The 55,881-nt window shown below is 70.5% G+C and carries 51 protein-coding genes (2 of these 51 cut by a window edge); 31 read left to right on the forward strand and 20 right to left on the reverse strand.

Annotated features, from left to right (window positions below):
* From otnI to CBM2588_RS08690, 6 genes are all read right to left on the reverse strand, one after another.
* On the reverse strand, positions 1-464 hold the 5' portion of the coding sequence (gene otnI, locus CBM2588_RS08665) for a 2-oxo-tetronate isomerase (RefSeq protein ID WP_115680187.1). Its footprint begins 319 nt before the window's first position; only the first 464 of its 783 coding nucleotides appear in the window; the start codon lies at positions 462-464; its stop codon lies beyond the left edge, outside the window.
* A gap of 65 nt (positions 465-529) precedes the next feature.
* Positions 530-1,894, reverse strand: a complete 1,365-nt coding sequence (locus CBM2588_RS08670; RefSeq protein WP_115680188.1) for an MFS transporter — start codon at positions 1,892-1,894, stop codon at positions 530-532.
* A gap of 148 nt (positions 1,895-2,042) precedes the next feature.
* Entirely contained in the window at positions 2,043-2,696 is a 654-nt protein-coding gene (gene otnC, locus CBM2588_RS08675; RefSeq protein ID WP_115680189.1) for a 3-oxo-tetronate 4-phosphate decarboxylase, read from the reverse strand.
* Entirely contained in the window at positions 2,696-3,967 is a 1,272-nt protein-coding gene (gene otnK, locus CBM2588_RS08680) for a 3-oxo-tetronate kinase (protein ID WP_115680190.1), read from the reverse strand. Before otnK ends, otnC begins: the two co-directional genes overlap by 1 nt.
* A gap of 12 nt (positions 3,968-3,979) precedes the next feature.
* Positions 3,980-4,873 (reverse strand): L-threonate dehydrogenase, encoded by an 894-nt coding sequence (gene ltnD, locus CBM2588_RS08685; protein WP_115680191.1) that lies wholly within the window; start codon positions 4,871-4,873, stop codon positions 3,980-3,982.
* Between the two features lie 49 nt (positions 4,874-4,922).
* Complete coding sequence (locus tag CBM2588_RS08690) at positions 4,923-5,657, reverse strand: FadR/GntR family transcriptional regulator (protein WP_115681441.1); 735 nt, start codon at positions 5,655-5,657, stop codon at positions 4,923-4,925.
* A gap of 194 nt (positions 5,658-5,851) precedes the next feature.
* Between CBM2588_RS08690 and CBM2588_RS08695 the strand changes: the two genes are divergently transcribed.
* The gene (locus CBM2588_RS08695) at positions 5,852-6,280 is read left to right on the forward strand and encodes a GNAT family N-acetyltransferase (RefSeq protein ID WP_115680192.1); all 429 of its coding nucleotides are present in this window, start codon (positions 5,852-5,854) and stop codon (positions 6,278-6,280) included.
* Positions 6,281-6,298: 18 nt separating this feature from the next.
* Here CBM2588_RS08695 and CBM2588_RS08700 read toward each other — a convergent pair whose 3' ends face one another.
* The 3 genes from CBM2588_RS08700 to ygfZ form a co-directional block, all read right to left on the reverse strand.
* Positions 6,299-7,126 carry an NRDE family protein gene (locus CBM2588_RS08700; protein WP_115680193.1) on the reverse strand — a complete coding sequence of 276 codons (828 nt, stop codon included), beginning with the start codon at positions 7,124-7,126 and terminating at the stop codon, positions 6,299-6,301.
* Positions 7,127-7,214: 88 nt separating this feature from the next.
* Positions 7,215-7,505 (reverse strand): DUF4936 family protein, encoded by a 291-nt coding sequence (locus CBM2588_RS08705; protein ID WP_115680194.1) that lies wholly within the window; start codon positions 7,503-7,505, stop codon positions 7,215-7,217.
* Positions 7,506-7,521: 16 nt separating this feature from the next.
* A complete protein-coding gene (gene ygfZ, locus CBM2588_RS08710; RefSeq protein WP_115680195.1) occupies positions 7,522-8,538 on the reverse strand; it encodes a CAF17-like 4Fe-4S cluster assembly/insertion protein YgfZ in 1,017 nt (338 codons plus the stop codon).
* A 213-nt stretch (positions 8,539-8,751) separates the two neighbouring features.
* Between ygfZ and mltG the strand changes: the two genes are divergently transcribed.
* From mltG to CBM2588_RS08750, 8 genes are all read left to right on the forward strand, one after another.
* Positions 8,752-9,747, forward strand: coding sequence for an endolytic transglycosylase MltG (gene mltG / locus CBM2588_RS08715; protein WP_115680196.1), 996 nt, complete (start codon positions 8,752-8,754; stop codon positions 9,745-9,747).
* A 7-nt stretch (positions 9,748-9,754) separates the two neighbouring features.
* Positions 9,755-10,366, forward strand: coding sequence for a dTMP kinase (gene tmk / locus CBM2588_RS08720; protein WP_092316382.1), 612 nt, complete (start codon positions 9,755-9,757; stop codon positions 10,364-10,366).
* A 77-nt stretch (positions 10,367-10,443) separates the two neighbouring features.
* The gene (locus CBM2588_RS08725; protein WP_115680197.1) at positions 10,444-11,451 is read left to right on the forward strand and encodes a DNA polymerase III subunit delta'; all 1,008 of its coding nucleotides are present in this window, start codon (positions 10,444-10,446) and stop codon (positions 11,449-11,451) included.
* Between the two features lie 63 nt (positions 11,452-11,514).
* On the forward strand, positions 11,515-11,934 hold the full coding sequence (locus CBM2588_RS08730) for a PilZ domain-containing protein (RefSeq protein ID WP_115680198.1): 420 nt from the start codon (positions 11,515-11,517) through the stop codon (positions 11,932-11,934).
* A 37-nt stretch (positions 11,935-11,971) separates the two neighbouring features.
* Entirely contained in the window at positions 11,972-12,478 is a 507-nt protein-coding gene (locus CBM2588_RS08735) for a GNAT family N-acetyltransferase (protein ID WP_115680199.1), read from the forward strand.
* A 32-nt stretch (positions 12,479-12,510) separates the two neighbouring features.
* Positions 12,511-13,305 carry a TatD family hydrolase gene (locus tag CBM2588_RS08740; protein WP_115680200.1) on the forward strand — a complete coding sequence of 265 codons (795 nt, stop codon included), beginning with the start codon at positions 12,511-12,513 and terminating at the stop codon, positions 13,303-13,305.
* Positions 13,298-14,044, forward strand: coding sequence for an ankyrin repeat domain-containing protein (locus CBM2588_RS08745; RefSeq protein ID WP_115680201.1), 747 nt, complete (start codon positions 13,298-13,300; stop codon positions 14,042-14,044). Before CBM2588_RS08740 ends, CBM2588_RS08745 begins: the two co-directional genes overlap by 8 nt.
* Positions 14,045-14,059: 15 nt before the next feature.
* Positions 14,060-14,461 carry a YkvA family protein gene (locus tag CBM2588_RS08750; RefSeq protein ID WP_115680202.1) on the forward strand — a complete coding sequence of 134 codons (402 nt, stop codon included), beginning with the start codon at positions 14,060-14,062 and terminating at the stop codon, positions 14,459-14,461.
* Here CBM2588_RS08750 and egtB read toward each other — a convergent pair.
* Both egtB and CBM2588_RS08760 read right to left on the reverse strand, forming a co-directional pair.
* On the reverse strand, positions 14,458-15,747 hold the full coding sequence (gene egtB, locus CBM2588_RS08755; RefSeq protein ID WP_115680203.1) for an ergothioneine biosynthesis protein EgtB: 1,290 nt from the start codon (positions 15,745-15,747) through the stop codon (positions 14,458-14,460). The two genes, CBM2588_RS08750 and egtB, sit on opposite strands and share 4 nt — an antisense overlap.
* A 191-nt stretch (positions 15,748-15,938) precedes the next feature.
* Positions 15,939-16,559 carry an FMN-dependent NADH-azoreductase gene (locus CBM2588_RS08760; protein ID WP_115680204.1) on the reverse strand — a complete coding sequence of 207 codons (621 nt, stop codon included), beginning with the start codon at positions 16,557-16,559 and terminating at the stop codon, positions 15,939-15,941.
* Positions 16,560-16,722: 163 nt separating this feature from the next.
* On the opposite strand from CBM2588_RS08760, the gene CBM2588_RS08765 reads away from it, so the two are divergent.
* From CBM2588_RS08765 to CBM2588_RS08775, 3 genes are all read left to right on the forward strand, one after another.
* Positions 16,723-17,670, forward strand: coding sequence for a LysR family transcriptional regulator (locus tag CBM2588_RS08765; protein WP_115680205.1), 948 nt, complete (start codon positions 16,723-16,725; stop codon positions 17,668-17,670).
* A 189-nt stretch (positions 17,671-17,859) separates the two neighbouring features.
* Positions 17,860-18,279, forward strand: coding sequence for a DoxX family protein (locus CBM2588_RS08770; RefSeq protein WP_115680206.1), 420 nt, complete (start codon positions 17,860-17,862; stop codon positions 18,277-18,279).
* Between the two features lie 47 nt (positions 18,280-18,326).
* Positions 18,327-18,893, forward strand: a complete 567-nt coding sequence (locus CBM2588_RS08775; protein ID WP_115680207.1) for a DUF4136 domain-containing protein — start codon at positions 18,327-18,329, stop codon at positions 18,891-18,893.
* 18 nt (positions 18,894-18,911) lie between these two features.
* Here CBM2588_RS08775 and CBM2588_RS08780 read toward each other — a convergent pair whose 3' ends face one another.
* Entirely contained in the window at positions 18,912-20,135 is a 1,224-nt protein-coding gene (locus CBM2588_RS08780; protein WP_115680208.1) for an EAL domain-containing response regulator, read from the reverse strand.
* Positions 20,136-20,391: 256 nt separating this feature from the next.
* On the opposite strand from CBM2588_RS08780, the gene CBM2588_RS08785 reads away from it, so the two are divergent.
* Positions 20,392-23,727, forward strand: coding sequence for a DNA translocase FtsK 4TM domain-containing protein (locus tag CBM2588_RS08785; RefSeq protein ID WP_115680209.1), 3,336 nt, complete (start codon positions 20,392-20,394; stop codon positions 23,725-23,727).
* 32 nt (positions 23,728-23,759) lie between these two features.
* On the forward strand, positions 23,760-24,101 hold the full coding sequence (locus tag CBM2588_RS08790; RefSeq protein ID WP_115680210.1) for a cupin domain-containing protein: 342 nt from the start codon (positions 23,760-23,762) through the stop codon (positions 24,099-24,101).
* Positions 24,102-24,113: 12 nt separating this feature from the next.
* Here the strand turns inward: CBM2588_RS08790 and CBM2588_RS08795 are convergent, their stop codons facing one another.
* From CBM2588_RS08795 to CBM2588_RS08810, 4 genes are read right to left on the reverse strand one after another with little or no spacing between them, the layout of a single operon-like run.
* Positions 24,114-24,710: a peroxidase-related enzyme gene (locus CBM2588_RS08795; protein ID WP_115680211.1), complete on the reverse strand. Its 597-nt coding sequence runs from the start codon at positions 24,708-24,710 to the stop codon at positions 24,114-24,116.
* Entirely contained in the window at positions 24,707-25,252 is a 546-nt protein-coding gene (locus tag CBM2588_RS08800) for a CMD domain protein (RefSeq protein WP_115680212.1), read from the reverse strand. Before CBM2588_RS08800 ends, CBM2588_RS08795 begins: the two co-directional genes overlap by 4 nt.
* A gap of 34 nt (positions 25,253-25,286) precedes the next feature.
* Entirely contained in the window at positions 25,287-26,762 is a 1,476-nt protein-coding gene (locus tag CBM2588_RS08805; protein WP_115680213.1) for a flavin-containing monooxygenase, read from the reverse strand.
* Entirely contained in the window at positions 26,755-27,783 is a 1,029-nt protein-coding gene (locus CBM2588_RS08810) for a LysR family transcriptional regulator (RefSeq protein ID WP_115680214.1), read from the reverse strand. Before CBM2588_RS08810 ends, CBM2588_RS08805 begins: the two co-directional genes overlap by 8 nt.
* A 240-nt stretch (positions 27,784-28,023) precedes the next feature.
* Between CBM2588_RS08810 and CBM2588_RS08815 the strand changes: the two genes are divergently transcribed.
* Positions 28,024-29,502, forward strand: coding sequence for a glycine betaine ABC transporter substrate-binding protein (locus CBM2588_RS08815; protein ID WP_115681442.1), 1,479 nt, complete (start codon positions 28,024-28,026; stop codon positions 29,500-29,502).
* On the opposite strand, the gene CBM2588_RS08820 is transcribed toward CBM2588_RS08815, so the two are convergent.
* Entirely contained in the window at positions 29,499-30,917 is a 1,419-nt protein-coding gene (locus CBM2588_RS08820; RefSeq protein WP_115680215.1) for a PLP-dependent aminotransferase family protein, read from the reverse strand. The two genes, CBM2588_RS08815 and CBM2588_RS08820, sit on opposite strands and share 4 nt — an antisense overlap.
* A 157-nt stretch (positions 30,918-31,074) precedes the next feature.
* On the opposite strand from CBM2588_RS08820, the gene CBM2588_RS08825 reads away from it, so the two are divergent.
* From CBM2588_RS08825 to CBM2588_RS08835, 3 genes are read left to right on the forward strand one after another with little or no spacing between them, the layout of a single operon-like run.
* Positions 31,075-31,260: a DUF2970 domain-containing protein gene (locus CBM2588_RS08825; RefSeq protein WP_012352788.1), complete on the forward strand. Its 186-nt coding sequence runs from the start codon at positions 31,075-31,077 to the stop codon at positions 31,258-31,260.
* Between the two features lie 13 nt (positions 31,261-31,273).
* Positions 31,274-32,599 carry a cytochrome c gene (locus tag CBM2588_RS08830; RefSeq protein WP_115680216.1) on the forward strand — a complete coding sequence of 442 codons (1,326 nt, stop codon included), beginning with the start codon at positions 31,274-31,276 and terminating at the stop codon, positions 32,597-32,599.
* Positions 32,600-32,606: 7 nt separating this feature from the next.
* Positions 32,607-34,463 (forward strand): NAD(P)-binding protein, encoded by a 1,857-nt coding sequence (locus tag CBM2588_RS08835; protein ID WP_115680217.1) that lies wholly within the window; start codon positions 32,607-32,609, stop codon positions 34,461-34,463.
* Between the two features lie 7 nt (positions 34,464-34,470).
* On the opposite strand, the gene CBM2588_RS08840 is transcribed toward CBM2588_RS08835, so the two are convergent.
* Positions 34,471-35,475 (reverse strand): acyltransferase, encoded by a 1,005-nt coding sequence (locus CBM2588_RS08840; RefSeq protein ID WP_439897429.1) that lies wholly within the window; start codon positions 35,473-35,475, stop codon positions 34,471-34,473.
* 94 nt (positions 35,476-35,569) lie between these two features.
* Entirely contained in the window at positions 35,570-36,526 is a 957-nt protein-coding gene (locus CBM2588_RS08845; protein WP_115681443.1) for a SphA family protein, read from the reverse strand.
* A 213-nt stretch (positions 36,527-36,739) separates the two neighbouring features.
* Here CBM2588_RS08845 and CBM2588_RS08850 point away from each other — a divergent pair, with 213 nt between their 5' ends.
* The 13 genes from CBM2588_RS08850 (at position 36,740) to CBM2588_RS08910 (ending at position 54,351) form a co-directional block, all read left to right on the forward strand.
* Positions 36,740-37,888 (forward strand): BamA/TamA family outer membrane protein, encoded by a 1,149-nt coding sequence (locus tag CBM2588_RS08850; RefSeq protein WP_115680219.1) that lies wholly within the window; start codon positions 36,740-36,742, stop codon positions 37,886-37,888.
* A 136-nt stretch (positions 37,889-38,024) separates the two neighbouring features.
* Positions 38,025-39,257 (forward strand): formylglycine-generating enzyme family protein, encoded by a 1,233-nt coding sequence (locus CBM2588_RS08855; protein WP_115680220.1) that lies wholly within the window; start codon positions 38,025-38,027, stop codon positions 39,255-39,257.
* Between the two features lie 58 nt (positions 39,258-39,315).
* Positions 39,316-40,389: an HAD family hydrolase gene (locus CBM2588_RS08860; protein ID WP_115680221.1), complete on the forward strand. Its 1,074-nt coding sequence runs from the start codon at positions 39,316-39,318 to the stop codon at positions 40,387-40,389.
* A gap of 65 nt (positions 40,390-40,454) precedes the next feature.
* Positions 40,455-42,212: an arylsulfatase gene (locus tag CBM2588_RS08865; RefSeq protein ID WP_115680222.1), complete on the forward strand. Its 1,758-nt coding sequence runs from the start codon at positions 40,455-40,457 to the stop codon at positions 42,210-42,212.
* A 69-nt stretch (positions 42,213-42,281) separates the two neighbouring features.
* Positions 42,282-44,930 (forward strand): fused MFS/spermidine synthase, encoded by a 2,649-nt coding sequence (locus tag CBM2588_RS08870; RefSeq protein ID WP_115680223.1) that lies wholly within the window; start codon positions 42,282-42,284, stop codon positions 44,928-44,930.
* Positions 44,927-45,901, forward strand: coding sequence for an AAA family ATPase (locus CBM2588_RS08875; RefSeq protein WP_115680224.1), 975 nt, complete (start codon positions 44,927-44,929; stop codon positions 45,899-45,901). The genes CBM2588_RS08870 and CBM2588_RS08875 overlap by 4 nt, the downstream gene beginning before the upstream one ends.
* A gap of 22 nt (positions 45,902-45,923) precedes the next feature.
* Positions 45,924-46,946: a DUF58 domain-containing protein gene (locus tag CBM2588_RS08880; RefSeq protein ID WP_115680225.1), complete on the forward strand. Its 1,023-nt coding sequence runs from the start codon at positions 45,924-45,926 to the stop codon at positions 46,944-46,946.
* The gene (locus CBM2588_RS08885) at positions 46,943-47,458 is read left to right on the forward strand and encodes a DUF4381 domain-containing protein (RefSeq protein WP_115680226.1); all 516 of its coding nucleotides are present in this window, start codon (positions 46,943-46,945) and stop codon (positions 47,456-47,458) included. The genes CBM2588_RS08880 and CBM2588_RS08885 overlap by 4 nt, the downstream gene beginning before the upstream one ends.
* The gene (locus tag CBM2588_RS08890; RefSeq protein WP_115680227.1) at positions 47,445-48,521 is read left to right on the forward strand and encodes a VWA domain-containing protein; all 1,077 of its coding nucleotides are present in this window, start codon (positions 47,445-47,447) and stop codon (positions 48,519-48,521) included. The genes CBM2588_RS08885 and CBM2588_RS08890 overlap by 14 nt, the downstream gene beginning before the upstream one ends.
* A complete protein-coding gene (locus CBM2588_RS08895) occupies positions 48,521-50,188 on the forward strand; it encodes a VWA domain-containing protein (RefSeq protein ID WP_115680228.1) in 1,668 nt (555 codons plus the stop codon). The genes CBM2588_RS08890 and CBM2588_RS08895 overlap by 1 nt, the downstream gene beginning before the upstream one ends.
* Positions 50,185-51,600 carry a BatD family protein gene (locus CBM2588_RS08900; RefSeq protein ID WP_115680229.1) on the forward strand — a complete coding sequence of 472 codons (1,416 nt, stop codon included), beginning with the start codon at positions 50,185-50,187 and terminating at the stop codon, positions 51,598-51,600. Before CBM2588_RS08895 ends, CBM2588_RS08900 begins: the two co-directional genes overlap by 4 nt.
* 45 nt (positions 51,601-51,645) lie before the next feature.
* Positions 51,646-53,343 (forward strand): aspartate-alanine antiporter, encoded by a 1,698-nt coding sequence (gene aspT, locus CBM2588_RS08905; protein WP_115680230.1) that lies wholly within the window; start codon positions 51,646-51,648, stop codon positions 53,341-53,343.
* Positions 53,344-53,472: 129 nt separating this feature from the next.
* Positions 53,473-54,351, forward strand: a complete 879-nt coding sequence (locus CBM2588_RS08910) for a class II glutamine amidotransferase (protein ID WP_115680231.1) — start codon at positions 53,473-53,475, stop codon at positions 54,349-54,351.
* A 31-nt stretch (positions 54,352-54,382) separates the two neighbouring features.
* Here the strand turns inward: CBM2588_RS08910 and CBM2588_RS08915 are convergent, their stop codons facing one another.
* Positions 54,383-55,881, reverse strand: partial view of an SAM-dependent methyltransferase gene (locus tag CBM2588_RS08915; protein ID WP_115681444.1) — the 3' portion only. The gene runs 925 nt beyond the window's last position; only the last 1,499 of its 2,424 coding nucleotides appear in the window; its start codon lies beyond the right edge, outside the window; it ends in the stop codon at positions 54,383-54,385.

Below are 55,881 nucleotides of genomic sequence, written 5' to 3' on the forward strand. Positions count from 1 at the left end.
AGGAAATAGCCCGGCATGTCGCGCGTGTTGATCGGCTCCAGCACGATGGTCACGCCCTGCGCGGCGGCCTCCTGCGCGGCGAAAGCGACGTTTTCCAGGTAGGTGGCGCGGTAGCGCGCGCGTTCGGCATCGGCCGGTACCAGCCCTGCCATCACGTGCACGCGGTCATTGCCGATCACGCCGGCGTATTCCAGCGCGCGCCCGACGGCATCGCGGAATTCCGCCTCGCGCCCCGGCAGCGAGGCCAGGCCGCGCTCGCCCGCTGCCCAGTCACCCGGCGGGGCATTGAACAGCGCCTGGGCGAGACCGTTCGCGTCGAGGCGCGCGCGCAGCTCGGCGGCGGGGTGCTCGTACGGGAACAGGTACTCCACCGCCTGGAAGCCGTCCGCCGCGGCAGCGGCGAAGCGATCCAGGAACGCGTGCTCGTGGTACATCATCGAGAGATTTGCGGCGAAGCGCGGCATGGGAACTCCAGAGCGTAGGACGAAGCCGGCCCGGTCGCGATCAGCGCGACCGGACCGGCCGGATATCAGCGATTGACCAGTTTAGCCGGCGTCAGCCACACCAGCACGGCGCCGACCACCAGGATCGCGGACAGCACGTACATCGGCAGCTGCGTGCTGTGCGTCAGGTCCTTGAGCGCGCCGACCATGTATGGCGACACGAACCCGGCCAGGTTGCCGACCGAGTTCACCACGGCAATGCCGGAAGCGGCGGCAATGCCGGACAGGAACGCGGTGGGCAGCGACCAGAACAGCGGCGCGCAGGTCAGCACCCCGGCGGCGGCCAGCGACAGCGCGGCGATCGACACGGTCGTATTGTTGGTGAACGAGGCGGCAATGGCAAAGCCCACCGCACCCATCAGCGCCGGCACGATCAGGTGCCAGCGGCGCTCCTGGCGCGCGTCGGCGCTGTGGCCGAGGATGTTCATGACGACGATGGCGCAGATGAACGGGATCGCCGACAGCAGGCCGATCTTCAGGTTGCCGGTGACGCCGCTGGCCTTGACCAGCGTGGGCATCCAGAACGTCAGCGCGTACTGGCCGGTGACGAAGCAGAAGTAGATCAGGCACATCCACCACACCCGGCGGTCGCTGAACACGGCGCCCAGCGAATGCCCGTGCGCCTGGCCGGCGGCGGCGCCGGCCTTCTGCTGGTCTTCGTCGATATTGCGCTTGAGCACGCGCTTTTCATCGGCGCTGAGCCACGGGGCCTTGTCGATGCCATCGCGCAGCACGAAGATCGTTACCACGCCGATCACCAGCGCGGGCAGGGCTTCGAGCAGGAACATCCATTGCCAGCCGCTCATGCCATGGGTGCCGTTGAAGGCGTCCATGATCCAGCCCGACAGCGGGTTGCCGAACATGCCGGCAACCGGGATGCCCGACATGAACAGCGCGATCATCTTGGCGCGCCGGTTGGCCGGGTACCAGTAGGTCAGGTACAGGATCACGCCGGGGTAGAAGCCCGCCTCGGCCAGGCCGAGCAGGAAGCGCATCACGTAGAACTGCGTCGGCGTCTTCACGAACAGGAACAGCGCCGAGATGATGCCCCACGTGATCATGATGCGGGCGATCCAGATGCGCGCGCCGATCTTGTGCATCAGCAGGTTGCTGGGCACCTCGAACAGGAAGTAGCCGATGAAGAACAGGCCGGCGCCCAGGCCGAACACGGTCTCGGAGAAGGCCAGGTCCTGGCCCATCTGCAGCTTGGCAAAGCCGACGTTGACGCGGTCGAGGTAGGCGACCACGTAGCACAGCATCAGGAACGGCATGATGCGCCAGAACACCTTGCTGTAGGCGCGTTTCTCGATCTGGGTGTCGGTGTCGAGCCGGGCGTTGCCGCCCAGGCTGTCGAAGGCGGGCACGCTGGCCGCCGGTTGGTTGGAAGGCATCGGTGGTCTCCGGGTAGGGTCAGTCTGGTCTAGTAATGTGTGCCGGCTATGCGAAGCGCAGGCATGCGCGTGCCCCGCACGGTGGCCGCAAGGCAACCGCGCCGGTCAGATCCGTATGGCCGTGTCAGTCGGAAAAAAGAGGGCTGTGCTACCAGCGCGCCTGGAAGGCGTCGCGCAACTCAGCCAGTGCGCCGTCGGGCAGCGCCGCGCGGGCGGCGAAGCCCGGCGTGTCCTTCATCATCATCCATAGCTTGGCGGTCTCCTCCAGTTCTTCCAGCGCGAACGCGGCGCGCGAGACGCTGGACTCCCACACCACCGGCCCCAGGCGCTCCAGCAGCACGCCGCGCACCTGCGCGGCCAGCGTGGCCACGCGCGCGGCGACCGCGGGATCGCCGGGCCGGTGATAGGGAATCAGCGGGATATGGCCGACCTTCATCACGTAATACGGCGTGAGTGGCGGCAGTACGTCGTCGGGTTGCCAGACCCCGGCGAGCGTCAGGGCCACGAGGTGAGTCGAGTGCGTATGCACCACGGCGTGCGCCCCGGGGTTGTTGTCATAGATCGCGCGATGCAGTGTCAGCGTCTTGGATGGCTTGTCGCCCGAGACCCAGCTGCCGTCGGCGGCGACCTTGGCGACCGCGGCCGGATCCATCATGCCCAGGCAGGCATCGGTCGGGGTGATCAGCCAGCCATCGTCCAGCCGCGCGCTGATGTTGCCGGCCGAGCCGACGGTATAGCCGCGCTGGTAGAGGCTGGCGCCGATGCGGCAGATCTCTTCGCGCAGCTTGCTTTCGGTGCTCATCACTCGGCTCCCAGCTGGCGCAGCGCTTCGTCGAAGAAGTCCGGGCCGCCGAAATTGCCCGACTTGAGCGCCAGCGCCAGCGGCGTGGCGCCGAGCGTGACCGTGGCCGGCACACCCGGAGCGATCTGTGTGCCGATACGCAGCGCGCGGACGTTCAGCGCCTGTACCACGGCGCCCGAGGTCTCGCCGCCGGCGACGACAAAGCGGCGCGTGCCACGTGCGAGCAGGCCGGCCGCAACGGTGGCCAGGCATTGCTCGACCAGGTGGCCGGCACGCTCGACGCCCAGTTCGGCCTGCACGGCCTTGACCTCGTCGGGGCTGGAGGTGGCGTAGACCAGCACCGGCTCGTCGTGCGAGGCGGCGAAGTCCAGCGCGGCGTCGGCCACGGCTTCGCCGCGCGCCAGCGCGAGCGGGTCGATGCGCAGCGCCGGGCGGCCTTGCTCCAGCCAGCGCGCCACTTGCCCGTTGGTCGCGCGCGAGGCGCTGCCGGCCAGCACCACGCCGGGGCCGTCGATGGCCGGCACCGCGTCGGCGTCGGCGCGCTGCGGCAGCAGGCCGGCGCGGCGGAAGTTCTCGGGCAGGCCCAGCGCGATGCCGGAGCCGCCGGTGATCAGCGGCAGCCCGGCGCACGCCTCGCCCAGCGTAAGCAGGTCGGCGTCGGAGACGGCATCGGCAATTGCCATGCGTACACCCTCGCCGCGCAGCGCGGCGATGCGCCCGGCCGTGGCCTGCGCCCCGCGCGCGACCGCGTCATGGCGCAGCAGCCCAACCTTGTGCTTGCTCTGGCGCTGCAGCACGCGCACCAGGTTGGCATCGGTCATCGGCGTCAGCGGATGGTGCTCCATGCCCGATTCGTTCAGCAGCGCGTCGCCGACGAACAGGTGACCGCGGAAAATGGTGCGGCCGTTCTCGGGGAAGGCCGGGCAGGCGATGGTGAAGTCGCTGTCCAGCGCCGCCAGCAGGGCCTCGGCCACCGGGCCGATATTGCCGGCGTCGGTCGAATCGAAGGTGGAGCAGTACTTGAAGACGAACTGGCGGCAGCCCTGCGCGCGCAGCCATTGCAGCGCGGCCAGCGACTCGGCCACGGCCTGGGCCGCGGGCACGGTGCGCGACTTGAGTGCGACCACCACGGCGTCGGCGCTGCCGATATCGGCCATGGATGCGGGCACGCCGATGGTCTGCACGGTGCGCATGCCATTGCGCACCAGCGTGTTGGCGAGGTCGGTGGCGCCGGTAAAGTCGTCGGCGATACAGCCCAGGAGCGCGGTCATGGTCGGTGCTCCTTATTCGGCCTTGCCCGGCAGTTCGATGCCCGGGAAGATCTTGATCACGGCCGAATCGTCTTCGCCGCCGTGGCCGGCGGTGGAGGCCATCATGAACATCTGGTGCGCCGCGGCCGACAGCGGCAGCGGGAATTTGCTGGTGCGCGCGGTGTCGAGCACCATGCCCAGGTCCTTGACGAAGATGTCGACCGCCGACAGGGGGGTGTAGTCGCCCTTCAGGATATGCGGCACGCGGTTCTCGAACATCCACGAGTTGCCGGCGCTGTGCGTGATCACGTCATAGAGCGCGTCCGGGTCCACGCCTTCGCGCAGGCCCAGCGCCATCGCCTCGGCCGCGGCGGCGATATGCACGCCGGCCAGCAGCTGGTTGATGATCTTGACCTTGGAGCCGGCGCCGTGCGCGGCGCCCAGGCGGTAGACCTTGCCGGCGATGGCGGCCAGCACGTCCTCGGCCAGCGCGTAGGCTTCGGCGGGGCCCGAGGTCATCATGGTCATTTCGCCGCTGGCGGCGCGCGCGGCACCGCCGGAGACCGGCGCGTCCAGCATCAGCAGGCCTTTTTCGGCGAGGCGCTGTCCCAAGGTCCCGGCAAAGCCCGGCGGCACCGTGGCGCTGGCGATCACCAGCTTGCCCGGCTGCATCGACGCCACGGCACCGTCGGCGCCGAACAGCACGGCCTCGGTCTGCTGCGCATTGACCACCAGCGTCAGCACCACGTCGCAGCGGCTGCCCAGCTCGGCGGGCGAGGCGCACGGCACGCCGCCGGCATCGGCAAAGCGCTGCAGCACTTCGGCACGCAGGTCGCAGGCGTGCACGTTGAAACCGGCCCGCAGCAGCGACTGCGCGACACCAAAGCCCATGGCACCAAGGCCGATGACGCCGATATTCCTGGACATAGGGACTCCCTGAAACAGATACGGATGATTCGATGCTTGCGACGGCGCGTCAGTTGGTGGCGCCGTGCGTCGCGCCGCTCTCGTCTGCGCCCAGTTGCGCCAGCCGGTGCGCGGCGTTGTACATGTGGTTCTGCGCGGCATTGCGCGCGGCCAGCGGGTCGCCGGCGCGGATCGCGGCGACGATGGCCTGGTGTTCCTCGCGCACCTGGCGCGAAAAGTCCGCGCGGCGCGCTTCGTTGGTGCGGGTCACGCGCGTGGCGGCTTCCAGGTACTGGCTCAGGAATTCCAGCGTCTTGAGGAAATAAGGATTGCCGGTCGCTTCGGCGATGGCGCGGTGAAAGCCCACGTCCTCGGCGACGCCGTCGCCGCCCTGCGCCACCACCTCGTCGAGGCGGGCCAGCGCGGCGTCGATCGCCGCCATCGAGGCATCGGTGCGGCGCCGGGCCGCCTGCGCGGCCACCTCGGCCTCGATCGCGCGGCGCAGCTCGACGATCTGCAGCACCGCTTCGAGCGTACCGGTGTCGGTGTAGTCGATGCGCAGCGGCCGGATGCCGGCCTGCAGCGTCACGAACACGCCGCTGCCCTGGCGCGACTCGACCACGCCTTCGTATTTCAGCCGGGAGATGGCCTCGCGCACCACGGTGCGGCTGACGCCGAACTCTTCGGACAGCACCGCCTCGGTGGGCAGCTTGTCGCCGCGGGCGAAGGCGCCGCTCTGGATCTTGTCCAGCAGCTGTTCGGCGACGTTGTCAGTCAGGGCGCGGGCAGGGACTTTCTGGAACACGGCAGCTTTCCCGGTCATTCGGTAATCAGGTCATCATACAAATTTGCTATGCGGCTGCCGACCCCAGGTAAACCCTGATATGGTGCATTTCATGCCGGTCCCGTGCGCCCACTGCTCCATATTGGGGCGGCTGCGGTGGGGGCGGGGCTGGCGTATCATTGGCGCCCGCATTGCCACTTGCCCGTTTTGACGCCATGCCCACCACCGTCCTGATCTGCCCCTGGTCCGAAGCCCGCGAGCGTGCGCGCGCCATCCGCTACACCGTCTTTGTCGAAGAGCAGGGCGTGCCGGTGGAACTGGAATGGGACGAATGGGACGAGCCCAGCTGGCATGCGCTGGCGCTGGACGAGGATGGCACGCCGCTGGCCACCGGCCGGCTTCTGCCCGACGGCCATATCGGCCGCATGGCCGTGCTGAAGCCGGCGCGCGGCAGCGGCGTCGGCGCGCTGGTGCTGGAGGCGCTGATGCGCAAGGCGGAACAGCTGGGTTATCCGGAACTGGTGCTCAACGCGCAGACCCACGCGGCGCCGTTCTATGCGCGCGTGGGCTTCGAGCAGGTGGGGCCGGAATTCGAAGAGGCGGGCATCCCGCACGTGGAGATGCGCAAGCGCCTGCGGCGATAAAGCGGCGGCGCGCGGTGCTCAGCGCGGCGCCTGCACGATGCCGGTGTCGCGCGACAGGTTCAGCGTGCCGTGGTAGGCCACCTCGCCGATGCGGCCATCGGCGTCAAAGCTGCGCTCGTTCAGGTCGAAGCGCCCGTCGTGGCGGATGCGCAGCACGGTGCTGGCGCGCGTGCCGTACATCGGCGAACGGATAAAGGCCGACGACAGCAGCTTTTCCCACTCCGGCGCCACGCCGGTGGCGGGCAGCTCGAAATCCGCCGCCTGGCGTTGGTCAGCCAGCATCTGCAGGTAGGGTTCGGCGCTGGCGGTGGGCTGGCCGCTGTCCGCGGCCAGCACTTCGGCCAGCGCGCCGACGCGGCTGCGCACCTTGGGCCAGGGCGTGTCGAGCAGCGCGTTGGACAGCCCGTACAGGCCGGGGCGCAGCCGTTGCGGCTGGCGCGACGCCGAGCGGTTGCTGTACCACCACAGTTCGCGCAGGTCGCTCGCCAGCAGGTTGAAGCCGTTGTAGGCGCCGTCTTCGCCGGCGAGGCCGTCGAGGTAGTCGAACGGCGCCGCGTGGCCGCGCAGGAAGCCCGCCACCAGCTCGCCGCGCGAACGGGCGTCGGTGCGTTTTTCGGACGGGGCGCGGTAGTTGGTGAGCGCGGCGAAGCGGCCCTCGGCGTTGACGCCCATCCAGGTGCCGGGTTCGCCGATGACCTCGGCGAGGTCGCGGCCGGCCAGCACCTGGGGCGCATCCTGCCACCAGTGCGCGGCCGCCGCGGGGCGGGCATAGAATTCATCGCGGTTGCCGGCCACGACCAGGGCATAGTCCGGGTGCGATTGCCAGGCAACCAGGATCAGACACATCGTTTTGCTTCCTTTGCCGCAGGGGTTGCCGCGCCAGCGGTCCCCGCGTACTTCAGTCCGACGGCGCCATAACGCTGTTCAAGGGCGCCTACAGCACGTCCAGGTCGATAAAGTGTTCGGCGCGCCGCTCGCCTTCTATCCACTGGTCCAGCCCGCTCTGCCGCCACAGCCCTTCCAGCGTGGCATCGAACGCGGGCGGCACGTCGGCGTAGCACTCCATCCAGGTCTGCACGCCGGCGCGGGTTTCCGGCCTGCGCATCAGCGTACCACCAATTCCGGTGGCTTCGGCGACCGTTTCCATCCAGCGGTGCCAGTGCGGCAGCGCCTCGGCGGCGACGGCTTCCGGCACGCGGAAATAGACATAGAGGTGATCGCTCATGGCGGATCCCGTGCAATCAGCTGGCGGCCTGGGCGGCTTCGCCAAGCGGCACCGCATAGGGCAGGCTGGCGGTGGCCAGTGCCGCGCCTTCGGCGCTGCCCAGGCGCAGCGCGCTGCCGGCGGCATCGATCTTCAGCTCGGCCAGCCCGGCCCAGCCGCCATCGGGCGCGGGCGCGGCGTTGACGATCATGCCGCAGGGCTGGCCCGGGTCTTCCGGACGATAGATTTCGGCCGCGGGCGCCGGCACCTCGCCTTCGCCCTGCACCAGCCACATGCGGCGCTTGAGGGTGCCGCGGTACTGGCTGCGCGCCACCACTTCCTGGCCGGGATAGCAGCCCTTGCGGAAATTGACGCCGCCGACCAGCTCGAAATTGATCATCTGCGGCACGAACTGCTCCTGCGTGGCGGCGACGATGCGGGGCAGGCCGGATTGCACCTCGAGCCAGTCCCACAACGCCGGCTCGGCAGCCGTCAGCGTGGCGGACAGCTTCGCGCGCAGCGCGTCGGCACGCTCGGCCGGCAACACCAGCTGCCAGCGCGGCTGGCCGGCGCTGTCCGGCAGGCGGATCACGGTGGCGCCGTCGGCCGTGGCCACGGCAAAGGCGGTCTCCGGCGCGGGCAGCCCGGCCACGGCAAGCGCCCCGGCGGCGCCGGCGCCGGCCACGCCGAGGATGGCATGGCTCGGGGTGATATCGGCCAGCCTGGCCTTGGCGCGCAGCACGAACATCGACAGCCGCTTCTGCACCGCAGGCTGGATCTCGGCCGACAGCTGCAGCACGATGCCGTCGGCGTCGCGCCACATCAGGAAGGTGGCCAGCAGCCGGCCCTTGGGCGAGCAGTAACCGGCCAGGCGCGCCGTGCCCGGCGCCAGGTCGTCGACCGCGTTGGTCAGCTGGGTGTGCAGGAAGCTGGCGGCATCGTCGCCCGCCACGCGGACGAGGCCGAGCCCGGCCGGTGTGCAAACCACGCCGCCGGCAGTCAGCGCGTCAAGGTTTGCGGCGAGTTCCTGGGCTTGGGGATTCAATGCTGGCATTGCGAGGCAATCGTCGAGGCAAATCGGGGGAAGAGTTCAGGCCACCGAAGGGGCGCGGTGCCGGGCCTGCGGAGGCGCCGGCGCCACGGCTCACGGTCGGTGCCAGGCTGCCGGTTATTATATGGGGCTACGAGATTTTCGGCCGGCGCCGTTGGTCTGCCGCGGCGCGTGGTTGCGCCGACGGTGCCCGGGGCTGGTCGCTACAACGGATACATGAAACGTTTATTCCTCAGTCTTGGGCTTGCCGTGCTGGTATTTGCGCTGGCGGCCGCGGGCGGCTTCGCGTGGTGGGCCAATCACCCGGTGGCGCTTGCCAGGTCGCCGGTGGAAGTGGTGATCAAGCCTAATTCCGGCGTGGCCAGCGTCGGCCGGCAGATCCAGCGTGGCGGCGTGGGCATGGACCCGCGGCTGTTCGTGCTGCTGGCGCGGCTGACCGGCCACGGCGCCGACCTCAAGGCCGGCGGCTATGAATTCGAAACCGGCGCCACGCCGCTGTCGATCGTCGGCAAAGTGGCCCGCGGCGAAGTCACGCACTACGTGGTCACGGTGATCGAGGGCTGGGAATTCCGCAAGATGCGCGCCGCGGTCGACGCCAGCCCGGCGCTGCGACACGACACCCGCGGCATGTCCGACGCGGAACTGATGAAAGCCATCGGCGCGGCGGAGGCTTCGCCCGAAGGGCTGTTCTTTCCCGACACCTACCTGTTCGCGCGCGGCAGCAGCGACCTCGAGTTGTACAAGCACGCCTACCGCGCCATGCAGCGCCGCCTGAACGAGGCCTGGAACGCGCGCTCGCCCGGCCTGCCGTACAAGACCCCGTACGAGGCGCTGGTGATGGCGTCGATCGTCGAGAAGGAAACCGGCCAGGCCGCCGAGCGCCCGATGATCGCCGCGGTGTTCATCAACCGGCTGCGCAAGAACATGCTGCTGCAGACCGACCCGACCGTGATCTACGGACTGGGCGAGGCCTTCGACGGCGACCTGCGCAAGCGCGACCTGCAGGCCGACACCCCGTACAATACCTACACCCGCACCGGCCTGCCGCCCACGCCGATCGCGCTGCCGGGGCTGGCCTCTCTGGCCGCGGCGACCACGCCGGCGCCGTCCGACGCGCTGTACTTCGTTGCCCGCGGCGACGGCAGCAGCCATTTCTCCAACTCGCTACCCGAACACAACCGCGCGGTCGACAAGTACCAGCGCGGCAAATAGGCATTCCATGCGCGGAAAATTCATTACCTTCGAGGGCATCGACGGCGCCGGCAAGAGCACCCATATCGACTGGGTTGCCGACCGCCTGCGCGCGCGCGCCGACATCGCCGGTGTCGTCACCACCCGCGAGCCCGGCGGCACGTCGCTGGGCGAAGACCTGCGCCAGATCCTGCTGCACCGCAAGATGCACCTGGAAACCGAAGCGCTGCTGATGTTCGCGGCGCGGCGCGAGCATATCGCCGAAGTCATCGCCCCGGCGCTGGAGCGCGGCAAGTGGGTCATTTCCGACCGCTTTACCGATGCCACCTTTGCCTATCAGGGCGGCGGCCGGGGCCTCGCCACCGGACGGCTCGAAGTGCTGGAAGGCTGGGTCCAGGGCGGCTTGCAGCCAGACCTGACGCTGCTGTTCGACGTGCCGCTGGAGACCGCCAGCGCCCGCCTGGCCGCCGCGCGCACGCCCGACAAGTTCGAGGCGGAATCGCGCGCCTTCTTCCAGCGCACCCGCGACGAGTATCTGCGCCGCGCGGCCCAGTCGCCGCAGCGCTTCCGCGTTATCGACGCGACCCGCAGCATTGCCGATATTCGCGACGAGCTTGAAAAGATCCTCGCAACTATCTGATTAGCCGGCATTTTTATCCAGCCCCACGGCGATATTCAGCCGGTACTCGAAGTTGGACCGCTAACTTACTGATTTACATGCTATATCCCTGGCAGAAAGAAGACTGGCAACGGCTGGGCGCGCTGCGCGAGCGGCTGCCGCATGCCTTGCTGATCCACGGCCAGCAAGGCATCGGCAAGCGCGACCTGGCGTTGCATTTCGCCCAGGGGCTGCTGTGCGAGGCGCCGCTGGCGGACGGGCAGCCGTGCGGGCAATGCGCCGCCTGCCACTGGTTCAGCCAGGGCAACCATCCGGATTTCACGGTGGTGCGGCCCGAGGCCCTCGACGCCTCGGCCGAGGCGGAAACCGACGAGGGCGGCAAGAAAAAGGCGCCCAGCAAGATCATCCGCATGGAGCAGGTGCGCGCGCTGATCGAGGCCGTGGCGGTAGGCACGCACCGCGCCGGGTTGCGCGTGGTGGTGGTCTATCCGCTCGACGCGCTGCAGACCGAGGGCGCCAACGCCTTGCTCAAGACGCTGGAGGAACCGCCGCCGTCGACGGTGTTCCTGCTGGTGACCGACCGGCTTGACCGCATCCTGCCGACCATCCTGTCGCGCTGCCGCCAGTTTTCGGCCCAGCGCCCGACCCCCGAGGCCGCGCTGGCGTGGCTGCGCGGGCAGGGCGTGGCGGATGCCGAGGCCCAGCTGGCGCTGGCCGGCGGCGCGCCGCTGACCGCGCTGCACGCGGCCGAGGCCGAGGAGCAGCCGCTGCAGCGCTGGCTGGTGGGCCAGCTCGGCGCCGCGGCCGCCATCGACGCCGCCGCGGCGGCCGAGCAACTGCAGAAGCTGCCGGTGCCCGCCGTGCTTGGCATCCTGCAGCGCTGGACGTACGATCTGCTGGCACTGCGGCTGGATGGCGGTGCCACGCCGCGGTACTTCCCCAGGGAGCGCGCCGTGCTGGCGCGCTGCGCCGGTGCCACCGATGCGCGCGGCCTGCAGGCGTTTGCCGCGCGCCTGAACTCGCACCGCCGCAGCGAGAACCATCCGCTGGCGGCACGGCTGGTGATGGAAGCGGTATTCCTCGAGTACCGGCAGCTGTTCCGCTAGCGCGGCCGCGGCCGGACCCGAACCATAACAACAAGCAGCATCGTCATTGTCAGGGGGTCATCCATGAACACGGCAGTCGCCGGCACTGCGCCGGGCGAGGCGGGGTTTGGCAACACGGCGGGCGGCGCAGCGGGCAGCGGGGCGGCGTCGCGCCCCAACGTGCTGTCGCTGTCGATCAAGGACCAGGCCGGGCTGTACGCGGCCTATATGCCGTTCCTGGCGCGCGGCGGCATCTTCGTGCCGTCGAACCGGCCGTTCCGGCTGGGCGAACAGGTGTTCCTGGTATTGTCGCTGCTGGACCGGCCGCAGAAATACCAGATCGCAGGCCACGTGGCCTGGATCACCCCCGCGGGCACGCCGATGAAGACGCCAGGCGTCGGCGTGCACCTGCCCGACGACGACAACGGACGCAACCTGCGCCGCGCGGTGGAGGAAATCCTGGGCAAGATGCTGGAGTCCGGGCGCCCCACCCAAACTTTATGAATGTTGTGAGATTTCCCTCGCAACCATTTGATTTTCGATGAATTTTTTGCTACGCATTGCCGAACCCCGCGATCTGCCGGGCATTGTCGCCATCTACAACAGCACCGTGGCTTCGCGCATGGTCACCGCCGACACCGAGCCGGTCACCGTGGCCTCGCGCCAGGCGTGGTTCGACGCTCATCAGCCCGCGCGCCGTCCGCTGTGGGTGTGCGAGGATGCCGGCGGCAGCATGGCCGGCTGGATGAGCTTTTCCGATTTCTACGGGCGCCCCGCCTATGGCGCCACCGCCGAGGTATCGATCTACCTGGACGCGCAGCGCCGCGGCCAGGGGCTGGGGCGCTACCTGCTGCAGCAGGCCATCGACCACGCGCCCGCGGTTGGCGTCAACACGCTGCTCGGCTTTATCTTCGGCCACAACGCGCCCAGCCTGGGCCTGTTCGCGGCGCTGGGCTTCACGCGCTGGGGCGACCTGCCGCGCGTGGCCGTGCTCGACGGCGTCGAGCGCGACCTGATCATCGTCGGCCGCCGCGTGGACGCAGCCTGAGCGCCGCCTGAACGCCGTACCTGAGATTTCCCATGTTTGTCGATTCCCACTGCCATATCGATTTCCCCGAACTGGCCGCGCGCCTGCCGGAACTGCTGGAAAACATGCGCGCCAACCAGGTCACGCATGCGCTGTGCATCTCGGTCACGCTGGAAGACTTCCCGCGCGTGCTGGCGCTGGCCGAGCAGCATCCCAACCTGTACGCGTCGGTCGGCGTGCATCCTGACTACGAAGAGGGCGAGGAGCCGACGCTGGAGCGGCTGGTGGCGCTGTCCGCCCACCCGCGCGTGGTCGGCACCGGCGAGACCGGGCTGGACTACTACCGGCTCAACGGCCGCAGCATTGCCGAGATGGAATGGCAGCGCGAACGCTTCCGCACCCATATCCGCGCCGCGCGCCAGACCGGCAAGCCGCTGATCATCCATACCCGCTCGTCCGCCGACGACACGCTGCGCCTGATGCGCGAGGAAAACGCGGGTGAAGCCGGCGGCGTGATGCACTGCTTCACCGAAACCTGGGACGTCGCCCGCCAGGCGCTGGACCAGGGCTTCCATATCTCGTTTTCCGGCATCGTCACCTTCAAGAGCGCGGCGGACCTGCAGGAAACCGCGCGCAAGGTGCCGCTCGAGCGCATGCTGATCGAGACCGATTCCCCTTACCTGGCCCCGGTGCCATACCGCGGCAAGACCAACGAGCCGGCCTGGGTGCGCCATGTGGGCGAGTTCATCGCGCAGCTGCGCGGGGTGCCGGTGGAACAGGTCGCAGAACAGACGACGGCAAATTTCTTCAACTTATTCAAGCACATTGACAGGAAATCTCATGTTTGACATGAAGTTCGTCCGCTGTGCCGCCGGCGCTGTCGCGCTGGCCGCCGCCACGCTCGCCCAGGCCGCGCCGGCCGACGACATGCGCAAGGCGGTGGAATTCGACGACGCCAACACCGTCAAGAAGCTGCTGGCCAAGGGCGTCGACCCCAATGTTGTCGACAACCGCGGCAACCCGGCGCTGGTGCTGGCGCTGCGCGAGAAGTCGCTGAAGGCGGCCACGGTGCTGATCCGCGCCAAGGATATCGATTTCGACAAGGCCAACCCGGCCGGCGAAACCCCGCTGATGATGGCCGCGCTGCAGGGCCAGCTCGACATGGTCAAGCTGATGGTCGACGACATGGAGGCCGAGATCAACAAGACCGGCTGGGCCCCGCTGCACTACGCCGCCACCAACGGCCACAACGACGTGGTCAAGTACCTGGTCGACCATGCCGCGTATATCGATGCCGAAAGCCCCAACGGCACCACGCCGCTGATGATGGCCGCGCGCGGCGGCCATATCGAGACCGTCAAGCTGTTGCTGGACGAAGGCGCCGACATGCGCCTGAAGAATCAGCAGGGCATGACCGCAATCGACTTTGCCGAGCGCTACAACCAGGCCGAGATCGCCAGCGGGCTGAAGGCGCGCTGGCAGAAGCTGTATCCGCAGACCCCGATCGTGGCGGCGCCGCCGCTGAAGCCGCCCGTCGCCGAGCCCGGCGGCCAGCGCCCCGCGGCACCGCAGGGCAAGGGCTGGTAAGCCGGCGCGGCGGCGATGGCCAGCGCTTCGCGCCTGCGCCAGTGGGCGCGCGGGCTCAAGGGCAGCCTGCTGACGCTGTGGTTCTGCAGCCGCCACCCCGGCACGCCGTGGGCGGCGCGGCTGCTGGGCGCGCTGGTGGTGGCCTACGCCTTCAGCCCGATCGACCTGATCCCGGATTTCATCCCGGTGCTGGGCTACCTGGATGACGTGCTGCTGGTGCCGCTGGGCATCTGGCTCACGCTGCGGATGATTCCGGCCACGGTCAAGGACGAATGCCGCGGCCGTGCCGAAGCGTGGCAGGCCTCCCATGCGCAACGGCCGCGCAATCGCGCGGCCGCCGTGGTCATAGTGTTGGTATGGGTGGCGCTGGCGTGGCTGACGTGGCGCTGGCTGGCGCCATACTGGGCCCCGGCCTAGGCGTCGTCGGCCAGCCGCACGCCGGTGAACTGCCAGCGCTGGTGCGGATAGAAGAAGTTGCGGTAGGTCGCGCGGATATGCGATTCGGGGGTGACGCACGACCCGCCGCGCAGCACCATCTGGCCGCTCATGAACTTGCCGTTGTACTCGCCCACCGCGCCCGGGTTGGGGCGGAAGCCCGGATAGGGCAGGAAGGCGCTGGCGGTCCATTCCCAGACGTCGCCGAACATCTGGCGCAGCACGCCGGCGGTGTTCTGCCGGTCCGGCAACGGCCGCAGCGCGCGCCCCTCGACAAAATTCCCGGTGGCCGGCAGGCGGCTGGCCGCGTGCTCCCATTCCGCCTCGGTTGGCAGCCGGCGCTCGGCCCAGCGTGCGAACGCGTCGGCCTCGTAGAAGCTGACGTGGGTCACCGGGCTGTCCGGATCGACCGGATGCATGCCACGCAGCGTCATCTGCCACCAGGTGCCTTCGCGTTCTTCCCAGTAGAGCGGCGCCTGGATGCCTTGCTCTGCCACCCAGCGCCAGCCGTCGGACAGCCACAGCCCGGCGCTCTGGTAGCCGCCATCCTCGATGAACTCGAACCACTGCCGGTTGCTGACCGGGTGCGAGCACAGCGTGAAGGGGGCCAGGTAGGTCTTGTGGCGCGGGGTTTCGCAATCGAAGGCGAAGGTCTCGCCGCGGTGGCCGATCTCGACCAGGCCGCCGTCGAAGCCGATCCAGTCCGGCGCGGGACGCGGGTCGGCAATCACGGGCGCGGGCAGTTCCGGCGCAAAGGCGGGGCGCAGCGGGTTCTGCGCGAACAGGTGCAGCACGTCGGTCAGCAGCAGTTCCTGGTGCTGCTGTTCATGCTGCAGGCCAAGCGTGATCAGCGCCGCCTCGTCGTCGGTCTGGGCTGTGCCCAGCAGCGACAGCATCGCTTCGTCGACCGCCTCGCGGTACGCCAGCACTTCGTCCAGCGACGGGCGCGTCAGCAGCCCGCGCTGCGGCCGCGGGTGCCGCGCGCCGACCGCTTCATAGTAGGAGTTGAAGAGATAGCGGTAGGACGGGTCCACCGGCTCGTAGTCCGGCACGCGCGCGGCCAGCACGAACTCCTCGAAGAACCACGTGGTGTGCGCCAGGTGCCATTTGGCCGGGCTGGCGTCGTCCATCGACTGCACGGTGGCATCGGCATCGGACAGGTCGGCCACCAGGGTCTCGGTGGCGGCGCGTACATGCCGGTACTGCGAAAGCAGCGCGGGTTCGTGCGGCGGATGGAGGGCGGCTCCTGGCAACAGGGCTGAAGTCATGCGGGCTCCCGGGTTGGATCGGTCGATGACTGCAGGCGGTGCGCCACCGGCGCCCACGGGCCGCGGCTGCGCGCCGCCCATGGCACGCGGGGCGCCGTAGCGCCCCGAACCATCATAGACCCGATCCGCTCCCGGGGCGAGCCGGCGCCGTCCTACAGCGCCGGCCCGGCCCCATGCGGCCCCGGGGCGTGTCAGGCGGCGAGCCGGCTGGCGTCGTTCAGCGCCGCGATCTCGGTGCGGGCGCTGGCCAGCCCGGCTTCGCGGAACTCCGGCCCCATGGCCAGGCCGTGGGCGCGCACGTAGGTGATGTCGGTGATGCCCAGGAAGCGGAGCACCACGTCGACGGTCTGCTCGTGCAGGTCCAGCGCGTTGGCATCCTGGCGCACGCCGCCGCGCGACGACACCACGATCACGCGCTTGCCGCCGGCCAGGCCCACCGGGCCGTTCTCGGTGTACTTGAAGGTGCGGCCGGCCTGCGCGATGCGGTCGATCCAGGCCTTGAGCTGGCTCGGGATGCTGAAGTTGTACTGCGGCACGCCCAGCACCAGCACGTCGGCGGCGAGGAACTCGGCCAGCCACTGCTCGGTGCGCTGCAGCTCGGCCTGCTGCACGGCGTTCAGGCCATCCTTGGGGCCGCCCAGCACGGGCAGCAGGTTGCCGGACAGGTGCGCCGGGGCATCCTGGTCCAGGTCGCGCACGGTTACGGTGGCGCCGGGGTTGGCGGCAACCAGGTCGGCCACCACGCTGGCGGTCAGGCTGCGCGAAACGGAGTTGTCGCCGAGGACGCTGGTATCGATCTGCAGGATGTTCATGTCTTTCTCCACAAGGGTGCGGTTGCGATGGAGGAAAGATAGCGGCTGGCCATTGGTATCGGTAGTGAGGCAAAATGCAAATGATTGTTCTACCGATGCAACGCCACTCCGGCGCCTCCGGACCGGGGTTTGCGGCGCCATCGGGGTGACCCCGGAGCCATCCATGCAAGACCTCAACGACCTGTCGCTGTTCGCCCAAGTGGTCGAGCACGGCAGCTTTTCCGCGGCCAGCCGCGCCACCGGCGTGCCCAAGTCGCGCCTGAGCCGGCGCATCGCCCAGCTCGAGCGCGACCTGGGCGTGCAGCTGCTGCGCCGGACCACGCGCCAGGTACGCGTGACCCCGCTGGGGGACTCCTTCTACGAACGCTGCCGCGCCATGCTCAACGAGGCCGAGGCCGCGCGCGAGGTCATCGAGCAGGCGCGCGAGCAGCCCGGCGGCACGCTGCGGGTGAGCTGCCCGATCGCCATCGCCCAGATCCTGCTGGCGCCGGCGATCGGCCACTTCATGCGCGCCAACCCGGCCGTGCGCATCGAACTGGAGACCACCAACCGGCGCGTCGACGTGATCGGCGAGGGCTTCGACCTGGCGCTGCGGGTGCGCGAGGTCATGGAAGATTCCAGCCTGGCGGTACGCACCTTTGGCGAAAGCGAACTGATGCTGGTGGCCAGCCCGGCGCTGCTCGACAGCATCGGCCGGCCGCGCACGCCGCAGGCGCTCGACGGCATGCCGGGCGTGGGCCAGCAGCCGCACGACGGCAAGCATGTCTGGACCCTGCGCTGCAAGACCGGCGATTCGATCCAGATCGCCTACGATCCGCGCCTGGTCACCGACGAATTCGCCTTGCTGCGCGAGGCCGCCATCGCCGGGGTCGGCGTGGCCATGCTGCCGCGCATGTTCTGCCGCGAGGCGCTGGAGAGCGGCGAGCTGGAACTGGTGCTGCCGCAGTACGACATGCCGGTCGGCACGCTGCACGCGGTGTTCCCGTCGCGCAAGGGCGTGACGCCGGCCACGCGGCGTTTCCTGGACTTCCTGGGCGAGGTGTTGCCGGAATGCGCGCACAAGGTCGGCATGCAGCAGCCGCGCACGCCGTCGATGCACCGCGTGGTGTAGCGCCGCATGCGGCATGTGCCGGGCCGTGTGCAAGGGGTGGTGCCGGCCGCGCCGGTGCTGGCCAGTGTCGCGCATTTGCGGCTTTACGTTCACGCCGCCTCGCACTAAGGTACAGGGGCGAACCGTGCGCGTGAGGGCTAAGGCGCATGGATCGACAACCTCTCACAGACAACGGCAAGGAGAATGGCCATGGGTGGCTCTCAGGGTTCCCAGGACTTGGGCAAGGCGCTGCTGCGCATCGTGCTTGGCGTGTTGATCCTGATGCATGGCATCGCCAAGGTCACGGGCGCGTCCGGCATCGGTTTCGTGTCGAAGGTGGTCGCCGACGCCGGCTTGCCGGCCTGGGTCGCCTACGGCGTCTACCTGGGCGAGATCGTCGCGCCGATCCTGCTGATCATCGGGTTGTGGAGCCGGCTGGCGGCGCTGGTGGTTGCCCTCAACATGCTGTTCGCCATCGGGCTGGTGCATACCAAGGAGCTTGGCATGCTGTCCAATACCGGCGGCTGGGCCCTGGAGCTGCAGGGCATGTACCTGGGGGCGGCGCTGGCGGTGGTGCTGCTGGGGGCGGGCCGGCTCAGCGTGGGCGGCATCAACGGCAAGCTCAACTAGCGCGACCCGCAATCCCGCGCCTTGCCGCCAATTCCTGGAGATGTAACGTGAATGCGTTCCGGCAACTCTTCCCCGCCGCTGTCGCGGCGCTGCTGCTGTCGGGCTGCGCCAGCGTGCCCGACATCAAGACCGACTACAACCGCGCGACGGACTTCAGCGCCTACCGCACCTTCGGCTTTGTCGAGCGTCCCGGCACCGACCGCGCCGGCTATGAAAGCCTGACCACCCAGTACTTCAAGACCGCGGTCCAGCGCGAACTGGGCGCGCGCGGCTACCGCTACGTGGCGCAGTCGCCGGACCTGCTGGTAAACTTCAATGCCAGGCTGCAGGAAAAGGTGGAGGTGAGCCCGGCACCCGCGCCGATGATGGGCTACTACGGCTATCGCGGCGGGCTGTATGCGCCGTGGCCGGGCTATGGCTTCTATAACGACGTGTACCGCTACACCGAGGGCACCGTCAACATCGACCTGGTCGACCGGCGCCAGATGAAGCTGGTGTGGGAAGGCGTGGCGGTCGGCAGCGTCGACACCAGCGACAAGGCCAGTGCCCAGCAGCGCATCGACAGGACCGTGGCGCAGATCTTCGCCAAGTACCCGTTCCGGGTCGGGCAGTAAGGCTGGCGGCGCCGCGGCTCAGGCTGGCGGCGTTGCCATCGCGCGCTCGATGGCGTCCGCGACGAAGGCCTCGGCCGGCCTGGGCGCCGACCACAGATAGCCCTGGCCCAGCGGACAGCCCAGGGCCCGCAGCGCGGCGCGCTGGGCCTCGGTCTCGACGCCCTCGGCCACGCACTCCAGCCCCAGCTCCCGGGCCAGGCTGATCATGCTGCGGCAGATCGTGGCGCGCTGGCCGTGCCCGTCGACCGCGGCGACGAACGAGCGGTCCACTTTCAGCTGGCTGAACGGCAGGTCCGCCAGCAGCTTGAGCGTGGCGATGCCCACGCCGAAATCGTCGATCGCCACGCCATAGCCGAGCAGCCGCAGCCGGTTCAGCGCGACCGACAGCGCCAGCGTGTCGCGCACCGGGTAGCCCTCGGTCAGCTCCACCGTCAGCGCCTGCCGCGGTACGCCGCTGGCGGCCACGAGCGCATCGAGCGATTCCAGCAGGCCCGGTCGGCACAGTGTCTGCGCCGACGCGTTCAGGCCCATCGCAATCTCGACCCCGGCGGCACGCAGGCGCTGCTGCGCCGCCAGGCACTGGCGCGCGACCAAAAAGAACACCGGGTCGGCGGCGTCCAGCGCCTCGAGCTGCGGGATGAACTGGTCGGGCGGCACCAGGCCATGCTCGGGATGGCGCCAGCGCACCAGCGCTTCGGCCCCGGCCAGGCGGCCGCTGGCAATGTCGTGCTGGGGCTGCAGCATGACCAGCAGGTCGGTGCCGGCGCGGGTCGCGGCGAGCAGTTCCTCGGCGTCGGGGGTCCAGGCGGGCACGCCGGCTTCGGCATCCTGGCGCACCAGGGCATCGGCCAGGATCACTTCGAGCGCATCGGGCGCCAGCGGCTTGCGCAGCGCGTGCACGCGCGGGATGCCGGCGGCATGCGCCAGGCCGCGGTTGGAATCGAGGATGTCTTCGGCCAGCGCCGTGACCCAGACCCATACCGGCGGCGCGCCGGCGAAGGCGCGCGGGCCGCGCCGGTGCAGCTCGGCGATCAGCTCGGGGCCATTGCCGCCCGGCATCTCGATGTCGCACAGCACCACGTCGAACGGCTCGCGCGCCAGCAGCTCGGCCGCCTGCGTGCCGTTGTGCGCGCTGGCCAGGGCCTGCACGCCGACATGGCGCAGCAGGCCCTCGGCGGCGGCACGCTGGAATGGATGGTCTTCAACGACGAGGATGCGCAGCCTGGCGTAACGGATTGGCATGGAGCGTGGGCGGAAGGGGAGGGCGGCGCGCCGCGATGCGATGCACCCGGGTTGCCCAATGGTAGCGCGGCGCGGCTACGCCAATTGCCGGCGAGACCATGGCACGGTCGTGAATGGACCGGCGATCGTCCTGGCATCGTTGCGCAATGGCGTTCAAAAAGCGCCGCGTTACGAATATTTGCGCTTTCCGATTCAATCGCCGACTGTCATAACCGCTACAATCGCTGCCCGGTGTTTTGAAGATGGCATGTCGATAATGGGTTTGGGCTGGTTCGGGTTTTCGACTTTCTGGATAGTACCGCTGCTGTGGCGGCTGGTGACGCGCTGGCTGGCGGGCGAGCGGCGCCTGGCCGGGCCCGGCTCGCTGCGCGTGTGGTTGGGCACGCTGGCGGTGCTGTGCGCGAGCGCCAGCCTGGAGGCACTGACCAGCGGCGCGGATCCCGAATCGACCGCCGGCGGCGGCGTCGGCCGCGCGCTGGCTGGCGGCTTCGGCAACCTGTTCGGCTGGACCGGCGCCTTGCTGCTGATGCTGGCCGTGCTGGCACTGGCCGCGCCGATGGTGTTCGGCGAGACCTGGCGCAGCCTGTTCGCGCGCAAGCCGCGCCGCGCCGCCGCGCCCGCCACGGCGCCCGACGATGCGCCGGTGACCTTCGCCGCCACCCAGCCGCTGCGCGAGGCCGAGCGCCGCGATGCACCGGCGGCGGGCAACGCCGGCTGGACCGCGCCCGCGCCGCGCCATCGCAGTTTCGAGGCCGTCTCCGCGCGCCGCCAGCCCGCCTGGCAGCCGCCGCGCCGCACCCGTGAATCGCCGCCGCAGCCGGGCGAACTCTGGCTGCATCATGCCGACGCGCCGGGCGCCCCCAGGCCTGAGCGTGCCCCGCAGCCAGCGCCGGCTGCCGCCGCACCGGCAATGCGTCCCGCCCAGCCGGCGGCACGCAAGCCGGCCGCCGCTGCCGCGCCCGCACCGGCCCCCGCGCCGCGGCCGGCACAGCCGTTGCGCGCCACCGTGGTCAGCAGCCCGTTCCGCCAGCCGCAGCCGCTGGTCCGTTCGGCGATCACGACGCTGCCGGAAGCGTCCGCGAAGACCGCCGCCGCTGTGGCCGTGCCGGCCGCCGCCGCCGAGATCGCTGTCGCCACGCAGGCGGCCGCCAGTGTCGAAGCGGAGGCCGTCGTCCCAGCGCAGGCAATCGCCGCACCCGAGACCGAGCCCACACCAGAGCCGGAAATCGTTTCGGCGGCGCCGGACATTCCTGTCGTTCCGGTCGACAACGCTGTTACCGCGGTCCCGGCCGAACCTCTTGCGCTGGAGGGCGATGCCCCATCGCTGGCCGCGCTCCGGCAGCAGGCGCTCGACCTGCTCGCCGAGTTGCAGGCCCTGATGGGCAAGCCCGCGACAGTGCAGTCGGCCGCCCCGGGCGCGGACGCCTTGCCGGTGGCCATGCCCGAAGCGGCCGCGGATCCTGCCATCGACGTGAACGCTGCCGAGCCCGACCCGGTCGCGACACAGCCGCTGGCTGACGCCGCGCCGGAAGCCCCCATCGAAGCGGAAGTCGAAGCTCTGTTGGCCGACGTGCCGGAAAGCACGGGCGAGACCGCTCAGGAACGCGACGCGAGCGCACCTGATCACGACGCCGGTGCTGACGCCGTAGCCCACGCCGTCGCAAGTTCCGCGATGGAGGAGGGCGGCGCGCCCGAGCCCGTGGCGCTGGTCCCGGCCGAAGACGCCGGCACGGAAAGCGCCGTGATGGACGGCAACGGCCTGGTCGGCGAAGCCGACGAGCCGGAGCAGTTGCCGGCCATCGACGCAGCCGATGTATCCGATGTATCCGATGTATCCGATGTATCCGATGTATCCGATGTATCCGATGTATCCGATGTAGCCAGCGAAAGCGAGGCAGTGGAAGCCGCCGAGCCCGTCGAATCTGCCGCTTCCGCTGAAGCTCGGGCACCCGTCGAAGTCGCGCCCGCCGGCCCGGCCCCCGCCAAGCCCCGCATCGTGCTGCCCGCCGTGGTCGGCCGCACCGTGCCGCTGGCAGCCGCGACGCCGCCCGCGCCCGCGCCCGCGCCGATGCCCGCGCCGGTGGCGCCACCGCAGCCGCGACCCGTGGTCGACTACCGCCTGCCGCCGGCTGACTTGCTGGAATGCGAGGTCGACAGCGCCGAGCAGGTATCGGAAGAACGCCTGCGCGAAACCGGCGAACTGATCGAACAGCGGCTGGCCGAGTTCAAGGTGCCGGTCGCCGTGGTCGGCGCCGGCGCCGGCCCGGTGATCACCCGCTTCGAGGTCGAGCCCGCCATGGGCGTGCGCGGCGCGCAGGTGGTCGGGCTGATGAAGGACCTGGCGCGCGCGCTGGGCGTGACCTCGATCCGCGTGGTCGAGACCATTCCCGGCAAGACCTGCATGGGGCTGGAGCTGCCCAATGCGCGCCGGCAGATGATCCGGCTGTCCGAGATCGTCAACGCCGCCTCGTTCCAGGCGCATCATTCGCGGTTGGTGCTGGCGATGGGCAAGGACATCACCGGCAACCCGGTGGTGACCGACCTGGCGCGCGCGCCGCACCTGCTGGTGGCCGGCACCACCGGCTCGGGCAAGTCGGTGGCGGTCAACGCCATGATCCTGTCGATGCTGTACAAGGCCACGCCGGAAGACGTGCGCCTGATCATGATCGACCCCAAGATGCTGGAGCTGTCGGTCTACGAGGGCATTCCGCACCTGCTGGCGCCGGTGGTCACCGACATGAAGCAGGCCGCCCACGCGCTCAACTGGTGCGTCGGCGAAATGGAAAAGCGCTACAAGCTGATGTCGGCGCTGGGCGTGCGCAACCTGGCCGGCTACAACCAGAAGATCCGCGCCGCCGAGGCCGCGGGGCAGAAGGTGCCCAACCCGTTCTCGCTGACGCCGGATGCACCCGAGCCGCTGTCGCGCCTGCCGATGATCGTGGTGGTGATCGACGAACTGGCCGACCTGATGATGGTCGCCGGCAAGAAGATCGAGGAACTGATCGCGCGCCTGGCGCAGAAGGCGCGTGCCGCCGGGATCCACCTGATCCTGGCCACGCAGCGCCCGTCGGTGGACGTGATCACGGGCCTGATCAAGGCCAATATCCCCACGCGCGTGGCGTTCCAGGTCTCGTCCAAGATCGACTCGCGCACCATCCTCGACCAGATGGGCGCCGAGAGCCTGCTGGGCCAGGGCGACATGCTGTTCCTGCCGCCGGGCACCGGCTATCCGCAGCGCGTGCATGGCGCCTTTGTTGCCGACGACGAAGTGCATCGCGTGGTCGAGCACTGGAAGCAGTTCGGCGAGCCCGACTACGATGAGGCCATTCTCGCCGGCGACCCGGCCGAGGCCGGCGGCGCCGACCTGTTCGGCGACGGCGGCGGCGACGGCGAGGCCGATCCGCTTTACGACGAGGCCGCCAGCTTCGTGCTGACCAGCCGCCGCGCCTCGATCTCGGCGGTGCAGCGGCAGCTGCGCATCGGCTATAACCGCGCGGCGCGGCTGATCGAGCAGATGGAAGTGGCCGGACTGGTCTCGCCGATGGGCCGCAACGGCGCGCGCGATGTGCTCGCGCCCGGGCCGGGCGACTGAGCGAGGCGCAAGCCGCGCCGGAAGGGGGCACCATGCAGACGGAACACGGAAACCTTTTTGCCGGCGTCCCGGCCGGCGCGGCGCAGGAAATCTTCGAGCCGCTGCTGCAACGCCCGGGCCTGCGCATCGAGCGCATCGTCTCCAACGGCCAGGCCAGCCCCGCGGGCTTCTGGTACGACAGCGCTCAGGCGGAATGGGTGCTGTTGCTGAGCGGCAGTGCCGCGCTCGAGATCGAGGGGCAGCCCGGCGAGCATCGCATGGCGCCGGGCGACTGGCTGCACCTGCCGGCCCACTGCCGGCACCGCGTCGCGTGGACCGATGCCGGCCAGCCTACGGTCTGGCTGGCCGTGCATCACGCCGCGACGGGCGCCTGACGCCGGCTGAAGCTATGCGCCGGTTTGCTCGGGAAACACCGGTTCGCCAAGATTCAGCATCAGCCGGTTCGCCCACGCAAAGATTGCGATCGAATGGATCAGGTCCAGGATCTCGGCATCGGTCACACCGGCCTCGCGCAGCGGCCTGAGCTGCTCGGCGGAAACTTCGGCCGGCCGCTCGGTGAGTTCCGCCGAGAACTTCGCGATGGCGCGTTCGCGCGCGGTGGTGCCGGCGCTGTAGGGGTCGTCGAACACCTGGCGGATCACATCGTTGCGCTTGGCCAGCTGTTCGAAGCGCTGGGCATGGACCGAGGCGCAGTAGACGCAGCCGTTGATGCGCGACACCACCGTGGTCGACAGCTCGCGTTCGGCGCGCGGCATGCCGCCGGGCGCGTACATGATGGCGTTGAAGGCAGTCGAGCGCTGGCGCAGGATCTCGGGCTGGTGGACCAGGAAGCGGTAGTAGTCCTGCACCTTGGCCTTGGGGTGGCTCTCTTCGAGCACGGCGATCTGCTCCGGCGTGGCCTGGTCGAGGTCGACCACGTCGAGCCATGCCTTCCAGTCGAGGACCTCGTTGGTGAAGCCGTGGGATTTGATGATTTCGCTCATGCCTGGGCTCCGGCGGGGTTGTCATTCAGGGCTTGCAGGGCTTTCAGCGCGTCCAGTCCGGCCACCAGCCGCACCTGGTACGACAGGAACGCAACCAGCTGCGCCAGCGTGACCACGGCCGGGGTGCTCAGGCCGGCGGCGGGCAGCGCCAGCAGCGCGGCCTGGTCGCCCTCGACCGGTTTTTCGATCAGCTTGCGGGTGAATTCGAGCATGGCGCGCAGGCGCGGCTCGGCCACGTCCGCGGGCGTGCCCTCGGCCGCGGCGCGGACCTGGCCGGCATCGGCGCCGAGCTGCCCGAGCCGGCCGCGGTAGTGCGCGGCCAGCGCCGGCGACGGCGTCAGCCGGGCGGCGTACAGCGCCACCAGCAGCCGCTCCGCCAGCGACAGGCCGGGCAGTTCGGGGTCGAACAGGGCATCGTAGCTGCCCTGGGTAGCAGCCACGACCTTGTCGCGCTGGTGCCGCAGGGCGTGGGTGGCGCTACCTGGCGCGAGGCCGGTAAGCTGGTCGATCAGGTCGACCGGGGAAGTCGGGGGCTGGGTCATCGGACGCTCTTGCGTGGTGGAGTCGGATTGGGATTCAGGCCTTGGCGGTGCGCAGCGCCGGCGGCGGCGCCGGCACCCATTCGTCGCCGAAGACCTCGGGCTCGGCATAGGCTTGCAGCGCGGCGTAGTGCAGCTCGATGTCTTCCTGGTACAGCCGCGCGGCAATGCCCTGGCCAAGCCGGCGCGCGCCGTCGCTGATCGCCGGGATGTCGCCGGAGACAGTGCCATGCGACAGCGCCGCCGGATAGCAGAAGCAGTGGATGCGCGTCAGGCCCGGGCAGGTGCCGGGAGTCTTTTCCTGGAATTCGAAGGCTTCGCCGAGATCGGGCGAATCGGACAGCTCGCGGTCTTCCTGGCTCGCGGGCGGCGCATGGCGGTCGCGCCAGAAGCGGATATGCGGGGCGAAGGCGGCGAACTCCGGGCGCGTTTCCAGCGCGATGCGGAAGCCGGTGGAGAAGATCAGGAAGTCCAGTTCGAACTCGCCCAGCGGGGTCTGCACCCGCAGCACATCCCCCTGCGCTTCGATCGCTTCCAGCGCGGCGCCCAGGTTGAAGTATGCGTTGGCATGCCGCGACACGCGCAGCGTGCTGCCGCGCGGCGGCGGCACCTGCTGGCTGTTGATGTAATGGCGCAGGCGCCATTTCCACGCGTCGGGCAGGCCATAGTGGCCGAACGTCAGGCCGGGGTTGCCGGCGCCCTTGCTCTTGTTGACGCGCGGAATGTCGGCGCGGCGGATCAGCATCTCGACGCTGGCGGCGCCGGCTTCCAGCGCGGTCGCGGCGCTGTCCATGGCCGAGGCGCCGGCCCCGACCACGCCCACGCGCTTGCCGCGCAGCGCGGCGTAATCCATCTGGTCCGACGAATGCGCCCACAGGTGGCGCGGCAGCGCGGCCGCCAGCGGCGGCACATAGGCGCCGCCGAGGCCGTCGCGGCCGGTGGCCAGCACCACGCGGCGCGCCAGCACCGTGTGCGGGCCGGCCGGGGTCTGCATCGACAGCGCCACCAGCCCGTCTGGGCGCGGCACGATCCGCTCGACCTGGTGTTCGTTGCGGATATCCAGCGCCAGCACCTCGCGGTACCAGCGCAGGTAGTCCATCCATTGCAGCCGCGGGATCTTGTCCAGCGCCTGCCACGCGGCCTCGCCGAACTGCGCCTCGAACCAGGCGCGGAAGGTCAGTGCCGGCAGGCCCAGCGCGGGGCCGGTGAGCTGCTTGGGCGAGCGCAGCGTCTCCATGCGGGCGGTGGTCGCCCACGGGCCCTCATAGCCCGCCGGGGCGCGGTCGAAGGCGCGCACGCGCACGCCCAGGTGCGTCAGCGTGGCACTCGCCGCCAGGCCGGCCATGCCGCCGCCGATCACGGCGACGTCCAGCACCTCGTGCCCGTCGACGCTGCGCGGCATGGTCCAGGCCTTGGCGGGCAGCTCCAGCCAGGCCAGGTCCTGGCGCAGCCGGGCTTCGAGGGCGGCGAGGCCCGCGGGCGGGGGAGCGTTCGCAACGGTGGGGTCAGTCATGGCTAGTCAGTTCGGAATCGTGGGTGGGGTGGTGCACGGCATCGCCGGGGTCAGCCGCGTAGCCTGCATCGCCATAGAGCGATTGCAGCAGCGCGCCGTGCTCCGCCGGCTCGCGCCGCACCAGGTCGGGCAGCAGTCCGGCAGCCGCGTCGGCCACCGCCTGCACCAGCCCCAGCACGGCGGTGCTGGCCGGACGCGCCTGCGGCGTGATCACCCCGAAGAAGAATGGGATATCGGCATCGATGGGCCGCACCGCGATATCGGTCAGCGGCAGGCCGCGCGCGGTCACCGGCTCCAGCAAGGCAATGCCCAGCCCCGCGCGCACCAGGGTCAGGGCGCTGATCGAGGTGTTGGTGTCGATCACGCCCGCCGCCGGCACGCCGGCTGCGGCGAGCGCGCGGTCAACGCGGCGGCGCAGCCGGTAGGGGTTGTGCATGGTGATCAGGCGGCGGCCGCGGCAGTCCTGCAAGGTGAGGGCGGGCCGTGCCGCGAGCGGATCGTCGGCGCGCAGCGCCGCCACGCACGCGGACTGGCCGATCCAGTGCACGGTCACGCCGCGGTGCTCCAGTGGCAGGCTGTTCAGGCCGATGTCGGCGGCGCCGGTCAGCACCGCGTGCACCACCTGCTCCGGCGACTGGCTCTGCACCGCCACGCGTTCCGGCGCGCACAGCCCGCGCGCGAACGCCAGTGCCAGCGCCGGCGGCAGCAGGCCCGCGGCCAGCGCGGGCGTGGCGGCGATTCGCAGCGGCCGGCCATCGCCGCGCGCCAGCGCCGCGGCGCGCGTGCGGATCCGTTGCATGCCCGCCAGCGTCTGCTCGACCTCGTCGTAAAGCAGGAAGCCTTGCTCGGTCGGGCTGACCCGCGGGCCGCTGCGTGTGAACAGGGCGAAGCCGAGCTCGGCCTCCAGTTCCTGGATCAGCCGTGTGATGGCGGGCTGCGAGCGGCCGAGCAGCCGCCCGGCGGCGGTGACGCTACCGGTGGTGACGACTGCGGCGAAGGCTTCCAGTTGCCGGATATCCATGGGGCTCGAGAGGATTAGGGGCGCGCTAACGGGTTGTATGTCTAAACTGGATTCTGACGCCTTCAACATGCAGATTGCAAATACTATTTCGGGATAAGTTCATGCGCCGCCTATGATGTAGCGATGCCGGGCGCACACCGGCGCCATATCGGGACGGACGTGTTGGCCGGGATTCGTGGAAGTCAGGCAGGCGGCAGGGCATGGCCCGTGCGGCAAGGGCTGGGCCTGGCCCTGGCATGGATGCTGGCGGCCGCACTTGGCGCAAGCCTGCCGGCCTATGCGGCGGATCCGCTGCGCGTCGGTTCCAAGCGCTTTACCGAGTCCTACATCCTTGGCGAACTGCTGAGCCAGGCCGCGGGGCCGCCCGGCACTGCGCAGCACCAGGCCGGCCTGGGCAATACCGCGATCGTGTTCGCAGCGCTGAAGGCCGGCAGCATCGATCTCTACGCCGACTACACCGGCACGCTGGCCGCCGAAATCCTCAAGCTGCCGCCCGGCGCCGGGCTCGACCAGATCCGGCGCGCGCTGGCGCCGATGGGGCTGGGCGCGGGGATTCCACTGGGATTCGAGAACACTTATGCGCTGGCCGTGTCCGACGCCCGCGCCGGGTCGTTGCAGCGCTTGAGCGATCTTGCGGCGCAGCCCGGGCTCAGGCTCGGGCTGTCGCACGAGTTCCTCGGCCGCGCCGACGGCTGGCCCGGGCTGGCCAGCCGCTATGGCTTGCCGCAACGCCCGCTCGGGCTGGACCACGGCGTTGCCTACGAGGCCCTGGCGGCAGGGCAGGTCGATGCCATCGACATCTATTCCACCGACGCCAAGATCCGCAAGTACCGGCTGCGCGTGCTGGCGGACGACCGGCATTACTTTCCCCGCTACGACGCCGTGGTGGTCTACCGGCTCGACGTGCCGCAGCGCTTTCCGCAGGCCTGGCAGGCGCTGCAACACCTGGCCGGACGCGTCAGCGCCGACGACATGATCGCCATGAACGCGGCGGCGGAGCTCGATGGCCAGCCGTTTGCCGCGATCGCGCGCGCCTTCCTGGACGGTGGCGGAGCGCAGGCAGCGCATGCTGCTGACCCCCAGCGCAGCCGGCTGCTGGCCGCGCTGTTCGGCCCCGACACCGCGCGCCTGGCGCGGCGCCATGTCGGGCTGGTGGCGGGCGCGGTCGGCGCCGCGACGCTGGTGGGCGTGCCGCTGGGGATGCTGGCGGCGCGGCGCCGGCGCACCGGCCATGCGGTGCTGGGCGCGGTCAGCGTGCTGCAGACGGTGCCGTCGCTGGCGCTGCTGGCAATGCTGATCCCGCTGCTGGGCCGCATCGGCGTATGGCCGGCCATGGTGGCGCTGTTTCTCTATGCGCTGCTGCCGATCGTGCGCAATACCGCCACCGGGCTGGAGCAGGTGCCGCAGGGCATGCGTGACGCGGCGCGCGCGCTGGGGCTGCGCGGCGCGCAGGTGCTGCGCTATGTGGAGCTGCCGCTGGCGTTGCCGGTGCTGCTGGCCGGCGTCAAGACCGCGGCCATCATCAGCGTGGGCACGGCCACCATTGCAGCGTTCGTCGGCGCCGGCGGTTTCGGCGAGCGCATCGCCACCGGGCTGGCGCTGAACGACACCACGTTGCTGCTCGCCGGCGCGATCCCGGCCGCGGTGCTGGCGCTGCTGGTGCAGGCCGGGTTCGAGGCGCTGGAGTGGGCGCTGCGCCGGCAGCGGGATGCGCGCTAGGCCGCCTGCTGCTGCGCGATGAGCCGCCCCAGCGTGGCCACGGCGGCATCGGCCTGGTCGTTCCACAGATGCCCGTAATTGAGCCGGATGCAGTTGCGGTAGCCTTGCCGGGCCGAGAAGATCGGCCCCGGCGCGATGCCGATGCCGGCTTCCAGCGCGGCGTGGTGCAAGGCCAGCGCATCGAACCCCGCGGCAAACTCCACCCACAGGAAATACCCGCCCTCCGGCCGCGACACCCGGACCTCTTCCGGGAAATGCTGGCCGATCGCGTCGATCATGCGGCCCTGCTGCATCTCCAGCACGTGGCGCAGCTTGCGCAGGTGCTTGTCGTAGCCGCCATGCTGCAGGTATTCGGCCAGCGCCACCTGCGCGGGCACGCCGGCCGACAGCGTGGTCATCAGCTTGAGCCGCTGGATTGCCTCGCCAAAGCGGCCCGGCGCGACCCAGCCGATGCGGAAGCCCGGTGCCAGGGTCTTGGAGAACGAGCTGCAATGCATCACCAGCCCGTGCGTATCGAAGGCCTTGGCCGGCAGCGGGCAGCGGTTGCCGAAGTAGAGCTCGCCATAGACGTCGTCCTCGATCAGCGGTACCTGGTGGCGCGCGAGCAAGGCCACCAGCGCCTTCTTCTTGTCCTCCGACATGCTGGCGCCGAGCGGATTCTGGAACTGCGTCATGAACCAGCACGCCTTGACCGGATGGCGCGACAGCGCGGTGTCGAGCGCGCCCAGGTCAATGCCTTCGGCGGGATCGACCGGAATCTCGACGGCCTTGAGCCGCAGCCGCTCCAGCGCCTGCAGCGAGGCGTAGAAGCCAGGCGACTCGATCGCGACCACGTCGCCCGGCTGCGTCACCGCCATCAGGCACAGGTTCAGCGCCTCGAGCGCGCCGTTGGTTACCACCAGGTCTTCGGCCGGCTGCGGCGCGCCAGCGCCCAGGTAGCGCAGCGCGATCTGGCGGCGCAGCGCGGCATTGCCGGGCGGCAGGTCGTTGACCGAGTACCACGGGTCGAGCGCACGGCCGGCGCGCGCCAGCGACTTGCCCAGCCGCTCCCACGGGAACAGCTCGGGCGACGGAAACGCAGAGCCGAACTGCACCAGCTCGCGGTCGCGCGCGCCTTCGAGCACGGCGAACACCAGCTTGGAGATGTCCACCTGCGTCGACACCTGCCGCGACGGGCGCGCCTGCGGCTGCGGCAGCTCGCGCCGCGCCGGCCCCGCCACGTAGTAGCCGGAGCGCTCGCGCGCCCGCACCAGCCCGCGCTCTTCCAGCCGGTAATAGGCCTGGAACGCGGTCGACGGGCTGACGCCGTACTGGGCCACGGTCTTGCGGATCGACGGCAGGCGCGTGCCCGGCGGCAGGCTGCCGTTGCGGATATCGGCGGCCAGGGTTTCGGCCAGGGCTTCGTACCGTTTCATGGTGGGGAGCAGGGCGGCGGCGGTCAGGGGATTATCGCCCGGACGCAGCCAACTGATACGTAAATTTTCCAGTTATCTGATGCTGGTATGGCTGGCGGCGACGGGCCATAATCGGCCTCTCGTCCCGATACCCGTTGCCGTTGTGCCAGGAGATGCCATGAACCCGTTGAGGCTGTTGCGGACCGTGCTGTGGGGCTTCTTCGGCCTGCGCCAGGGCAGCGAGCACCAGCGCGACCTGGACAACCTGCGCCCGGTGCCGCTGATCGTGACCGGCGTGGCCGTCGCCGCCGGACTGGTGGCCTGCCTGGTGCTGGCGGCCAACTGGGCTGTGTCGGCGGCATGAGCTGACTGCATCCATGCGCTTTTCTTTTCACGGGCCTGGCCTCGCTTTCTCCCGCGCGTTGCGTCAGCTGGCCGGGCTGGCGCTGGCCGTACTGCTGCCCGCGGGCCTGGCGCAGGCCGCCGGCGACGCGCAGCAGGTCGAACGCGGCCGCTACCTGGCACGCATCGCCAACTGCGCCGCCTGCCATACCAGCACCGGCGGCAAGCCCTTTGCCGGCGGGCTGCCGATCCGCACCGCGGTCGGCACGCTGTATTCGACCAATATCACGCCCGATGCCGCCAGCGGCATCGGCGCCTACACGCTGGCCGAGTTCGACCGCGCCGTGCGCCACGGCGTCGCGCGCGACGGCAAACGCCTGTATCCGGCGATGCCCTACCCGTCGTACGCGCGCCTGCGCAGCGACGACGTGGCGGCCCTGTACGCCTACCTGCGCGCCGAGGTGGCGCCGGTGGCGCAGCGCAATCCCGCGCCGCAGATGCGCTGGCCGTTCGGCATGCGCGGCCTGCTGGCGGTGTGGAATGTGCTGTTTCTCGATGACGATCCGGTGCGCAACGACCCGGCGCGCGATGCCGCCTGGAACCGCGGCGCGTACCTGGTGCAGGCGGTGGCGCACTGCGGCGCCTGCCATACGCCGCGCGGCACGCTGTTCGCCGAGAAGGGCCTGGACGAGCGCAGCCGGCATTTCCTGTCCGGCGCCAGCGTCGAGGGCTGGTCGGCCACCAACCTGACCGGCGACCAGCTCACCGGACTGGGCGCCTGGTCGCGCGCGGACATCGCCGAGTTCCTGCGCACCGGGCGCAATGCGCACGCGACCTCGTTCGGACCGATGTCGACCGTGGTCTCCACCGCCACCCAGTACATGAGCCCGGCCGATCTCGACGCGGTTGCCGCCTATCTCAAGTCGCTGCCCGGCGCGCGCGGCGAAGACAAGCCGTTCCGGCCCGATCCCGCCACCGCGCAGCAGCTGCGGCAGGGCCGCTTCGACCTGCCCGGCGCGCGCCAGTACGCGGTGTTCTGCATGCCGTGCCATGGTGCCGACGGCAAGGGCTTCGCCCGCGTGTTCCCGCCGCTGGCCGGCAACCCGACCGTGGCGGATCCCGATCCGGCCTCGCTGGTCAACCTGCTGCTCGACGGCGCCGTGACCGCACGGGTGGCCACCGCGCCGTCGGACTACCACATGCCCGGCTATGGCTGGACCCTGGACGACCAGGAGCTGGCCAACGTGCTGACCTTTATCCGCGGCAGCTGGGGCAACCGCGCCGCGCCGGTGGCGGAGGCCGACGTGGCCGCGCGGCGCCGGGCCCTGGCCGCGCAGCGCCAGGCCGACGCCCAACCATGAGCCGCCGATGACGATCACCCGAAGAGACTTCCTCAATGGCACCGCGCTGGCGATTGCCGCGGGGCTGGCGCCGGCGCAGCTGCTGCACGCGCAGCCGCGCGCGGGCGCGCCGTCCGCTGCCTACCCGCCGGCGCTGACCGGCCTGCGCGGCAACCATGCCGGCACCTACACGCTGGCCCACAGCCTGGCGCGCGAAGGCGCGAAGTATCCCGCGGTGCTGGCGCGCGAAGCCTTCGACCTGGTGGTGGTGGGCGGCGGCCTCAGCGGCCTGGCGGCGGCGTGGTTCTACCGCCGCCGCTTCGGCGCCAACCGCCGCATCCTGATCCTCGACAACCACGACGATTTCGGCGGCCACGCCAAGCGCAACGAGTTCACGGTGCGCGGCAAGCGGCTGGTGACCTATGGCGGCAGCGCCGAGATGCCGGCAAGCGCGGCCGGCGATGCCGCGGTGCGCGAGTTGCTGGCCGGGCTGGGGCTCGATGCCGCGCAGCCGCCCGCGGCCGCTGACCCGTATGCCGCGCTCGGCATGGGCCGCGCGGTGTTCTTCGACGCCGAGCACTTCGGCCGCGACCAGTGGGTGGCAGGCGACCCCTTCGGCGAAGCGATCGACGCGCGCAGCGGCGCGCGCGCGGGCGGCCCGTCTGGCGGCCCCGATCCTGCGGCCTTGTCGCGCTTCCTCGACAGCGCGCCCTTGCCCGTCGCGGACCGCGCCGCACTGGCGCGGCTGGTCGCCGGCACCACCGATTACCTGCCGGCGCTGGCGGGCGCAGAACGCAGCGCGGCGCTGCGCACCATGCGCTACGCCGCCTTCCTGCGCGACAAGGCCGGCATCGGCCTGGCCGGGCAGCGCTTCCTGCGCAGCCGCAGCCTCGATGCCTACGCGCTCGATGCCGACGGGATTTCGGTGGCCGACGCCATCGCCATCGGCCTGCCCGCCGGCGCCAACATGCCGGCGCCGGCGGGCAACGCGCGGCTGGGCAAGTCGCCCGCCTCGCGGCTGTGGTTTGCCGATGGCAATGCCTCGCTGGCGCGGCTGCTGGTGCAGAGCCTGATCCCGGACGTGGCCCGCATTGCCGCGCCGGCGCAGGTGGTGTCGGCCGCGTTCGATTACGGCCACCTGGACCGCGACGGGCAACCGGTGCGGCTGCGCCTGAACAGCACCGCGATCGCGGTCGAGCCCGACGGCCCGATCACGCGCGTCACCTATGGCTTCAGCGGCAACCTGCATCGGGTCGAGGCGCGCCACGTGGTGCTGGCCGGCTACAACATGATGATCCCGTATCTGCTGCCGTCGCTGCCGGCGCAGCAGAAGGCCACGCTGCACAACGAGGCCAAGGCGCCGCTGGTCTATACCAAGGTGGCACTGGATCACTGGCAGGCGTTTGCCGCGCTGCGCACCCGCCGCATCCATGCGCCCGCCATGCCCTACACCGATCTCTGGCTGGAGCCGCCCGCGGGCCGGGAACCGTCCGATCCGGCGGTGCTGCACATGCTCCATGTGCCGACCGTGCCCGACAGCGGCATGCCCGCGCGCGACCGCTTCCGCGCCGGCCGCGCCTTGCTGCTGGGCACGCCGTTCGATGCGATGGAGCGCGACATCCGCGCGCAGCTAGACCGCATGCTGGGGCACCAGGGCTTTGCTTCGAAGGATGTCATCCGCGGCATTACCGTCAATCGCTGGGCGCATGGCTACAGCTACATGCCCGACAGCCTGGCCGGCGAGAACGTGGCGCCCGACGCGGCGTGGCCGGGCCTGGCCGGCGTCGGCAACATCAGCATCGCCAACAGCGACAACGCCGGCAGCCCTTCGCTGACGGCGGCGGTGGCGCAGGGCAAGCGCGCCATCGAGCGGCTGCCCGGCTAGCCGCGGCTCAGCCCTCGCGCGGCGGCGTCAGCGCCTCGATCTCCGCATCCTTGGCCTCCCACTGGCTTGCCAGCCAGTGGTGGAATTCGGTGCGGAAGGCCTTGTCGCTGCCGTAGTCTGCGTGGCAGAAGGACGGCGGCACCGGCAGCTGGCGCATCCGCACCAGCACCGGGCCGGCGCGACCGCAGGCGAGGTCCCAGAAGCCGGGCGCGCCTTGCGGGTAGACGATGGTGACATCGATCAGCGAGCGGAACTTGTCGCCCATCGCGTTCAGCGCCACCGCCAGCCCGCCGGCCTTGGGCTTGAGCAGGTGGCGGTAGGGGGAAGCCTGCGCGGCGTGCTTGGCCGCGGTAAAACGCGTGCCTTCCGCAAACACCATCACGCTGGTCGGCACCAGCGAAAACTTGGCGCAGGCGCGCCGGGCGGTCTCCTGGTCCTGGCGCCGCAAGGCCGGATTGCGCCGCAGCTCGGCCTTGCCGTGGCGCTTCATGAACGGAAAGTCCAGCGCCCACCAGGCCAGGCCGATCACCGGCACATAGATCAGCTGCTGCTTCAGGAAAAACTTCAGCAGCGGGATGCGCCGGTTCAGCGCCCGCTGCAGCACGAAGATGTCGGCCCACGACTGGTGGTTGCAGTTGACCAGGTACCAGTCGGCATAGCGCAGGCCCTCGTTGCCCCGGACGTCCCAGGGCTCGCGCTGGATCCACGCGAACCAGCCGGTGTTGCCCGAGATCCAGGCGGTGGCGATGCCATTGAGCAGCGGGTCGATGCGCCGCCTGACGGCGGTGAACGGCAGGGCCAGCTTCAGCAGCGCCAGCGGAAATAGCAGCGCGCACCAGAACAGCGTGCTGGCGATCAGCAGGGTCCAGCTGACGATGCCGGTGACAAAGGCGAAGCGGCCGCGCGGCACCAGCGCGCGGCGGCGTGGGGGCTCCGCGGGGGAGGGCTGGCTGGTGTCAGGGGAAGCGGGGGCGGCGGTGGAAGCGGGGGAAGAAGAGGGCAACGTCGTCATGGGCGCCAGTTTGCAGGCAGGAAAGGAAATGGAGCTTGCGCTTGATCAACGCGGACGCTGGCTCGTGGGTATTTCAAGTTGGCGCGTGATGCCATCAAAACACCAGTGTCGCCGTGCCCATGAAGGTGTTGGTGCTCTTCAGCCGGTTCTTGCTGGCCACCGTGGGCACCCAGCGAAGGCCGAGCGACAGCAGGCTCCTGGCGCCGATCTTGGTGTCGTAGGTGACGATCGGACCTACCGCCCAGTCATGGCCGCGGAAGCCGTTCAGGCGGTCGGCCAGCGGGCCGCTGTCGTCGCCCAGCTGCTGCGTGGTGCCGGCGATCAGGCCGACGCCGGCGCCGTTGGCAAAGCGCTTGAGCAGCATCGTGTCGAGCGTGAACAGCGGTGCGTTCTGGTAATCGGTGGCGTGGTTGCGGGTGTAGAACTGGATGCCGGCGACGGCATCGAACTCGAGCCCGTGTTCGGGGAACAGCCGGGTGTAGGCCACCTGCGGGATGAAGGTCCAGTTGTTGAGACTGGGATTGGCCAGGGCGTTGGGGTCGTACTTGCCGGTCGGCGCCCACACGTTCAGGCTCAGCGCCACGTGTTCGGTCTTGGAAAAATGGTAGCCCGCGATGACCGGCGCGAACGAGATGTCGAACAGGTTCGAGGCGGTGTCCTGGGTGCCGAGGCTGCGGCCGCCGACGGCAAGGTTGGCCGCGACTTTGGTCCACACATACGGGAGCGTAAAGCTGGAGGCGAAGTTCCAGGCGCCGGTGTCGGTGTCCCACACTTTCATCACGGTCGCCAGGGTGAAGGCGATCTTGCCGTCGATGCCGGCCGAAGCCTTGCCCGCAACCGGCACGGTGCGGCTGCCGCCGATCGAGCCGTCGAGGTAGATCTCGCCGACATTGACGATCAGCGCCGGTTCGGGCGACACCACTCCCGCGTTGGGAAGCACGCTGGTGCCGGTCACGGGGCGCCCGAGCGCGCCTTCGGTGGCGTGGGCGCCGACGCAGGCCAGCAGCAGCGGGGCAGTCAAGGCAAGCCGTCGTGCGAAGGTCTTTGGCATGGGCATCAACAGGTCGGACAGACCGGGCAGGGCATGCGGTCGGCGTCCGCGCCGGTTTTTTGACATTGCATACTAGCAGCAAACCCCCGCGTCACTGTTGGCGCGAAAGCTCGCAAGAAAAGCACGTTAAAACTTTCATCACGGCATCGCAAAGTTTTACTTCACAAGGCCGAAGCCGCCCGGCGATGATGCTTGCCGATGATTCATCCCGCCATGACAAAACGCCTTGCCGCGCTGATGGGCGCACTGGCCGTGTGCTGCTGCGGCGGCGCATGGGCGCAGGCCGACGTGGCTGGAGCAAAGAAGCCGCTGTCGTTCTTCGACCCGGACGACGGCGCGCTGGACCTGAGCGACTTCCTGCTCAACCACAGCGGCGCGCTGCCCGTGCCAACCATCATCACCGAGCCGGCGGTCGGTTATGGCGCGGGCCTCGGGCTGATGTTCTTCTCGCAATCGATGGCCGACGCGGCCGCCAGTGCCAGGGCCAGCGGCAAGGGCCCGGCGCCGCCCAACATCACCGGCATCGGCGGCGCGTATACCGAGAATGGAACCTGGGGCGCCGGCGTCGCGCATTTCCATACCTGGGACGGCGACCGCTATCGCTATCTCGGCGCGCTGGCCAAGGTCGACGCCAACCTCGACTACTACGGCTTGCGCAACCAGCCGCGTGCCTATGCGCTGCGCGGGGTGTTCCTGGTGCAGCAGCTGCTGGTGCGCATCGCCGACACCCGCTGGTACGCGGGCCCGCGCTATGTGTATTTCGATTCGACCGCGACCTTCAGGTTTGGCGATGCCGGCGAGTTCGGCAGCTTCGACCAGACCCAGCGCATCGGCAAGGCCGGCCTGGTGGTCGACTATGACTCGCGCGACAACATGTTCTACCCCAGCCGCGGCAGCTATGCCGAACTCGAGGCGCAGTTCGCGCGCGGCGGCTTCGGCAGTACCCAGTCGTTCAACATGTACAACGCGCGCGGCTTTACCTGGCTGCCGCTGGCGCGCACCGTGATCCTCGGCCTGCGCGCCGATACGCGCTTTTCCAGCGGCGAGGTCCCGTTCTACGCGCAGCCCTACGTCGACCTGCGCGGGGTGCAGAAGGGTCGCTACCAGGACCGCAATGCGCTCGCGGCGGAAATGGAATTGCGCTGGGACGTGACCCCGCGCTGGTCGCTGCTGGGCTTTACCGGCGTCGGCAAGGCCTATGGGCGCTGGCACGATTTTTCCGATGCCTCGGCCATCTACAGCGTCGGCGCGGGCTTTCGCTACATGATCGCGCGCAAGCTGGGGGTGTCGATCGGCCTCGATGTGGCGCACAGCAAGGGCCAGAACGCGTTCTATATCCAGGTCGGCAGCGCCTGGCGCTGAGGCGACAGCGGAATGAGAAAAAAACTTAATTCACTGCTGCCTGAAATCATAAAAAGCTGACTTCTGATTGCCGAACCCATCTGAGATCATTGTTTTCGCTGATCGGCGCAGTGTTTTGCATACAGAGACAATAGGAATGAGCGGACCACGTGATAGCGGCAATCCCGGTGCAGGCCCCGCGGCCCTGGCGGCCGCACGGAGCGGCGGCAGGCGGGCGTGGCTGCTGGCGGGCCTGCTCGGCGTCGGACTCGCGGCCGGCCTTGGCGGCAGCTACTGGTATCTGAAGGGACGGATCCCGGCCGCGCCGGCAATTGTCGTCGGCGATGGCAAGACGGGTCCCGCCGGCATGGTGCGCGTGCCGGGAGGCGACTTCCTGATGGGCAGCGACAGCAAGATGGCGCAGCCCAATGAAAAGCCGGCGCACAAGGTGCGCGTGCATGGGTTCTGGATGGACCAGCACCACGTCACCAACGCGCAATTCCGCAAGTTCGTCGAAGCCACCGGTTATGTCACCACCGCCGAGCGCGCGCCCGACTGGGAAACCCTGCGCGTGCAGCTGCCGCCCGGCACGCCGCGCCCGCCCGACAGCGCCATGGTCGCGGGCGGCATGGTCTTCGTCGGCACGCCGCGCCCGGTGCCGCTGCAGGACTATTCGCGCTGGTGGCGCTATGTGCCCGGCGCCGACTGGCGCCATCCGACCGGCCCTGGCAGCTCGATCGAGGGCAAGGACAACCACCCGGTGGTGCAGGTTTCGTACGAAGACGCACAGGCCTATGCCAAGTGGGCCGGCAAGCGGCTGCCGACCGAGGCGGAATGGGAGTTCGCCGCGCGCGGCGGGCTCGAGCAGGCGACCTATGCCTGGGGCGAGCAGTTTGCCCCCGACGGCAGGCAGATGGCCAATGTCTGGCAGGGACAGCAGAACCAGCCGTTCCCCGTGGTCAGTCCCAAGGCCGGCGGGGCGCTGGGCACCAGCCCGGTCGGCACCTTTCCGCCCAATGGCTACGGCCTTGCCGACATGACCGGCAATGCCTGGCAGTGGGTCGCGGACTGGTACCGCGCCGACCAGTTCCGGCGCGAGGCCGGCAAGGCGCAGCCGATCGAAAACCCGGTGGGCCCGCTGGCATCGTGGGATCCGTCCGAACCGGGGGTGCCGGTCAACGCGCCCAAGCGCGTCACGCGCGGCGGCTCGTTCCTGTGCAACGAGGACTTCTGCCTGAGCTACCGCCCCAGCGCACGGCGCGGCACCGATCCCTTCAACAGCATGTCGCACCTCGGCTTCCGCCTGGTGATGGACGAAAGCCGCTGGGCCGAAATGCAGCGGCGGCCGCCGGTGGCGATGGCCGGGCCGGCCCACCCGGCAGCGCGCTAACGCCGCGCGCGAACCAGGTTTCTTTCCAGCAGGGCAACACGCTACAGGAGCGAGCAACATGACCATGGCAGCGCCTCCCGCAATCCTTGTCAGCCACACGCGCAAGGCCATCGCCGCGCTGGCGCTGGCCGGCCTGGCGCTGGTCGGCTGCTCGACCTCCGCCACCGCGCCGGCGGCGCAGGATGCGGCCGCGCCGTCGGTGCAGGCTGCGGCAGCGGCGCTGCCGTCGTGGCGCGACGGTGCGGCCCGCCAGGCGCTGCTGAAATTCGTCGCCGACGTGACGCGGCCCGGCTCGCCCGGCTTCGTGCCGCCCGAGGAACGCGTGGCCGTGTTCGACAACGACGGCACGCTGTGGAGCGAGCAGCCGCTGTACTTCCAGTTCTTCTTCCTGCTCGACCAGGTGCGGGCGGCAGCGCCGCAGCACCCGGAATGGCGCAACAACCCCGCGTTCAGGGCGCTGATGGCCAATGACATGCAGGGCCTGATGCGCAACGAAAAGCAGTTGCTTGGCCTGATCGCCGAGGCCAACAGCGGCATGACCGTGGACCAATACGACCGCACCATCCGCGACTGGCTGGCAAAAGCGCGGCACCCCAAGTTCAACCGGCCTTACACCGAACTGGTGTACCAGCCGCAGCTGGAACTGCTGTCCTACCTGCGTGCCAACGGCTTCAAGACCTACATCGTCTCGGGCGGCACCATCGACTTCATGCGGCCGTGGAGCCAGGCCATCTACGGCGTCCCGCCCGAACAGGTGATCGGCTCCTCGCAGGCGGTGCGCTACCAGGTGCGCGACGGCAAGCCTGTGCTGGTGCGCGACCCCAAGCTGGACTTCATCGATGACGGGCCGGGCAAGCCGGTCGGCATCTACCGCCATATCGGCCGCCGGCCCATCCTTGCCGTGGGCAACTCCGACGGCGACCTGCAGATGCTGGAGTACGCCACGGGCGGCGACGGCCCGCGCCTGGCCGTGCTGGTGCATCACGACGATGCCGAGCGCGAGTTCGCCTATGACCGCCAGTCCAAGGTGGGCAAGCTCGACAAGGCCCTGGACGCGGCCCGCGCCAGGGGCTGGACGGTGGTCAGCATGAAGCGGGACTGGCAGCAGGTCTATCCGGCCGGCAAGCCATGACCACACGTATCAGCAGCAAACCAGCAGCAAACCGACCGTAACGGGTCAATGAACGGAGGCGGGACATGCACAGAGTTGAAGAACGCATAGTCAGAGGGCGGAGTTCCAGGCTGGCGATGCTGGCCGTGGCCGCCGTGGTGGTCGCCGTGACCGGCTGCGACAAGAAGGAGACCCCGCCCAAGGCGCAGCAGCCGGCGGCGCAGGCGCCTGCCGCCACGCCGGCACCGGGCGCGGCCGCACCGGTACCGGCCCGCGAGAATCCGCCGGTGGCGACCAGCGCCCCGGTTGCCGCGGCCTCCGCGCCCGCGCTGGCGGCACCGGCCGCCTCCGGCAAGAAGCCCAACATCCTGGTGATCTTTGGCGACGACATCGGCCAGACCAACATCAGTGCCTACAGCCATGGCGTGGTGGGTTACCGCACCCCGAACATCGACCGCATTGCCCAGGAGGGCATGCTGTTCACCGACTACTACGGCGAGAACAGCTGCACCGCCGGCCGCTCCACCTTCATCACCGGTGAAGTGGGGCTGCGCACGGGCCTGCTGAAGGTCGGCATTCCGGGCGCGCCGGTCGGGCTGCAGGCGCAGAACGTGACCATTGCGCAGGCGCTCAAGCCGCTGGGCTATGCCACCGGCCAGTTCGGCAAGAACCACCTGGGCGACCGCAACGAGTACCTGCCCACCGCGCACGGCTTCGACGAGTTCTTCGGCAACCTCTATCACCTGAACGCGGAAGAGGAACCGGAGCGCCCGTACTACCCGAAAAACGACGAGGCCTGGGTCAAGGCCAACGCGCCGCGCGGCGTGATCCACTCGTTCGCCGACGGCAAGGTCCAGGACACCGGGCCGCTGAACCGCAAGCGCATGGAGACCATCGACGACGAGACCACGACGGCGGCGATCGGCTTCATGGACAAGCAGGTGAAGGCCGACAAGCCGTTCTTCGTGTGGATGAACACCACCCGCATGCACGTGTTCACCCACGTGCGCGAGTCGATGCGCGGGCAGAGCGGCATGCCCGGCAACGAGTACGCCGACGGCATGATCGAGCACGACGGCCACGTCGGCAAGCTGCTCAAGGCGCTCGACGACCTGAAGATCGCCGACAACACCATCGTCATCTACAGCACCGACAACGGCCCCAACCAGTTCAGCTGGCCGGATGCCGCGACCACGCCGTTCCGAAGCGAGAAGGACACCAACTGGGAAGGCGCGTTCCGGGTGCCGGCGATCATTCGCTGGCCGGGCCGGATCAAGCCCAACACGGTGTCCACCACGATGATTTCCGGGCTCGACTGGTTCCCGACGCTGCTGGCCGCGGCCGGCGATGCCGATATCAAGGACCGGCTGCTCAAGGGCACCAGCATCGGTGGCAAATCGTTCAAGGTGCATCTGGACGGCTACAACTTCCTGCCATACCTGACCGGGCAGACCAACACCGGGCCGCGCCAGGACTTCTTCTACTTCAACGATGACGGGCAGCTGGTGGCGATGCGCCACAACGACTGGAAGTTCGTGTTCTGCGAGCAGCGCCAGCCGGGCGGCTTCCAGGTCTGGGCCAACCCGTTCACCTGCCTGCGCGTGCCCAAGGCATTCAACCTGCGCATGGACCCCTATGAGCGGGCCGATACGGTTTCCGACCAGTACTACGACTGGACCGCGAAGAACGCCTACATGATCAGTTATGCGTCGTCGCGGGTGGCACCGTTCCTCCAGTCGTTCAAGGACTACCCGCCCAGCCAGCGCCCGGCGAGCTTCACCATCGACCAGATGACCGAGGCGGTGATGTCGTCGATCGACAGGGGCGCGGCCGGCGGCAAGTAGCCTCCGGCGTGACCGGCCAGCCGGCTTCCACTGCAAAGGCCGGCTGGCCCATTCCACAGGGATCGCACCATGGTAGAAGCGCGCGCCGGCGCAGGCTCCGGCAAGGATAAGGTGCGGTATGCGACGGCCACCAACGGGCAGGGCGCCCGGGCCGCCGCGCAGGCGGGGCAGGACGGGCAGGCGTGGCATGACGCCGCGCTGGTGCCTGCCCTGCTGCTTTTTGCCTCGGGCACCGCGGGGCTGGTGTTCCAGGTGCTGTGGATCAGGCAGCTCGCGCTGGTGGTGGGTGTCGAGGTACACGCCGTCACCACCGCCGTGAGCGCGTTCTTCGGCGGCCTGGCACTGGGCGGCTGGGTCTTCGGCCGCAGCGCCGACCGCCATGGCGATCCGCTCAGGCTGTATGCCTGGCTGGAGATCGCGGTGCTGGTGCTGGGCGTCGGCGCGACGCTGGCCCTGGCGCAGGCCGCCGCGCCGTTTGCCTGGCTGGAAAGCCGGGTGGGCCTGCTGGCGTGGGCGTTGCCGTTCGTGCTGGTGATCCTGCCGGCGGCCGCGATGGGCGGCACGCTGCCGGTGCTGATGCGCGTGCTGGGCTCGCGCCCGGGCCGCGTTGGCACGCACGGTGGCCGGCTCTACGCCGCCAACACCGCCGGCGCCATCGCCGGCACGCTGCTGGCTGGCTTTGTGCTGGTGCCCGGGCTTGGCATCCTCGGCAGCGCCATCGCGGCGGGCATGCTCAACGGCGTCGCGGCGCTGTGTGCCTGGCTGCTGGCGCGGCGGGCTACGAGTCCCTGCGCTCCCGCCAGCGCCCACGCGGCGCAACCCGCCGCTGCCGCCGGCGATGTCGCCAACGGCCGGCTCGCGCTGCTGCTGTATGCCGCCGCGGGCGGCATCGCGCTGGGCTATGAGGTGGTCTGGTCGCAGGCCATCGTGCAGTTCCTCAGCACGCGCACCTTCGCCTTCACCGTGGTGCTGGCCACCTACCTGGCCGGGCTCGCCATCGGCAGCGCGCTGGCCGCGCGCCATGCCGACCGCGCGCGCGACCCGTGGGGCGCCTTCGGCCTGCTGGTGGCGGCGGCCGGGCTGGTGGCCTTGCTCGAGTTCGTGCTGCTGGGCGAATGGCTGCTGCGCGCGCAGGGCAGCCTGTCGGCGTGGGTCCAGGGCCTGACCGCGAGCCCGCTGCTGGCGGCCTGCGCACGCTTTGCGCTGGCGGCGCTGACGGTGGTGTTCGTGCCGACGCTGCTGCTGGGCGCGGCGTTCCCGTTCGTGCTGCGCGTCAGTGTCGACAGCCGGCGCATCGGCGCGGGCGTGGGCAGCGTGATCGCCCTCAACACGCTCGGCGGCATCGCCGGCACCGCGCTGGCCGGCTTCGTGCTGGTGCCGTACCTGGGGCTGGTGCGTACGCTGTCGCTGCTGGCGGTCGCGGCGGCGGTGGTCGGCGTGGTGGCGGTGGCGCTGGGCAGCGGGGTGCGGCCGGCGGCGCGCTGGGCGGTGCCGATGCTGGGCGTGCTGGCGGTGATCGCCGCCGCGCTGGCGCCGCCGGACCGCCTCGCCACGCTGCTGGCGCGGGCGCGTGGCGGCGAACTGGTGTTCTACGAGGAAGGGCGCGGCGCCACCGTGGCGGTGGTCGAGCAGAGCTCCGCCACCAACCGCTTCCGGCGCCTCTATATCCAGGGCGTTTCCAATTCCGGCGATGCCATGACCTCGCAGCGCTATATGCGGCTGCAGGCGCTGCTGCCGTTGATCGTGCACAACGGCGCGCCGAAGTCGGCGCTGGTGATCGGGCTCGGCACCGGCATCACGGCGGGCGCGACGCTGGCGTGGCCGGGGCTGGAGCGGCGCGTGGTGGCGGAGCTGCTGCCGCCGGTCGCGCGCGCGGTGCCCAGCTTCAAGGGCAATTTCGGCGTCGCCACCGACCCGCGCGTGGAGATCCGCCTGCGCGACGGCCGGCGCGAACTGCTGCAGAGCCCGCAGCAGTACGACCTGGTTACGCTGGAGCCGCCGCCGCCGTCGGCTGCCGGCGTGGCCAACCTGTATTCGACCGACTTCTACCGGCTCGCGGCCACGCGGCTGCAGCCCGGCGGCCTGGTGGCGCAGTGGCTGCCGCTGCCGACGCAGAACGACGCCGATACGCGCATGCTGGTGCGCAGCTTCCTCGATGTGTTCCCGCACGCCACGCTGTGGACCACCGAGCTGCACGAGATGCTGCTGGTCGGGTCGATGTCGCCGCTGGCGCTGGATGTGGCGCAGGTCCGCGCGCGCTTTGCGCAGCCGGATGTCGCCGCGGCGCTGCAGGCGGTGGGGGTGCGCTCGGCGGCGGCACTGCTGGCCACCTGGGTCACCGACCGCGCCGGGCTGGACTGGTATGCGGCCGATGCGCCGGCCGTGACCGACGACCGCCCGCGCATCGAGTATGCCGGCTGGGTCCGCCCCGACGCCTTCCCGGAATCGTTGTCCAGGCTGCTGTCGCTGCAAAGCGAACCGCCGCTGGCGGGCGCCGACGATGCCTTCTGGCGCGAGCTGCGCCACGAGCGCGAGATCCTGCACACGTTCTACCGCGCCGGCCTCGACGCCTACCGCGGCGACCGCGAGGCGTGGGCCAGCCATATCACGCAGGCCATGCGCGCCGATCCCGACAATCCCTACTACGCATGGTTTGTCGGCGGGCAGGCCCGCCGCGCCCCGGCCGCACCCGAGAACACCCCAAGGAACGCCCCATGAGCACACGCGACGACGTCCTGGCCCTGCAGCAGCGCATGGGCGAATCGATCGTGGGCCAGCAGCGCATGATCGAGCGCCTGCTGCTGGGCCTGCTGGCGGACGGCCACCTGTTGGTCGAAGGCCTGCCGGGGCTGGCCAAGACGCGCGCCATCAAGATGCTGGCGCGCAACCTCGATGCGCGGCTGTCGCGGATCCAGTTCACGCCGGACCTGCTGCCGGCGGACATCACCGGCTCGGAAATCTACTTCACCGAAGGCGGCAAGGGCGAGTTCCGCTTCCAGGCCGGCCCGGTATTCGCCAACCTGGTGCTGGCCGACGAGGTCAACCGCTCGCCGGCCAAGGTCCAGGCGGCGCTGCTGGAGGCGATGGAAGAGCGCCAGGTCACCGTCGGCGGCACCACCCACAAGCTCGAGCCGCTGTTCCTGGTGATGGCGACGCAGAACCCGATCGAACAGGAGGGCACCTACCCGCTGCCCGAGGCGCAGATGGACCGCTTCCTGATGCATGTCAGCGTGGGCTATCCCGAAGCGCAGGCCGAGGCCGACATCGTCAGGCTGGCGCGCGCGGAAGAGGCGGGCGGCGCGGCGGCTGGCGCGAGCGCTCCGGTGCGGCTCGCGCCCGAGGCCATCTTCGCCGCGCGTGCGGCCATCCATGGCATTCATGTCAGCGAGGCGGTGGAGCGCTACATCGTCGCGCTGGTGCAGGCCACGCGCGCGCCCAAGCTTGTCGACGACGATCTCGACAAGTGGATCCAGGTGGGCGTGAGCCCGCGCGGCTCGATCGGGCTGGACAAGGTGGCGCGCGCGCATGCGTGGCTGCACGGGCGCGACTTCGTCACGCCCGAAGACGTGCAGGCCGTGGTCGGCGATGTGTTCCGCCACCGGCTGATCCTGTCGTACGAGGCGCATGCCGCCGGCGTCGGCGCCGATGCCGTGATCGAGCGCCTGGTGCAGCAAGTGGCGGTGGCCTGAACCAGCGCGAGGGCCGCCTTTCATGCGCCTGCCATTCCGCGCCATCGCCCGCGCCGCCCCGGCGGCGGCGCATGCGCCGTCTTCACAGGCGCTGGCCGGTGTCAGCGTGGATGCCGCGGCGCTGGCCCGGCTCGAGGTGGCCGCGCGCGACTTCCATTTCCTGCCGCGCCAGCCGGTGCACAGCGTGCTGGCCGGGCGCCATGCCTCGCGCGTGCGCGGGCGCGGGCTGACCTTCGAGGAATTGCGCCTCTACCTGCCCGGCGACGATATCCGCAGCATGGACTGGCGCGTGACCGCGCGCACCGGCAAGCCCCATGTGCGCGTCTACACCGAGGAAAAGGACCGGCCGGTGCTGCTGGTGGTGGACCAGCGCATCAACATGTTCTTCGGCAGCCGGCGCGCGATGAAATCGGTCAGCGCAGCCGAAGCAGCTGCGCTGGCCGCGTGGCGCGTGCTCGCCGAAGGCGACCGCGTCGGCGGCGTGGTGCTGGGCGACGAGCGCATCGAAGCGTTCGCGCCGCGCCGCAGCCGCGACGCGGTGCAGCAGCTGCTGGGCGGCATCGCTCGCTTCAACCAGGCCCTGCGCGCCGACGCGCCGGCCCGCCGCGCCGCCGGGCAGCTCAACGCGGCGCTGGAGCGCGCCGCGCGCATGGCGCGCCACGACTGCCTGGTGATCGTGGTCAGCGACTTCGACGGCCATGACACCCGCACCCGCGACCTGATGCTGGCGCTGGCGACGCACAACGATGTGCTGACCATCCTGGTCCACGACCCTTTCCTGGGCGCGCTGCCGGGCTCGGGACAGCTGGTGGTCAGCGACGGCGAGCTGCAGGTCGAGTTGGGCTTCGGCCACGCCGCCACGCGGCGCGGCATCGCCGAGTTTGCCGATTCCCGCGCCAGGGCACTGCTGGACTGGCACCATGCCATGGGCGTGCCGCTGCTGCCGCTGTCCGCCGCCGAGGAGACCGCGCCGCAATTGCGCCGGCTGCTGGGCCGGCCGCTGCAGCAGGCACCGGTGCGGCAGCGCGCGGGGGCGGCGCGATGAGCCTCACCCACAGCGCCGCCCCGGCCACCCTGGCCACGCTGGCCGACCTCGCCGTGCCGCCGCCGCCATCGTGGATGCCGCAGACCATCGGCTGGCCGATCGCCGGCGGCGTGCTGCTGCTGGCGCTGGCCTGGGCCGGGTGGCGCGGCTGGCGGCGCTACCGCGCCAACCGCTACCGGCGCGAGGCGCTGGCGGAACTGGCGGCGCTGCCGCAGGACCCGGACCCCGCACACCGCGCCGCGGCCTTGCGCGCGATGGCGGCGCTGCTCAAGCGCACTGCGCTGGCGGCGTGGCCGCGCGCGCAGGTGGCCAGCCTGGCCGGCGGCGGCTGGGCCGAATTCCTGCGGGCGCATGCGGGTCGGGCCGAGGATGTCGCGCCGCAGCTGGCGGCCCTGGTGCAAGACGCCGAGTACCGTGGCGACGCCGCGCTTGCGCAATGGCCCGACGCCGAGGTGCGCGCCGTGGCCGCGGCATGCCGGCGCTGGATTGCGGAACACCATGTACCAGTTTGAATATCCCTGGCTGTTCGCGCTGCTGCCGCTGCCCTTGCTGCTGTGGTGGTGGCTGCCGCCATACCGCGAGGAAAGCCCGTCGGTGCGGCTGCCGTTCTTTGGCGAGGTCGCCAGTGCCGCCGGGCTGACGCCGGCGGCCGGCGCCGTGGTGCCGCGCCGCAACCGGCTGCAATGGGTGCTGGCGCCGCTGGCGTGGGTGCTGGTGGTGACGGCGCTGGCGCGGCCGCAGTACCTCGAGGCGCCGGTGCAGAAGGTGCAGCCCGCGCGCGACCTGCTGCTGGCGCTGGACCTGTCGCAGTCGATGGACACGCGCGACTTCCGCGATCCGTCCGGCGCGCTGATCCCGCGCGTGCAGGCGGTGCGGCAGGTGGTCGGCAATTTCGTGGCGCGGCGTCCGGGCGACCGCATCGGCCTGGTCGTGTTCGGCGATGCGCCGTACCCGCTGGCGCCGTTTACGCTGGACCACCAGCTGGTGCAGGCGCTGCTGGCCGACCTGCTGCCCGGCATGGCCGGACCGAGCACGGCGCTGGGCGATGCCATCGGCCTCGGCATCAAGCTGTTCGGGCACAGCGAAGCGCCGGAGCGCGTGATGATCGTGCTGACCGACGGCAACGACACCGCCAGCCGGATGCCGCCCGAGCGCGCCGGCGGCATCGCGCGCGAACGCAAGGTGGTGGTGCATACCATCGGCATCGGCGACCCCAACGCCGCGGGCGAAGAGAAGGTCGATCTCGACGTGCTGCAGCGGCTGGCGGCGCAGACCGGCGGGCGCTATTTCTTCGGCGCCGACCAGGCCAGCCTGGAGAGCATCTACGCGACCCTCGACCGGATCACGCCGCATGACCAGAAGACGTTGTCCTGGCGGCCGCGGCGCGAGCTGTTCATGTGGCCGCTGGGCGCGGCGCTGGCGCTGGTGCTGGCGTACCAGCTGCTGATGTTCGGCTATTCGGCGTGGGTCGCGCGGCCCAGGCCGGCCCGAGCCGGCGTGGTGGAAGCGACGGAAGCGACGGAAGCGGTGGACCCGCTGGGCGCGATGGCGGATGCCGCCGGGAGCGGGCGCTGATGCCGGCCTGGCTCGAGCCGCTCGCCCACTTCCATTTCCTGCGCCCGTGGTGGCTGCTGGGGCTGCTGCCGGCCGCGCTGCTGGTGTGGGCGGTGCGGCGCCGCGGCGACGTGCGGCGGCGCTGGCGCGACACCATCGCGCCGCACCTGCTCGACGCGCTGATGCTCGGCGAACGCCGGCGCCTGGCGCTGCGCCCGGTGCACCTGACCGCGCTGCTGCTGGCGCTGGGCGCGGTGGCGCTGGCGGGCCCGAGCTGGCGCCAGGAACGCCCGCCGTTCCTCGACGACAAGGCGCCGCTGGCGATCGCCGTGGACCTGTCGCCGAGCATGGACGCGGTCGACGTCACGCCCACGCGGCTGGAGCGCGCCAAGCTCAAGGTCAAGGCGCTGCTGGCGCGCCGCGACGGCGGCCGCACCGCCATCTACGCCTATGCCGGCTCGACCCACCTGGTGTTGCCGCTGACCGACGACGCCAGCCTGCTGCAGACCTTCGCCGATGCGCTGCAGACCCGCATCATGCCGGTGCCCGGACGCGACATGGCGCAGGCGCTGCGCGTGATCGACGCCGACCTGAAGCGTGAGCCGGTGCCGGGCACCATCCTGTTCCTGACCGACGGCGTCGACCCGGCCGCCGCGGCGGCGTTCCGCGCGCAGGCCGGCAGCGGCCGCAGCCAGCCGGTGGTGCTGGCGCTGGGCACCGCGCAGGGCGGGCCCTTGCGCGATGCCGGGGGCGGCTTTGTCGAGCAGGACGGCGCGCGGGTGTTTGCGCGGCTCGATGTGAAAGCGCTGGAGCGCTTCGGCAATGACAGCGGCGTGCCGGTGGCGACCTTCACGCCGGACAGCGACGACGACGTGGCCTGGGTGCAGCGCCACGTGCAGTCGCATCTCGAACAGATGCAGGCCGGCGACCGCACCCGCTGGAAGGATGAAGGCTGGTGGCTGGTGCCGCCGCTCGCGCTGCTGGCGATGCTATGGTTCCGCAAGGGCTGGACCGTGCGCTGGAGCGCGGGCCTGCTGTTGGCGCTGGCGCTGGCGCTTGCCGCGCCGCCCGAGGCGCAGGCGCAGTCATCCGCGCCAGCCACGCAAGCCAGTGGGGTACGCCCATGGCGCTTCGTCGACCTGTGGCTGACCCACGACCAACAAGGCCGGCGCGCCTTCGAGCAGGGCGACTTTGCGCGCGCCGCGACGCTGTTCGACGATCCGATGTGGCGTGGCATCGCCCAGTATCGCGCCGGCCAGTACGCGCAGGCGGTGCAGAGCTTCGCGCGGGTCGATTCGGCGCAGGCCGACTACAACCAGGGCAATGCCCTGGCGCGGCAGGGCCAGTACCGGCAGGCCGCCGCGCGCTACCGCCAGGCGCTGAAGCGCCAGCCGCAGTGGCCAGAGGCAAGCGCCAACCTGGCGCTGATGGAGAAGCTGCTGGCGCAGCAGCTGCCGAAGGAAAAGCCGGACCCCGACGACGGCGAAGAACCACCCGACCTGCCGCCGGACCAGGTCAAGTACGACGCCGCGAAGCCGTCGGCACCGGGCGGCAAGTCGCTGCAGGTGGTGCTGACGCAGGACGCCGAGATGTGGATGCGCGCGATCCAGACCACGCCGACCGACCTGCTGCAGCGCAAGTTCGCGCTGCAGCACGGACCGGCGGCGCCGGCGCAGGGCGCGCGATGAGGCGCCACGCCATCCCGCCTCGCGCGTGGCTGCGGCGCGCCGCGCTGCTGGTGCTGCTGCTGGCGGCGTGGCTGTGGCCCTGGCTGGCGCGGGCTGCTGCCGGACCGGCCGGGCCCATCGTGCGTGTCGACGTGGGCGCGCGCCAGCCGGTGCTGGCGGGCCAGCAGGTGGGCATCGACGTCACCATCCTCGCGCCCAACTATTTCCTGGCGGCACCCGAGTTCCCGCCGCTTGCGGTGCCGGGCGCGGTGGTCACCTTGCCCGATGCGCGCGCCGTGAATTCCACCGAGACCATCGACGGCGTGGCCTATGCGGGCATTCGCAAGACCTACGCCTTCACCGCCGAGCAGGAGGGCGAGTTCCGGCTGCCGGCCGCGACCATCCGCGTGACCTACGCCGGCGATGACGGCGCGCCGCGCGAGGGCAGCGTCACCTTGCCGCTCACCACGATCCGGGTCGGCACGGGCGGCACCGGCACCGCGACGGCGGAGGCCACAGCCGGCCGGCGCTTGCTGCCGGTGGCGCGGCTCAGCGTGACGCAGACGCTGGACCACAACCCCGACCACGGCGTGGTCCGGCTGCATGCGGGCGATGCGCTGGTGCGCACCGTCACCACCTTTGCGCCGCAGACGCAGGCGATGATGATCGTGCCGCCGCATGCCGCGTCGCCGCGCGGCGTGCGCATGTTCCGCGCGGACGCGCGGCTGTCCGACCAGGCCCAAGGCGAGCAGGCCCAGGCGGCGCCGGAGCCGGGCGGCACGCGCATCGATACGCTGACCTACGTGTTCGAGCGACCCGGCACCTATACGCTGCCCGCGGTCACAGTGGACTGGGTCGATCCCGCCACGCGCCGGCCGGCCAGTTCCGAAGCGCCGGCGGTGAAGGTCGAGGTGGCCGCCGCGCGCAACGCCGGGGCGCTGGCGCCGGGCGGGCCGTCGGCCGGCGCGCTGCCGGGCGCGGGCGGCCTGGCGTGGCGCACGCTGCTGTGGGGCGCGGTCGCGCTGCTCGGCGCCGCCGTGCTGGCGCTGCTGTGGCGGCGGCTGCGGCCGCGCCTGGCGCGCCTGCGGCAACGCCGCGCCGAGCGCCGCCGCGCCCGCGCCGGGGGCGCCGAGGCACGGCTGACGGCCACGCTGCGGGCCTGCCGCGCGGGCGATGCGGCCGCCGCCAGCCAGGCGCTGGGCGACTGGACCCGCGCAGCGCATGGCACCACGCCCGCGGCCTGGGCCGAAGCCGCCGGCGATGCCGCGCTAGCCGGCGCCGTCACCGGCCTGCAGCGCCATCTCTACGGGGCGGTGCCGGTCCCGTCCGCCTGGGACGGCAACCCGCTCGCGCAGGCGCTGGGCCGCCACGCCAGACCCGCCCCGCCGCGCCGGCGCCACGCCGCGCCGGCGCTGCCACCGCTCAATCCCTGATCCCGCCCTGATCCAGCCGCTCCCACGAACCCAACCCGCGCCCCCATGACCTGTACCGTTGATTTCCTTGCCGCCAACCCGTTGCTGGTGCTGTTCATCACCGTCGGACTTGGATACTTCGTCGGCAAGGCGCGGGTCGGACCGATCCAGCTGGGGGGCGTGTGCGGCACGCTGATCGTCGCGCTGTTCATGGGGCAGACCGGCTGCCAGATGCATGGCGAACTGAAGGACATGGCCTTCGCGCTGTTCATCTTTGCCATGGGCTATTCCGGCGGGCCGCAGTTCTTTGCCAACCTGAACCGCTCGAGCCTGCGCTATATGGTGCTGCCGGTGGTGGAGGCGGTGGTGGTGCTGGCGATCGCGCTCGCCGCGGCGGCCTGGCTGGGCTTCGATCCGGGCACCGCCGCCGGGCTGGCCGCCGGCGCCGCGACCGAGTCGGCGGTGGTGGGCACCGCCGCCGAAGCGCTCAAGCACCTCGGCCTGGATGCCGCCACGGTGGGCCGCTACGAGGCCAATATCGCCACCGCGTATACGCTGACCTACCTGGTCGGGCTGATCAGCATCGTGTTCTTCACCAGCCAGATCGCGCCGGCGCTGCTGGGCATCGACCTGCGCCAGGCCGCGCGCGAGGTCGCGGAGCGCATGGAGGCCGCGTCCGACGACGACGTGGCCACCCAGCCGGCGCTGCCGCGGCTGATCGGGCGCGCCTACTCGGTGCACCAGGCCGCCGGCATGACTGTTAACCAGCTGCAGCACCAGGTCGGCGGCCGGGCCTCGGTGGTCAAGGTTCTGCGCGGCGGGGCCGGCATCGAGCTGGGCGATGACGACGCCGTGCAGGCCGGCGATATCCTCGCCATGGTCGGCATCCGCAGCAACCTGCTGAAGGCCGCCGCGCTGATCGGCCCGGAAGTGCTGCTGCCCGAGGCGCACACCGATGCCATCCAGCTGGTGGAGAAGCGGGTGGTGGTGAACAAGCGCCGCGTCAACGGCAAGACCCTCGGCGAGCTGGCGCGCCTGGCCGGCCCGCGGCGGTTGCGCGAGGTCTGGGTGCTGGAAGTGCGGCGCTCGGGCCTGTCGCTGCCGATCACGCGCTCGACGCCACTGCAGCTGGGCGACGTGATCACGATCGTCGGCCTGGAGCCTTCCCTGTCCGAGGCCATCGCCGGCATCGGGGTGGAGGCCAAGGCCTCCGACGTCACCGACCTGGTGTTCCTGTGCGTCGGCATCCTGGCCGGCCTGCTGGTGGGCACGCTGAGCCTGAGCCTGGGCGGCATGCACATCTCGCTGGGCAGCGGCGGCGGGGCGCTGCTGAGCGGGCTGGTGTTCGGCTGGGCCCAGTCGCGCAAGCCGTCGCTCGGCACCTTTCCGGCGTCAGCGGTGCAGATCCTGAAGGACCTGGGGCTGGCGGTGTTCGTCGCCTGCGTCGGGCTGTCGGCCGGGCCGGATGCGATCGCGCTGATCCGCGAGCACGGCGCGGTGCTGCCGCTGATCGGGCTGGCGGTGTCGCTGGTTCCCGCGTGCCTGTCGCTGTGGATCGGGCACAAGCTGCTCAGGATCGAAGGCCCGCTGCTGGTCGGCGCGATTGCCGGGCAGCATGTCAGCACCCCGGCGATCAGCGCGATCCTGGCCGCCAGCCAGAGTTCGGTGCCGCTGCTGGGCTACACCATCACCTATGCCATTGCCAACGTGATGCTGCCGGTATTGGGGCCGATCATCATTTCGCTGGCCTACCGCTTCACCTGAGTCCGGCTGGCCGGGCGCCGGCGGGTGCCTGACAGACCATTTCTTTGCCGTTCGCGCCGCGCCGTCCTACAACTGATGGGTGGGGCGGAGGGCACCGCGCCGCACCCGCAAAGGACAAGGAGGAGCAATATGTGCCGCTGGCTGGCGTACTCGGGCAGATCCGTTGCATTGGAAACGGTGCTGTTCCAGCCGGAACACTCGCTGATCGACCAGAGCCTGAATTCCCGGCTCGGCCATACCACCACCAACGGCGACGGCTTTGGCGTCGGCTGGTACGGGCGCCATGCCGAGGTGCCGTTCCGCTACCGCTGCCTGCATCCGGCGTGGAGCGACACCAACCTGCGCGAGACCGCCAGGGCGGTGCGCGCGCCGATGTTCGTGGCGCACGTGCGCGCCGCCACCGGCACGCCGACGCAGGAAACCAACTGCCATCCGTTCCGCTTTGGCCGCTGGCTGTTCGTCCACAACGGCCTGATCCGCGACTATCCGCTGGTGCGGCGCGACCTGATGATGGCGGTGGCGCCGCACCTGTTCCGCTGGATCGAGGGCTCGACCGATTCCGAGGTGATGTTCTTCCTGGCGCTGACCTTCGGCCTGGAGCGCGATCCGGTCGGCGCGCTGGAGCAGATGGCCGGCCTGATCGAGGATGTCGGCCTTCGCCACGACGTGCAATTCCCGCTCAACATGACGGTCTGCGTGACCGACGGCCGGCAGATCGTCGCGGTGCGCTATTCGAGCGAGACCAACTCGCGCTCGCTGTTCCACAGCACCTCGTTCCGGCAGTTGCGCGAGCTCTATCCGGACGACCCGCGCATCGCTGCCGCGGGCGACGATGCCTTCCTGGTCCTGTCGGAGCCGCTGATCGACGTGCAGGGCGTGTGGGAGGAGATTCCCGAGGGCACCATCCTGGTTGCGCGCGGCGGCGAGATCGACCGCCACCGCTTCGTGCCGCGCCTGCCGAGCCAGCCGGCATTGCACGTGGTTCAGGGCAACGCGGCCGCGGGCTGAGGGTCGCGGGCCCGGCAGCACCACGCAAGCCTCAGGGGCACGCCAGCGCGGCGGCGGCATACAGCAGCAGCGCCACCAGCACCACCACGGTAAAGCCCGCGTGGATCGCCAGCAGCGTGGCCAGCACCGCCGCCACCACCGAGGCGCAGGCGTTGATGCCCCAGGCCCACGGCACCAGCTTGTCGTCGCGCGCGGCGAGGCCGGACAGCCCGAGCGGGAACGGCATCCCCATCAGGAAGGCCAGCGGCGCGATCAGTGCCACCGCAACGGCGACCCGGGCGGGATCCGGCCAGGCAATCAGCAGCGGGAACACCTCAGGCAGCGCCACCAGGTAGAGCATCGCCACGGCACACACGCCGCCGATTGCCAGCGCCACCTGGCGCCGGCCGCGCCCGGGCCCGGCGCGCGCCGGCAGGCGCGGGGCAAAGCGGCTGCCCAGCCCGGCAAAGCACAGGAACGCGCACAGCACCACCGCCACGGCATAGAGCGGATGGCTCAGGAACAGGATGAATTTCTGGATAAAGGCGATCTCGACGAACATGAAGCCAAGGCCGACCGCGACAAAGTAGAAGCCAGTGCGCGCTACTGGCACCAGCGGCACCGATGACGCTGGCGCGCGCCGCCGCAGCACGCGCAGCGGCACGCCGATCAGCAACAACGCCGCGGCCGTGGCCTGCAGCAGCGTCGCCACCAGCACCGGATAGCCCCAGTCCAGCAAGGGCAGCCCGCCCTGCGCCTTCAGCGAGATCAGCTCCGGCAGCGTGCGCCATTTGAAGAAGTGGAAGAAGTAGGGCCGGTCGTCGGTGGCGGGCCGCACGTCGAACTTGTAGCGCGCCAGGAAGCGCTCGCGGTCGGGGCCGAGCAGCGCCTGCGCGGCGGCGTAGAAGTCTGGCTGGTCGAGCACGTTGTAGCGGTTGGCCGCGCCGGGCCGGATGCCGGGATGGTATTCGACGTCGAACGAGCGCGTGCGGCCGAAGTCGAGCAATGCGCCGATTTCCGCGGGCTGGAAGTCGCCGTGCTTGACCACCAGCGTGGCCGTCTTCCAGCCGCGCAGCAGCACCAGCCGGCGCGACGGATCGGGCACGCCCGCGCGCGCCATCGCCGCCACGGCGGTGGCGAACAGTTTCGGGATATCGCGCGGCGGCAGCGAGACCCAGCGCGTGATCGCCAGCAGGCCGCCGGGCCGCAGGTGGCGCAGGTAGGCCTCGAACGCTTCCACGGTATAGAGGTAGCTTTCGGAGAGCGCATACAGGCCCGCCGACGAGGTGCTGAAGGAATCCAGCAGCGCCACCTGGATCAGGTCGTAGCGCTGCCGGCTGGCGGCCAGGAAGCCGCGCGCCTCGCCGACATGCACCTGCACGCCCGCCGCGCTGTACGGCTTGCCCGAGAACGCGCCGAATCGCTCCTGCACCAGCCCGATCACCTGCGGGTTCAGCTCGACCGCATCGACCGCGCTGGCGCCGTGGTAGAGCGCCTGCAGCACGTCGGCGCCGGCACCGCTGCCCAGCACCAGCACGCGTGGCGGCGCCT

It is taken from the genome of Cupriavidus taiwanensis, from assembly GCF_900250075.1.
GTDB lineage: Bacteria > Pseudomonadota > Gammaproteobacteria > Burkholderiales > Burkholderiaceae > Cupriavidus > Cupriavidus taiwanensis_C.

Bases quoted from the DNA above. Each gene is read 5' to 3' on its own strand.
- CBM2588_RS08750 (WP_115680202.1), top strand. From the start codon at position 14,060: ATGGCCAGCGCTTCGCGCCTGCGCCAGTGGGCGCGCGGGCTCAAGGGC.
- CBM2588_RS08855 (WP_115680220.1), top strand. From the start codon at position 38,025: ATGAGCGGACCACGTGATAGCGGCAATCCCGGTGCAGGCCCCGCGGCC.
- CBM2588_RS08735 (WP_115680199.1), top strand. From the start codon at position 11,972: ATGAATTTTTTGCTACGCATTGCCGAACCCCGCGATCTGCCGGGCATT.
- egtB (WP_115680203.1), bottom strand. From the start codon at position 15,747: ATGACTTCAGCCCTGTTGCCAGGAGCCGCCCTCCATCCGCCGCACGAA.
- CBM2588_RS08865 (WP_115680222.1), top strand. From the start codon at position 40,455: ATGCACAGAGTTGAAGAACGCATAGTCAGAGGGCGGAGTTCCAGGCTG.
- CBM2588_RS08795 (WP_115680211.1), bottom strand. From the start codon at position 24,710: ATGAGCGAAATCATCAAATCCCACGGCTTCACCAACGAGGTCCTCGAC.
- CBM2588_RS08910 (WP_115680231.1), top strand. From the start codon at position 53,473: ATGTGCCGCTGGCTGGCGTACTCGGGCAGATCCGTTGCATTGGAAACG.
- CBM2588_RS08895 (WP_115680228.1), top strand. From the start codon at position 48,521: ATGCCGGCCTGGCTCGAGCCGCTCGCCCACTTCCATTTCCTGCGCCCG.
- CBM2588_RS08800 (WP_115680212.1), bottom strand. From the start codon at position 25,252: ATGACCCAGCCCCCGACTTCCCCGGTCGACCTGATCGACCAGCTTACC.
- CBM2588_RS08805 (WP_115680213.1), bottom strand. From the start codon at position 26,762: ATGACTGACCCCACCGTTGCGAACGCTCCCCCGCCCGCGGGCCTCGCC.
- CBM2588_RS08770 (WP_115680206.1), top strand. From the start codon at position 17,860: ATGGGTGGCTCTCAGGGTTCCCAGGACTTGGGCAAGGCGCTGCTGCGC.
- CBM2588_RS08880 (WP_115680225.1), top strand. From the start codon at position 45,924: ATGCGCCTGCCATTCCGCGCCATCGCCCGCGCCGCCCCGGCGGCGGCG.
- CBM2588_RS08835 (WP_115680217.1), top strand. From the start codon at position 32,607: ATGACGATCACCCGAAGAGACTTCCTCAATGGCACCGCGCTGGCGATT.
- CBM2588_RS08730 (WP_115680198.1), top strand. From the start codon at position 11,515: ATGAACACGGCAGTCGCCGGCACTGCGCCGGGCGAGGCGGGGTTTGGC.
- CBM2588_RS08785 (WP_115680209.1), top strand. From the start codon at position 20,392: ATGGGTTTGGGCTGGTTCGGGTTTTCGACTTTCTGGATAGTACCGCTG.
- CBM2588_RS08875 (WP_115680224.1), top strand. From the start codon at position 44,927: ATGAGCACACGCGACGACGTCCTGGCCCTGCAGCAGCGCATGGGCGAA.
- CBM2588_RS08745 (WP_115680201.1), top strand. From the start codon at position 13,298: ATGTTTGACATGAAGTTCGTCCGCTGTGCCGCCGGCGCTGTCGCGCTG.
- otnK (WP_115680190.1), bottom strand. From the start codon at position 3,967: ATGACCGCGCTCCTGGGCTGTATCGCCGACGACTTTACCGGCGCCACC.
- CBM2588_RS08830 (WP_115680216.1), top strand. From the start codon at position 31,274: ATGCGCTTTTCTTTTCACGGGCCTGGCCTCGCTTTCTCCCGCGCGTTG.
- CBM2588_RS08840 (WP_439897429.1), bottom strand. From the start codon at position 35,475: ATGACGACGTTGCCCTCTTCTTCCCCCGCTTCCACCGCCGCCCCCGCT.
- CBM2588_RS08765 (WP_115680205.1), top strand. From the start codon at position 16,723: ATGCAAGACCTCAACGACCTGTCGCTGTTCGCCCAAGTGGTCGAGCAC.
- CBM2588_RS08885 (WP_115680226.1), top strand. From the start codon at position 46,943: ATGAGCCTCACCCACAGCGCCGCCCCGGCCACCCTGGCCACGCTGGCC.
- aspT (WP_115680230.1), top strand. From the start codon at position 51,646: ATGACCTGTACCGTTGATTTCCTTGCCGCCAACCCGTTGCTGGTGCTG.
- CBM2588_RS08845 (WP_115681443.1), bottom strand. From the start codon at position 36,526: ATGCCAAAGACCTTCGCACGACGGCTTGCCTTGACTGCCCCGCTGCTG.
- CBM2588_RS08705 (WP_115680194.1), bottom strand. From the start codon at position 7,505: ATGAGCGATCACCTCTATGTCTATTTCCGCGTGCCGGAAGCCGTCGCC.
- CBM2588_RS08740 (WP_115680200.1), top strand. From the start codon at position 12,511: ATGTTTGTCGATTCCCACTGCCATATCGATTTCCCCGAACTGGCCGCG.
- CBM2588_RS08790 (WP_115680210.1), top strand. From the start codon at position 23,760: ATGCAGACGGAACACGGAAACCTTTTTGCCGGCGTCCCGGCCGGCGCG.
- CBM2588_RS08725 (WP_115680197.1), top strand. From the start codon at position 10,444: ATGCTATATCCCTGGCAGAAAGAAGACTGGCAACGGCTGGGCGCGCTG.
- CBM2588_RS08870 (WP_115680223.1), top strand. From the start codon at position 42,282: ATGGTAGAAGCGCGCGCCGGCGCAGGCTCCGGCAAGGATAAGGTGCGG.
- CBM2588_RS08815 (WP_115681442.1), top strand. From the start codon at position 28,024: ATGCTGGCGGCCGCACTTGGCGCAAGCCTGCCGGCCTATGCGGCGGAT.
- tmk (WP_092316382.1), top strand. From the start codon at position 9,755: ATGCGCGGAAAATTCATTACCTTCGAGGGCATCGACGGCGCCGGCAAG.
- CBM2588_RS08900 (WP_115680229.1), top strand. From the start codon at position 50,185: ATGAGGCGCCACGCCATCCCGCCTCGCGCGTGGCTGCGGCGCGCCGCG.
- CBM2588_RS08850 (WP_115680219.1), top strand. From the start codon at position 36,740: ATGACAAAACGCCTTGCCGCGCTGATGGGCGCACTGGCCGTGTGCTGC.
- CBM2588_RS08695 (WP_115680192.1), top strand. From the start codon at position 5,852: ATGCCCACCACCGTCCTGATCTGCCCCTGGTCCGAAGCCCGCGAGCGT.
- ltnD (WP_115680191.1), bottom strand. From the start codon at position 4,873: ATGTCCAGGAATATCGGCGTCATCGGCCTTGGTGCCATGGGCTTTGGT.
- CBM2588_RS08860 (WP_115680221.1), top strand. From the start codon at position 39,316: ATGACCATGGCAGCGCCTCCCGCAATCCTTGTCAGCCACACGCGCAAG.
- CBM2588_RS08890 (WP_115680227.1), top strand. From the start codon at position 47,445: ATGTACCAGTTTGAATATCCCTGGCTGTTCGCGCTGCTGCCGCTGCCC.
- CBM2588_RS08825 (WP_012352788.1), top strand. From the start codon at position 31,075: ATGAACCCGTTGAGGCTGTTGCGGACCGTGCTGTGGGGCTTCTTCGGC.
- CBM2588_RS08670 (WP_115680188.1), bottom strand. From the start codon at position 1,894: ATGCCTTCCAACCAACCGGCGGCCAGCGTGCCCGCCTTCGACAGCCTG.
- otnC (WP_115680189.1), bottom strand. From the start codon at position 2,696: ATGAGCACCGAAAGCAAGCTGCGCGAAGAGATCTGCCGCATCGGCGCC.
- CBM2588_RS08780 (WP_115680208.1), bottom strand. From the start codon at position 20,135: ATGCCAATCCGTTACGCCAGGCTGCGCATCCTCGTCGTTGAAGACCAT.
- CBM2588_RS08700 (WP_115680193.1), bottom strand. From the start codon at position 7,126: ATGTGTCTGATCCTGGTTGCCTGGCAATCGCACCCGGACTATGCCCTG.
- CBM2588_RS08820 (WP_115680215.1), bottom strand. From the start codon at position 30,917: ATGAAACGGTACGAAGCCCTGGCCGAAACCCTGGCCGCCGATATCCGC.
- ygfZ (WP_115680195.1), bottom strand. From the start codon at position 8,538: ATGCCAGCATTGAATCCCCAAGCCCAGGAACTCGCCGCAAACCTTGAC.
- mltG (WP_115680196.1), top strand. From the start codon at position 8,752: ATGAAACGTTTATTCCTCAGTCTTGGGCTTGCCGTGCTGGTATTTGCG.
- CBM2588_RS08810 (WP_115680214.1), bottom strand. From the start codon at position 27,783: ATGGATATCCGGCAACTGGAAGCCTTCGCCGCAGTCGTCACCACCGGT.
- CBM2588_RS08760 (WP_115680204.1), bottom strand. From the start codon at position 16,559: ATGAACATCCTGCAGATCGATACCAGCGTCCTCGGCGACAACTCCGTT.